The organism is Streptomyces sp. NPDC055239, assembly GCF_053606205.1.
Map to the genome: position 1 here is coordinate 171,129 of NZ_JBSGRD010000003.1, position 56,158 is coordinate 227,286.

Consider the following 56,158-nt stretch of genomic DNA (forward strand, 5'->3'; position numbering starts at 1 on the left):
GTATGTCTTCTCGCTCGCCGGGCCGATCTACGCGGGCACGAACGAGATCCAGCGCGACATCATCGCCGAGCGGCTGCTCGGACTGCCGAAGGGACGCCGCTGATGAGGTTCCTCCTCGACGACGAGCAGCGCGAGTTCGCGCGCTCGCTCGACGCGATGCTGACGGCGGCCGACACTCCGGCGGCCGCGAGGGCGTGGGCCGCCGGGGACCACGCGCCGGGGCGTGCCGTGTGGGGACGGCTCGCGGATGCGGGCGTTTTCGCCTTGGCCGTTCCCGAGGAGTACGAGGGGGTGGGCCTGCACCCTGTCGAAGTGGCCCTCGCCTTCGTCGAATTGGGTCGGCACGCGGTACCAGGCCCCCTGGTCGAGACGGTGGCGGCGGGGGCGCTGCTCGCCCGCCTCGCCGAGCTGGGCGAGGCGGCCCCGGCGAAGCGGTTCCTTCCCCCCTTGGCCTCCGGGGAGGCCGTCACGACGCTCGCTCTGCCCGAAGGGGGGCCGTTCGCACTGGACGCGGACGCGGCGACGCTGCGGCTGACCGCGACGGACGGTGAGCTGCGCCTGGCTTCCGGGCACGCGCGCGTGGAGCGGTCGTTGGACCCGGCGCGCCGCCTCGCCCGGCTCAGTCCCGGCGAACTTCTCGCCTCGGGCCCGTCGGTGACAGAGGCTTCCCGGTACGCGGCGAACTTGGCTTCACTCGCGACGGCCGCGCAGGCGTTGGGGGTCGGTCTCGCGCTCCTCGACAAGACCGTCGCGTACGTGAAACAGCGCACCCAGTTCGGCACACCGATCGGCGGCTTCCAGGCGGTCAAGCACCGCCTCGCGGACGTCCTGATAGGCCTCGAGTTCGCGAAGCCCCTCCTGTACGGGGCGGCGTCGACCCTGCGGACGGCAGACGTGGCGGCGGCGAAAGCAGCAACGAGCGAGGCGGCTTACGGCGCCGCGCGAGCGGCACTGCAACTCCACGGGGCGATCGGCTACACGGCGGAGTACGACCTGTCGCTTTGGCTGACGAAGGCGCGGGCGCTGCGCACCGCTTGGGGCAGCCCCGGGGAATGCCGGCGGCTGGTGCTGTCCGCGGGGCTCGGGGGCGGCTGATGAGTGGTTCGGGTGCGGGGCGTCGACATCGGCGTGGCCTGGGAGGCCGTTCCAGGCGCCGTCGGTTCGGGTGAGGTTCGTGCGGCGCGTCCCCGTGCGCGGGCCGGGTGATCCCGTGGTGGACATGGACAAGTCGCCTTCTCTCCCGTACCTCTCATTCCTCCGGCGCCTGAACTGGATCGTACGTGCGAGTGCGCTCGCCCTGTCATCGCTGCGATGATCAAACACATCGATGAGGAGAGCGAGAGGAGCAGTTCTTGCGCGTGATCGGGCTGATGTCGGGGACTTCGTACGACGCCATCGACGTCGCGGCGGCCGACCTGACGATCGACGGCGACCGTCTGCTGCTCTCTCCACTGGGTCTCATCACCCGCGGGTACGACGAGGCGCTGCGGACGGCGCTCGGTGCCGCGCTGCCGCCCGCCGCCACCACGCTGGCGGACATCTGCCGCCTCGACACCCGCATCGGCCAGGCCTTCGCCGCGGCGGCGGCCGAGGCCGACCGTGAACTGTGCGACGGGCGCGCCGAGTTGGTGGCATCGCACGGGCAGACGGTCTACCACTGGGTGGAGGACGGCCAAGTACACGGCACGCTGCAGATCGGGCAGCCCGCGTGGATCGCCGAAAGGACGGGGCTCCCGGTGGTCGCCGACTTCCGCCCCCGCGACATCGCGGCGGGCGGCCAGGGTGCTCCCCTGGTCAGCATCGTCGACCGGATGTGGCTGCGCGGCAGGCCCGGTGCCCCCGCCGCGCTGAACCTCGGCGGCATCGCCAACATCACCGCCCCTGACGGCACCGCCTTCGACACGGGCCCGGCCAACGCCCTCATCGACGCCGCCGTACGTGAACTGACGCGGGAGCGGCTCACGTACGACCTCGACGGCGAGATCGCCGCACGCGGCACGGTCGACGAGAAGCTGCTCGCCGTCCTGCTGGGCGAGCCGTACTACGCGCGGCCCGCCCCGAAGACGACCGGCAAGGAGCTCTTCCATCTGCCCTATCTGCGGGCGGCGCTCACCGGGTACGAGGCCCTCGCCCCGCAGGACGTCGTCGCCACGCTCACCCGGCTGACCGCCCGGACGGTCGCCGACGCCGTCAGGGCGGTCGGCGCCTCCGAGGTCATCGCCTCCGGCGGCGGCACACGCAATCCGACGCTGATGGCTTTCCTGCGGACCGAGTTGGGGGGCGGGATCCCGGTGCGCACCTCCGACGAGCTCGGCCTTCCGTCCGCCGCGAAGGAGGCGTACGCCTTCGCGGTGCTCGGGTTCCTGACGGCGCACGGGCTGCCGGGGACGGTGCCGCAGAGCACGGGGGCCCGGCATGCGAGCGTGCTGGGGTCGATCACTCCGGGGCGGGCCGGGGTGCGGGTGCCCGCGCCCGTGGGCGGCGGTCCTGTGCGGCTCGTGGTGGACGGGCACGGGAGGTGAACCCGCCTCTCCCTCGGGTGACTCGCCCCCTCTTCAGGCAACTCGCCTACCTGCCGGGCGAACAGAGCGGCCCGGCAGTGACCTCCGTACAGGCTCCGCCAGGCCCCCTCTCATGCCGCTTTCACCGAATGCTCATACCCTGGCGCCCATGACCCAGGTAACCCCTCCCGGCTGGTACCCCGACCCCGGCCAGACAACTGACGGCCCCCGTACCGAGCGCTGGTGGGACGGGAGCGTATGGACGGATCAGGTCCGCGCGGTGGGTTCCGCCGCCGGGTGGGGCGGTTCCGCTCCGGCGGCACCTCCGGCCTATCCGCCCACCGCCCCGACCGGCACCCCGACAGGCGCCCCGACCGGAGCTCCGGGCGCATACCCGGCCTACCCCTCCTATCCGGGACAGCCCACCGCCCCCAAGCGCGGCCTGCGCATAGGCATAGCCGTGGGTGTGGCCCTCGTGGTCCTGGCCGGGATAGGCGGCGGCGTCTACTTCCTGACCTCCGACGACGGCGGGGACGGCGACAACGCCGCCAAGGCCCCCTCGTCCTCCGCCCCGTCGAAACCCGGCGCGCCCCAGGACCCGCAGAACCCGCAGGACCCGGAGCAGTCCCAGCCTCCCGGCGGCGGCTCCGAGGCGCCGCCGTCGGAGGAGGGGTACGCCACCGACCTCCTCAGCGGCATCAGCCTCCCCGTGCCGGACGGCTGGACCGGCGCGAGCGGCCAGGAGGGCGGCGCCTCGGTGACCACGGACCCCTATCCGTGCCCCAGGGAGACCTCCAAGACCTGCACCCGCGGCGGCGCGTACTCCGGACCCGCCAAGGGCTTCAAGGTCGACGAAAAGGCGGCGGAGGCAGCGGCCAAGGCCGACATCTCCGTCAACGCCAAGGAGTCCTACGGCGGCAAGACCTACGGCAAGATCACCTCGCACGAGGAGCTGGAGTCCAAGGCGGTCACCGTCGCAGGGCAGAAGGGCTACCTCGTGCGCTGGAAGGCCGTCACCGAGAAGAGCGACGACGGGTACGTCCAGTCGCTCGCCTTCCCCTCCCCCACCGTGAAGTCCGAGCTCGTCATCGTCCGCTTCGGCATCGACGTCAACGACAAGTCCCCGAAGGTGTCCGTCATGGACGAGATCACCAAGGGGATCAAGGCCGCGTCGGGCGGCGGAGGCGGCAACGGCAAGGAAGTCTGACGGAGTACGTGAACGCCTGCCCGGGTCCATGAACGGCAGATCGGGTCCATGAACGTCTGAGCCGGGCGGGCCGGAACCACGAGGGTTCCGGCCCGCCCGGCCAAAGGCGGCCACGCCACCCCCGTCCCCACGGTGCGGCGCGGCGCAGGCAGATCGGGGCCCGTCATCCAGGGACCCCGGTCCACGATCAGGTGGGTCTGGTCAGACCCAGTGCGGGCAGCACGCACGCCTCCACGAAGGCGGAGAGGTACTCCTCGTCCGCGTGCTTGCCCTCGAGGACCGGGCGGGCCCGGACCACGCCCATGAGCTGAGCCGTGATGAACCGCGTCGCCGGATGGTCGGCGGCGATCTCACCCCGGGCCACCCCGCGCTCGACCAGGTCGTCGAGCGCCCGGGTCTCCGGCTCCACGAGCGCTTCGCGCAGCGCGCTGCGCAGATCCTCGTCCTGAAGGATCGCGTGGCTGAGCGCCTGCACCAGCAGGCTGTCCTGCGTCGACCACTCCCCCGCGGCCCGCGCCGCCTCGCGCAGGTCACCGGCGAGCGTGCCGGTGTCGATGCCCGCGAAACGTACGCAGCGGTTGGCGCGCAGCGCGGCGGCCACGAACTGGGGCTTCGTCTTCCACTGGCGGTAGAGCGTGGACTTGCTGCACCGGGTGGTCGCGGCCACGCCCTCCATGGTCACGGCGTCGTACCCGCACTCGCGGAGCTGACCGAGGACGGCGTCGTAGAACTCCTGCTCACGCTCGGGCGTGATCTTGGAGCGGCGCGACGAGCTCACGGGATCCGCGGAGTCCACTGCGCTTGCGTCTGCTGCCCGGTCCGGCGACGTCATGACTCTTCTCCTCGGTGCGGCGGCTTCGACCGACGCTATCGATACGCCAGTGTACCGGTACGCCTCCGTATCGGTACACTGGCGTATCGGTACACTGTCGTATCGATGAGCAGGGCGCTCCCCGACCGACCGGGGCGCTTCCTCTCTCACTACCCGCACCACCCCGTCATCACGTAAAGGGGCCGGGGGATGAAATCCCGAACCGAGCCTGCCGAAAGGGAACCGGACATAGCCGTCCGGGAGCCGGACACATCTGCCCGACCGCCCCTCGTCCGCGAGCTCCTCCTCGTCGTAGGACTCTTTCTCGTCTACAAATTCGGCAGGCTGCTGGCCAACGGCCACACCGGTGAGGCCTTCCGCAACGCACACCACGTGTGGGACGCCGAACGCACCCTGCGCCTGCCGGGCGAGGGCGCCGTCCAGGACGTGCTGCTCAGCAGCGACACCCTGGTGCACATCGCGAACACCTACTACGCGACCGTGCACTTCCCGGCCACCGCGCTGTTCCTGATCTGGCTCTACCTGCGCCGCCCCCGGCACTACCTGTGGAGCAGGCGGGTGCTCGCCGCGCTGACCGCGGCGGCCCTCGTGCTGCACCTGACCTTCCCGCTGGCGCCGCCGCGGATGCTGGAGGCGACCGGGCTCGTGGACACCGGGCAGGTGTACGGGCCGACCGTCTACGGCTCCGCCCCGCAGGCCGACTCGATGGCGAACCAGTTCGCCGCGATGCCGTCCCTGCACTTCGGGTGGGCGCTGATGCTCGCCGTCGGCCTCATCGCCGCGACCTCTTCGCGGTGGCGGTGGCTGTGGCTGCTGCATCCGCTGATCACCCTGCTCGTGGTCGTCGGGACCGCCAACCACTACTGGCTCGACGCCATCGCGGTGTCCGCGCTGCTCGGCATCGCGCTCGCCGTGATCAAGCTCCCCGACCCCGCGCGCTCGCTCGTCGTACGGCGCCGCGCACCCGCGCGTGAACTGGCCGCACCGGGGGTACGCCGGTGAACGCCACGCTTCTCGCCGTCGCGCTCTCGCTCGTGTCGGCCGCCGCGTACGCCTCCGCGGCCGTCGCCCAGGAGCGCCTCGCCGCCGGTATCCCGGGCGACGGCAACGGCTTCCTGCGGCTGCTCGGCAGCGGGGCCTGGTGGTCGTCCGTCGGGCTCAACGCGGCCGCGGCGCTGCTGCACGTGGCGGCCCTGAAATACGGTCCGCTCACCCTGGTCCAGCCGCTCGGCGCGCTCACCCTGGTCGCCGCCGTGCCGCTGGGCGCGCGGCTCGCGGGGCGGCGGGTCACGGCGCTGGAGTGGCGCGGCACCGGGCTCACGCTCATCGGCCTCAGCGCCCTGCTCCTCACCGCCACCGGGCCCGCACCCGACGACACGCTGACCCTGCCGGAGGCGCTGGCCGTCGCGGGCCTCACGGTGACCGTGATCGGCGTCCTCTCCCGTCCGGGTACGCGGCCGGGGCTGCGTCACGCGACGGCTTCCGGGTTCGCCTCGGGCGTCGCATCGGCGCTCACCCAGACCGTGACGGTCGCGGCGACGGACCGTTCGGGTCCGCTGCTCAGCCCGCAGGTGATCATCGTGGCGCTGCTCGTCGCCGCGTTCGCCGTGGGCGGCCTCTTCCTGTCCCAGACCGCGTACCGCGGGGGCCTCGGGGCGCCGCTTGCCGTCGTCACCCTGGCCAACCCGGTGGCCGCGGCCGTCATCGGTCTCGCGCTGCTCGGGGAGCGGCTGCAGGGAGGCGTGGCCGGTCTTTTCCTGGCGGCGGGGGGTGCGGCGGTGGCGGCGTACGGCGTGGTGGTCCTCACGCGGTCGCCGCGGGACGACAGGCACGCGGAGGGGCCGTCGGAGCTCTCCGCGGAGGACTTCCTCGCATCCGTCCCGAGCCAGGCGGAATCCAACCGCGCCACACATGCCGTAGCCCCGTAAGGGGCGCGGGCCTCTGACATGTGGAAGAAACGGGCCTCGGCACCCTGGATCCAGGGTGCCGAGGCCCGTTTTCGTGAGGGACAGCCTCACCCCAAGCCGCGGGAGTCCTGCTTCAGCGCCGTGTCGACCGTCAGGGCCGTCGCCACGACGAGGCTCAGAAGCGGCTCGGGCAGCTGGTAGTGGATCTGCAGGACGTAGTTGTCCGCGGTCGTGAACATCGTCTTGGCGAGGCCTTCCCAGGTCTTCGTGATCCGGGCGACCTCGTTGTCCGCGTGGTCGACGATCGAGAAGTTCCAGGCGCGCCAGTTCTCGGCCTTGATCGCACCGGCCTGCTGGCCGTTGACCATGATCGCGAAGTTGATCTTCCCGATCATGTTCTGCTGGACGATCTCGCCGATCGGCTGACCGTCGGCGCGCTCGACGATGACCCGCGACTTCATGAACTTGCGGGGGCGGGTCAGGTGGAGCACCGGCTGACCGTACGCGTCGCGGATCTCGAGCTTGTGCGTCATGAACTGGTCGACGCTGGAGACGAAGCGCGCGACCTTCTTGAGCGTGCTCTGACCGACCTGGACGACCGAGCCGAGTATGTTGCCCGACTGGTCCATGACGCTGTACTCGTTCGTCAGCTCGATGAGCTTGGCCTTCTGGTTCACCACGAGGACCGGCTCGGTGAAGAGCGTGCCGCCGCCCTGCGAGGAGGGCGCGACGCCCGCCTGCTGCTGGACCTGGCGCTGCACCTTGGCGGGGTCGGCCTGCGGGGCCGCCTGCTGGGGGTGACCGTAGGCCTGCTGCGGGGCCTGCTGCTGGCCGAACTGCCCCTGCGGCTGGGCATATTGGGCCTGCTGCGGCTGCGCGGGCTGGGCCTGCTGCGGAACCTGCTGGGCCTGCTGAGCGGCCTGTGCGGGCTGACCGCCGGCCTGCTGCTGGTCCTGGCTCGTGTGCTGGGTCCACTGGGCGCCGTCCCACCAGCGCAGCAGCCGGAGCGCGCCCTGGGGGTCCGGATACCAGCCTGCAGGAGTGTTCGAATGCGTTGTCACCCGGGCACACTACCCCGATGGGTCGGGCGGTTCGCCAGGGTCTGACGGGACCTGTGACGACGGACTCACCGGGGGCGGGTTTCAGCCATCACCGACTTCACCGAGTTCGTCCGCAAAACGCCGGGCGGGCCGAGCCCGCAAGCGAACCCGGAAGCGGACCCGGAAGCGATCGCAGGCGTACACCCCGGCTCGCGGGCGGGATTTGACGGTCCCCTGTTCCCGGCGGCAGGCTCGGGCGACTCACGGGGGAGGACACCACAATGGAATCAGCACGCGCCGCGAGAGACCGGCAGGTCGTGGCGGCTCGGGTCGCGGGGCCGTTCATCGAGTCGAACCGCCCGCGAACCGTCTTCGCACCCTGGTGGATGCCGCCGCTGACAGGCGTCGTCGCGGGCGTGCTCGCGTACGTCAGCGCCGACAACACCCTCGTCCGTACGCTGGTTCCGCTCGCCGCGGCCCTGCTCGGCTGGCTGCTCGGCGCCGCCCGGCCCCGCCTGCGGACGCGTACGGTCTGGCGGTTGAGCGGCGCGGGCCTCCAGCGGCTGAGCGGGGGCCGGGCCACGGCGACGTACCCCTTCTCGCGGGAGCAGCCCCTGCTGCTCAGCGCGATGGCCCTCGAAGTGCGCGCCCCCACCGACTACGGCTCGACGAAGGTCGGCAACCTCTGCGCGATGGGCCTGGAGGACATGGCCATCGCGATGTTCCCCTTCTGGGTCACCACCCGGCGGCTCGGCGCCCCGCTGCGGCTCTTCGACGGTCCTGGCGAGCCGGAGGGCAACGCGGCCGCCCGTGAGGCGGGTTTCTCGCGGCGCGAGGCGGCACTGCTCTCGGCAGCTGCCGAAGGGCCGCTGCCCGCCCAGGCCGTCGGTCCCGTCGAGCTCTCCCGTCCCGAACCGGAGGTCCGCTCAAGGAAGTTGGGGCGCCGGATCGGCTTCTGCGTCGTGGGGCTCGTCGGTCTCGGCGCGGCCATCGTGCCGTCGGACAACAGCATCGAGGGGCGCGTGGCCCTGATCGCCTCGCTCGCCACGGTGGTCCTGGTGTGGGCCGCCGGTTCCTTCTACCGCGTCCTTCGCACCCCGCCCGCGCACTGGACGGTGAGCCCGCAGGGCGTCACCGCCCGCGACCCGTGGTTCGGCACGACGGAGCTGCCCGCGTCCGCGATCGCCGGGATCGTGCCCACGGAGCTCACCCGCGAGATGGGCGATGGCAAGGTCAGCGTCTCGCTCATCCTGCAGTTCTACGGCCACGACCTGGCCCTGATCGGTACCTCGTACTCGGGCGACGTCCCGCCGGACGAATTGCTCGCCGTGCTCCGCTCGCGCGGCTACCGCGTGATCCAGGACCAGCGGCGCAACAACGCTTACGACGTGGACCCGAGCTTCCTGCCGCACCAGGTGCTGCCCGAGGCGCGGTTCACGCTCGACGTCGACCACGTGGGCTGGGAGGGCGAGCACGGCGCGCTGCGCATCCCGCGCACGGAGATCGGCGGCCTCGAACTGCACACCCGCTCCGGGCATCCGTGGCTGCGGCTGCGGGGCACAGAGGGCGAGGAACTGCTGCACGCGCCGCTCGGCGCGCTGCGGGTGTCGCGCAGTGAACTGCGGGACCGGGCAAGGGCGTTGGGCTATCCGGTGAGCGATCCGGAGCGCGACGCGTACGAGTCGGCGGCGTTCGCGGGCCTCTCGGCGCCCTCGGTCCAACCGCCTTCGTCCCATCCCGCGTACGCACCGACCGCTCCCCCGGCAACGGCAGCCACAGCCGCCGCTCCCGCCGCCGAAGTGACCGTGGGCATGCCCGGCGCCACCCGCAAGTGGTACTACATCGCCGGTGTGGTCGCCGGCGTCGTCGTCATGGGCGTGCTCGCGTTCAAGCTGCGCTATCTCTTCGACAGCGGCCTGAGCTGGGCGGCCTGGGGTGTTCCCGCGGGCGCGGCGGTGGGCGCGCTCGGTGCCTTCGTGTACGACCGGCGCCGCCCCGCGCTCGTCCTGGGCGGGCACGGTATCCGCATGGCGGCCGAGAGCGGCCGGGGGAAGACCGAGTGGCAGCACGCGCGGCCGTCGATCGGCGGTGTGGGCGTCGACGACCACGACAACAGCGTAGAGACGCTTCTCGTCTGGTCGCCGACGGGCCAGGTCATCCGCAAGGAGAGCCTGAACGTCCCCGACCCCGAGGAGCTGCGGCTCGCCTGCGAGCGGACCGGACTGCCTTGGGGACGGCCGGACCTCGGGGCGTGGGGGCCGCCGCCGGAGCTGTAGTCCGACGGCGGCCCTCCCTCACCAGGGACAGGTGTGTCAGGCGGAGACGATCGCGGGGTCGCTGACCCCGGCCTGGCCGTTCTCCACGTGCCCGGCGAAGCGCCGCAGGAAGGTCTTGTCCGCGTCGGACTTCACCGCCACGTCGTACCAGCGCTTGCTCGTCCGCAGGTCGACGGTGTGGTTGACGGTGCCGCCCGCCTTCACCTTGAACGTCTGGGCGCCGCCGCCGTAGGCGTTGGCGACGCTGAGGTTGACGTCGGCGCTGCCCGCGTTCTTCAGGGTGAGTACGAGGTTGCCGGTCGCCTTGTCGTGGCGGGCGGTGACCTCGGGTCCCGCGGTCTTGCCGGGCCCCTGGAAGACGCGCAGGAAGCCGTTCGGGCCGAACACCGACAGGTCGTAGGCGTCCTTCGAGTACTTCGTGTTCCAGGTGTCGGAGATCTTCTTGCCGGCCTCCGTGGTGTACGTCCAGGGGCCGTCCGTGCGGTTGTTCGAGCGGACGTGGAAGCAGGCACCGGCCGCTTCGCCGCCGCTGAACGTGAGCGTGAACTTGCCGTCGGCGGGCACTGCCGTGCCGTCCACCAGCGGGACGTAGGGCAGCGGGCGCGAGGGCCGCGAGCCCGACTCCTGCTTGGGCAGGGAAGCCTGCGCGGGCGCCTTGGGCACGTAGTCGGGGTGGCGCTTGTTGTCCGGGGGCTCGTAGGCGGCGGTGTCCGGCATCTCGTCGGGGTCCATGTCCTTGCCGCCGAAGTCGAAGGCGGAGGTCAGGTCACCGCAGATGGCGCGGCGCCACGGCGAGATGTTGGGCTCCCGGACGCCGAAGCGCTTCTCCATGAACCGGATGATCGACGTGTGGTCGAAGACCTCGGAGTTCACGAACCCGCCGGTGCTCCAGGGCGAGACGACGACCATCGGGACGCGCTGGCCCAGGCCGTAGTGTCCGGCGGCGTACTTGGCGTCGCCGGGGAAGTAGTCGAGCTTCGTGTCGACGGTGGACAGGCCCTGGTCGGCGGAGGACGGCACGTACGGCGGCACGACGTGGTCGAAGTAGCCGTCGTTCTCGTCGTACGTGATGAACAGCGCCGTCTTGCTCCACACCTCGGGGTTGGAGGTGAGCGCGTCAAGGACCTGCGCGATGTACCAGGCTCCGTAGTTCACCGGCCAGTTGGGGTGCTCGCAGAACGCCTCGGGCGCGGCGATGTAGGAGACCTGCGGGAGCTTGTCGGCCTTCACGTCGGCCTTCAGGAGGTCGAAGTAGCCGTCGCCCGCCTTCGCGTTGGTGCCGGTGCGCGCCTTGTCGTAGAGGGGGTCGCCGGGCTTGGCGTTGCGGTACTTGTTGAAGTAGAGCAGCGAGTTGTCGCCGTAGTTGCCGCGGTAGGCATCGTCTATCCAGCCCCAGTGCCCGGCCGCGTCAAGGCCGTCGCCGATGTCCTGGTAGACCTTCCAGGAGACCCCGGCCTGCTCGAGACGCTCGGCGTACGTCGTCCAGTCGTACCCCGCCTCCTGGTTGCCGAGGACCGGGCCGCCGCCCTTGCCGTCGTTGCCGACGTGGCCGGACAGCATGTAGTAGCGGTTGGGGTCCGTGGCACCCATGAACGAACAGTGGTAGTCGTCGCAGACGGTGAACGCGTCGGCGAGCGCGTAGTGGAACGGAATGTCGTCGCGCGTCAGGTACGCCATCGTCCGCTCGGACTTGGCGGGGATCCAGTTGTCGTACTTTCCGTTGCTGAAGGCGCTGTGGCCGCCGGCCCAGTCGTGGTCGAGGCCCGCGATGAACTGCATGCCGAGGTCCTCGGCGTCCGGATGGAAGGGGAGCACTTCCTTGCCGCCGCCGGACTGGTTCCAGACGGGTTTTCCGCTGGGCAGGGTCACCGGGCGCGGGTCGCCGAAGCCGCGTACGCCCTTCATCGTGCCGAAATAGTGGTCGAAGGACCGGTTCTCCTGCATCAGGACGACGACGTGCTCGACATCCTCGATGGAGCCGGAGCGGCGCTGGGCGGGCAGGGCGGCGGCGCGGGAGATGCTCTGCGAGAGCGACGCGAAGGCCGCGGTGCCGCCGGCGAGCTGCATGAACCGGCGCCGATTGAGTTCTGGCATGAGTGGATTCGACCTCGTCATGTGTGGTGTGGGGGACATGAGCGCGTGAAGTGTTTCAAGGGGAGCAAGGATCAGGGAAGGGGCTGTGACCTTGATGTGAAGAGAAGTCCAACCCTTGGCGGGCAGGACACAAGCCCCGACCTTATGAGGTCTTGCATCACGCATTGGGCATATTTGTTACGACATGCCCGCCTTGCCCCCACACCACTCGGCGGTGCGCTCGTCAGCTGGTCCTCGTCAGCTGGTGAGGACGACCAGTTGCCGGGTCGCGCGGGTCATCGCGACATAGCGGTCGACCGCTCCTTCGATCCCTTCGCCGAAGGCGTCGGGATCGATGAGGACGACCAGGTCGAACTCCAGTCCCTTCGCGAGCTCCGGAGCCAGCGACCGGACGCGGGACGTCGCCTGGAAATCCGGGTCGCCGATGACACACGCGGTCCCGTCGGCGTTGGCGGCGAGCCAGGCGTCGAGGACCTGGTCCAACTCCGCGACGGATCCATGGACTACGGGGATGCCGTTGCTGCGGATGGAGGTCGGCACGTTGGCGTCCGGGAGCGCGGCCCTGATGACCGGCTCGGCCTCCGCCATGACCTCTTCCGGTGTCCGGTAGTTGACACTCAGGGACTCCACCTTGACGCGGTCGAGCCCGATCCGTTCGAGGCGTTCCTGCCACGACTCCGTGAACCCGTGACGGGCCTGCGCGCGGTCACCGACGATGGTGAAGCTCCGGGAAGGGCAGCGAAGGAGCAGCATCTGCCACTCCGCGTCGGTCAGCTCCTGCGCCTCGTCCACGACGACGTGCGCGAACGGTCCTGCGAGCCGGTCCGGGTCGGCGGGCGGCAGTTCGGACTCGTCGACCAGGCTGACCTGGGCGTCCTGGCCGCGCAACATCGTCACCAGACCTTCACCGTCGTCACCGTCCGCCCCTGAAGCGGCCGCGGCGTCGATCAGGTTGTCGACGACCTGCGCCATCTGCTCGCGCTGGGCGGCGAGGATGGCTTCCTGGCGACGCCTCTGCCGGGCCGCCTCAGGGTCGCCGAGCCGCTGTCGCGCCGCGTCCAGGAGCGGCAGGTCGGACACCGTCCAGGCCTGGGGCGCGTCCTTGCGCCGGAGCCTCCGCACCTCGTCCGGAGTGAGCCAGGGGGCGCACATCCGCAGGTAGGCGGAGTTCGACCACAGGTCACCGACGAGGTCCGCCGCTTCGAGCAGCGGCCAGGCGCGGTGCAGGGTGGTGACAAGCTCCTCGTCGTGCCGCAGCGACCGCTCGAAGAGCTCGCCGGGAACATCGCCGTCGAGCTTCTCAAGAAGGATCGAGACGAGCTCCTCCCAGACCTGCTCGCGCGCCTCGTTGTGCGGAGTGCCGCGCCCCGCCGCGTCGAACGCCTCGGCCCAGTCGCCGGCGCTCAGCCAGACGTCGGACCAGTCGGTCGAGACCGTCATCCCCTTGGCGGGCGGCTCCTCGTAGAACCTGACCGCCTTCTCGATCGCCTTCACCATGTCCGCGGACGACTTCAGGCGGGCCACCTCCGGGTCGGCCTCGACCACCGCGTCCGCTCCCTCGGTCACGAGGTCCTGTAGGACACAGGTCTGCACACCCTCCTCGCCGAGGCTGGGCAGGACATCGGCGACGTACGACAGGTAGGGCCGGTGCGGGCCGACGAACAGCACGCCGCCCCGGCTGTGCCCGAGGCGGGGGTCGGAGTAGAGGAGGTAGGCGGAACGGTGCAGGGCGACCACGGTCTTGCCCGTGCCGGGGCCGCCGTCGACGACGAGGGCACCGCGGGACCCCGCACGGATGATGGCGTCCTGGTCGGCCTGGATGGTGGAGAGCACGTCGCGCATCTGGGACGAGCGGTTGCTGCCCAGGCTGGCGATGAAGGCGGACTGGTCGTCGAGCGCCGCATGCCCCTCGAGACCGTCGGCGGTGAACACCTCGTCCCAGTAGTCGCTGATCCGGCCGCGGGTCCAGCGGTATCTGCGGCGGCTCGCCAGGCCCATCGGGTCGGCGTGGGTCGCGGCGAAGAAGGGCTCGGCGGCGGGGGCGCGCCAGTCGAGCAGCAGCCGCCGCCCCTCGCTGTCGGTGAGGCCGAGGCGTCCGATGTACACGGGCTCGGGATCGTCCGCGCCGACGATGTGTCCGAGGCACAGGTCGAGCCCGAAGCGGCTCAGGGCGCGCAGGCGACCGGTGAGACGGTGGATCTCCAGATCCCGGTCCATGGCCTCCCTGCCCATGCCGCCGGGTGCCTTGCGCTGGGCGTCGAGGCGGTCGGACACCTCGGCGATCGTCTGCTCCAGGCTCAGTTCGATGGCCGCGAAGTGCTGCTCGTCGTGGGCGATCAGCGTCGGGTCGGCCTTGGGGGCGAGGTGGGCGGGAAGGTCGAACGCGGACAGCAGCGCAGGCACTTAGTGGATCTCCCGTTTCGGCAGGTGGTGGCTTCGGCCTGCGATTGTGCGGCACCACGGGGGCCTTGCCGCAAGCCCCCCGGTGCGCTATAAGTTAAGAGTGGCAAGGAGTGGGAACACCTCCTTGCCTTTCTTTTTCTCTCTCATTCCCTCGCGCCCCTCCTCTCCACTCCCCTCCCCCTCTCTGCTGCTGCGCTCTAGGTGCCGTGGGCAACCATGCGCGAGGATGTGGCGGGTCGGCGCTTCCAGCGAACGAGGAGAGTCACGAGTCATGACCGCAACGATCCATGGCACCTGCGCCCCCGGCTTCGAGGGCGTACGCGAGGAGTTCGAGCGGAACTTCACCGAGCGCGGCGACCTCGGGGCGTCCGTCGCGGCCACGGTCGACGGGGAGTTCGTCGTCGACCTGTGGGGCGGTGACGCGGACAAGACGGGCACGCGCGCGTGGGAGCGCGATTCGCTGGTGAACGTCTACTCCACGACCAAGGGCATGACCGCGCTGTGCGCACACCTCCTCGCCGACCGGGGCGAACTCGACCTGGACGCGCCGGTCGCCCGCTACTGGCCGGAGTTCGCCCAGGCGGGCAAGGCGGACATCCCCGTGCGCTGGCTGCTGAGCCACCGTTCCGGGGTGATCGCACCGCACGAACCCATGACGTCCCAGGACCTCTACGACTGGGAGAAGGTGTGCGGGGCGCTGGCCGCGACGCCGCCGTGGTGGAAGCCGGGTTCGGCGCAGGGATACCACGCGCTGACCTTCGGCTACCTGGTCGGTGAGGTCGTCCGGCGGATCACAGGCGTCTCGCTCGGTACGTTCCTGCGCAGCGAGGTCACGGAGCCACTGGGGGCCGATGTCCACGTAGGCACCCCTGAGAGCGAGCACGGCCGGTGCGCGGACATGGCGAAGCCGCTCACTCCGGACGGCCCGCGCAGCGCGCTCGGCTCCGCGCCTCCGCCCGCGCCGCCGGTGAAGTCGATCGACGACCACCCGATGGCCGCCGTCACGCTGGCCCTGCAGTACCTGCCCGTCGGCAACGTGAACACCGCGGCCTATCGGTCCGCCGAGATCCCCGCGGCCAATGGGCACGCGTCAGCGCGGGGTCTGGCGAGTGTACGCGGCGCTGGGAGGCGGGCAGTTGGTGAGCGCATCGGCGCTCGAGCGGCTCAGGACCCGCCAGGGGCAGCCCGACGAGCCGGACCTGGTGCTCGCGGCGGGGACGCCGTGGGGTGAGAAGTGGGAATGGGGGCTCGGCTACATGCTGAACCCGTACGGGCAGGCCGGACCCAATCCGCGGGCCTTCGGGCACGGGGGCGCGGGCGGGTCCTACGCGTTCGCCGATCCGGAGAACCGGGTCTCCTTCGCGTACGTGATGAATCAGATGGGCGGCGGGACGTCGGGGGAGGATCTGCGGAGCGTGCATCTGGTGGGGGCGCTGTATCGAGCCCTGAAGTAGAGGTTCCGGGGAACGTAACCTGCCCCCATGGAGCAGCCCATCCCCCGCCACCGCCCGTCAGGGCAGTACGCCGCCGCCGACCCGCGCAGAGCGGCCATCATCGACGCCGCTCTCGTGCTCTTCGCCAAGGCGGGCTACCTGAACTCGTCCCTGGCGAAGATCGCCGCGGAAGCGGGCACCTCCGCCACCGTCATCACCCACCACTTCGGGTCGAAGCAGCGTCTCCTGATGGCGGTCCTCGAAGCCCGCGAGGACCGTACGGTCCGTACGTTCGGACGGCTCGACCCCGGCTCCGGCTCCGGCTCCGATTCGGGTTCGGGTTCGGGTTCGGGTTCCGGCGACGACGTGCGCGCGCTGTTCCGGGAGGTGCTCGCCCTTGCCGCGTACAACCTCACCCAGCCGGGGCTCATCGAGCTCTACACCAGGCTGTCGGCGGAGGCCGGTGATCCCGCGCACCCGGCGCACGCCTACTTCGCCGAACGGTACGAGCGCGTCGCGGGCTTCCTCGCCTCCGCGCTGCAACGGTCGGTCGAAACGGGTCAGTTGAGGACCGGCATCGATCCCGAGAACATCGCCCGCGAGATCCTCGCCGTCTCCGACGGACTCCAGGTCCAGTGGGCCGTCGCCGAAGGGCGCCTGGACTTCGTCGGGTTGTACCGCGCCCACCTGGACCGGCTCACCCGGGCCCTCACCGTGGACGGGAGGGGCCTGGGTGAGCCGACCGAGGAGGAGCAGCTCCTCTAGGCCGTCACACCGTCACGCCATCATCCGAACTGACCGACCTTGTAGTCGCCCGCGGGCTGCTGGTTGATGACGTTGAGGCGGTTGAAGGCGTTGATGACGGCGATCTGGGTCACCAGGGCCGCGAGCTGGTCCTCGTCGTAGTGCTTGGCGGCGTTCGCCCACACCTCGTCGCTGACACCGCCCGCCGCGTCCGCGATGCGCGTGCCCTCCTCCACCAGTTCAAGGGCGGCGCGCTCGGCCTCGGTGAACACCGTGGCCTCGCGCCAGGCGACAACGAGGTTGAGGCGCACCGAGGTCTCCCCGGCGTGCGCTGCGTCCTTGGTGTGCATGTCGATGCATCCGGCACAGCCGTTGATCTGACTGGCGCGGAGCATCACCAGTTCGCGTGTCGCGGCCGGCAGCGTCGACTCCGTGAGCGCCTTGCCCGCGGCGATGATGTGCTTCATGGCCTTGGCCGCGACCGGCTTCGACATGAGGTTCAACCGAGCTTCCATGGAGCGCTCCTGTGTCGTCGGTACTGGTTACACACCTAAGACGAGTCAGCCCCACCGACTGCGACACAGCCGAAGGTGATGTACGTCACTTCATACGTCACCTCGTACGTCACCTGCCTGCCGCTAGCCCGCCGCCCCCGTCAGCCGGATGTCGCGCGACGACGAGCCGACGTACACCGCGCGCCGCCCCTCGGGGCGCACCCAGCGGCCCCGGTCCGTGTCCCAGTACGAAAGACGCCGCTCGGCTACCCGCACCGTGACCCGGCGCGACTCCCCCGCGCGCAGTTCGACACGGTCGAAGGCGGCCAGCGTCTTCACGGCCATCTCGACACCGGCACCGCGCGGCGCGCCCACGTACACCTGCGGGACCTCCGCGCCCGTGCGCCGCCCCCGGTTGGTCACCGTGAACGACACCTCGTAGCCCGCACCCGCCCGGCGCACGGACAGGTTGCGGTAGCCGAACTCCGTGTAGGACAGGCCGTGTCCGAAGGGGAAGAGCGGCTCGATGCCCGCCTTGTCGAAGCCGCGGTAGCCGGTGAAGATGCCCTCGCTGTACGTGACCACTCCGTCGACGCCGTAGTAGCGCTCGGGGTGGGCCGGGTCCAGGGTGGGGTGGTCCGTGTCCTTCTTCGGCCAGGTCACCGTGGCCTTGCCGCCCGGGTTCGCGCGGCCCGTGAGGAGGTCGGCGGTGGACCAGCCGCCCTCCTGGCCGACGTAACCGGTGTGCAGGATCGTGCCGACCTCGCTGCGCCACGGCATCGTCGCCGGGCAGCCGGTGGTGAGGACGACGACCGTGCGCGGGTTGGCCTCGGCGACCGCCGCGATCAGCTCGTCCTGGTGGGCGGGGAGCGTGAGCGTGGTGAAGTCGCCGCCACCGCCCACCGAGCCGCCCGAGCCGTTGAAGGCGAAGACGACCGGGGTGTGGACGCGCCGGGCCAGCTTCGCCGCGGCGGCGACGGACGCGGTGCGCTGCTGCGGGGTCACCCACGCGAACCTCACCTGGACCGGGCCGCGTTCGGCGATGGTCGTGGCCCATCCTGTGGCCTTGACGACGATCCGGTAGGACCTGCCGCCGGTGAGCTCGACGGGTTCGGCCTGTCCGTTGTCGAGGCCGTCGGTGGTCGGGACGATCGAGGACCACTTGCGGGCGAAGCTGTCGCGGGCGCCCGCCGCGGTCGTCAGCTCCTTGCCGTCGAGGCTGAGCGAGACCGCAGCGCCCCAGCCCTGGATCTTGAGCGCGTACTCACCGCTGGTGGGCGGCACGAAGGTGCCGGTCCACTCGGCCGTCGTACCGACGGGGAGCGCCTTGTCGCCGACGAAGTCGACCTTCTTGTCCGTTCCCTTGTCCTTGCCGCCACTCTTGCGCGTCAGGCCCTTGGGGAACGCGGACGCGGGCACCGCCGTGCCCGTGAGGTCCACGCCGACCTCGTACGCGATCTTCCGCTTGGTGCTGCGGCGCAGTGCGTCGAGCGGGCTGATCAGGCGCTCCTCGAAGCCGTACGCGCGCTCGCCCGAGACCGATGTGGCGACCTGGCCGGCGGTCGGGCCGATGAGCGCGAGGTCGCGCAGCGCGGCGTGCGAGAGGGGCAGACCGCCGTCGTTGGCGAGCAACACCGCGCCCTGCGCGGCGACTTCGCGGGCGACGCGGGCACCGGCCCTGACGTCGATCTTCTTGCGGGCGGGGACACGGCTGCCGTCGAGCATGCCGAAGGCGTCGTACCGGCCCAGGATGCGGGAGACCGCGGTGTCGAGGGCGGCCTCGGGGACGGAGCCGTCCTTGACGGCCTTCTTCAGGGGCTCCCCGTAGAACGAGCCGTCCCACATCTGCATGTCCTGGCCCGCTTCGAGCGCGGCCGTGGAGTGGGTGGCGCCCCAGTCGGAGGTGACGAAGCCCTGGAAGCCGAGTTCGCCCCGGAGGATGTCGGTGAGGGTGGTGCTCTGCTCGGAGTTCCACTCGCCGTTGAGGTGGTTGTACGCCGACATAACCGAGGCCACTCCGGCGCGGACGACGGCCTCGAAGGCGGGCAGGTACAGCTCGTGCAGGGTGCGGTCGTCGACGACGAAGTCGTAGGAGTTCTCCGGCTTCTCGCGGTCGAACTCGTGCAGGCGCTGGTTGTTGGCGAGGAAGTGCTTGGCCTGGGCGAGCATGCCCTGTGCCTGGACACCCTCGACCTGGGCGGCGCCGATCAGGCCGTTGAGGTAGGGATCCTCGCCGGACTGGTCCTTGTTGCGGCTGAAGAAGGGCGTGCGGGAGAGCTCGATCTGCGGGGCGAGCAGTACGTCCATGTCCAGGGTGCGGCCCTCGCGGCCCATGACCTCGCCGTACTCGCGGGCGAGTTCGAGGTTGAAGGAAGCGCCGAGCGTCGCGACCGGCGGGAGGCCGGTCGCGGACTTGGTGACGTTCACGCCCGCGGGGCCGTCGGTCAGGCGCAGCTCCGGTATGCCGAGGCGCTCGATGCCCGGCAGGTATCCCGCCTGTCCCAGTCTGCGCGGGTCGGTGGCGCCGTGGACCAGGCTGATCTTCTCGTCGAGGGTGAGGCGGGCGACGAGCCCCCGGACGCGGCGCGTGGCGGCGGCCGCGCCCGGGGAGGCGGTGCCGCTGCCTGTGCCTGTGCCTTTGGCGGCGGCCTCGGCGGCTGAGGCGGGGGTGGCGGCGGCGATCGGGCCGGCGGCGGCCACGAAGGCGAAGGCGGCTGCGGTGCCGCCCAGTTGCTTCATGAGTTCACGACGTGTGGTGGCAGGCATGGCGAAATGGCCTCCGAACGCGGCTCTGGGCGTGCCGAACTGGGTCGGCGACGCCAAGAGCTGAATGCGTCATCCGCGCCAGTGCGGTTTACGGGGCCTGAGTCTTGATTGGTTGAACACTTAAGGTCAAGGCTCGCGTCAGCAAAACTTTGTGGGGTGTTCAGTTTTTCCGGTGCCGGCTGATGCCGACCGACGCCGACTGATACGCCCTCTCCCACTCCGGTCATTGCGACCTCGTGAACGCCGCGTCGCGCGGGGAATAGAAGGGCGATCATGGCCGTCGTCCAAGGTGACACCCACGAGGTGACAGCCACGTCGAGGTGACAGCCACGTCGATTCATGGTTCACGGTTCGAAGCGAGGGAGCACATGTCCAAGGCGTACGTATTCACCCGGTTCGGCGGCCCCGAAGTGGAAGCCTTCGTCGACCAGGACCCGCCGGAGCCAGGACCGGGCCAGCTCCTGGTCGCGGTGCGGGCGGCGGGGGTCAACCCGGTCGACTGGAAGCTGCGGGCGGGCAAGCGGAGGCCGGGGGCGCCGCCAGCCGCGTTCCCCGAGGTCCTCGGCAGCGAGGTGGCAGGGGTGGTCGAGGCGGTCGGCGCGGGCGTCGAGGGCTTCGCGGTCGGCGACGCGGTGTTCGGCAACCCGGACACCGGCGGCTTCGCCGAGCACACCCTCCTGCCCGCCTCTCTCACCGCGCACAAGCCCGAGGGCCTGACCTTCACGGAGGCCGCCGCGCTGCCGGTCGCGGTGGCGACGGCGTACGACGGTGTGCATCAGTTGGGTCTGCCCGCCGGGGCGACGCTCCTGATCACCGGGGTCGGCGGTGGTGTGGGTGTGGCCGCGGCGCGGTTGGCGCGGCATCTCGGGGTTCGTGTCGTGGGCACGGCGAGCGCGGGCAAGAAGGACTTCGTCGAGTCCCTGGGGGCGGTGCATGTGCCGCCGGGGCCCGATCTGGCGGAGCGGGTGCGGGCGGCTGCGCCGGGCGGTCACGTCGACGCGGTCTTCGACCTGGTGGGCGGCGAGGATCTCGTGGCGGTGGCGTCTCTCCTGCCACTTCCCGGCCGCGAGGGGAAGCTGATCACGGCCGCGGCCAAGGAGACCGTTGCCGAGCTCGGTGGGGTGGCGGTCGCGCGGGCGCGGACCAGTGAGGTTCTGGACGCGGTGGCGCTGCTTGCCGTCGACGGGGTGCTGCGTCCTGAGGTGACGGCGACGTATCCGCTGGAGCGGGCCGATGAGGCGCTCCGTGCGGTGGAGGCCGGGCATGTGCGGGGCAAGGTTGTCATCGAGGTGGGGGCGGCGTGAAGTCGGCCGGGCTTGAGGCCCAGAGCAGTGCGGAGCCCGGGGAGGTCCTGCCCGGGGACCGGCCCGGGGAAGACCTGCCCGGGGAGGACCGGCAGGAAGACCGGCATCCCTTGGACAATCCCGCCTACGCCGCGTTGAACGGGCCCCATGCCCGGTTCGCCGAGCGGCGGGGGCGCGTGGTGCGGTACCAGTCGGACGTGTCGCCGTGGCTCGGCCTGCCCGATGCCCCGGAGTCGGGCGACTGGGCGGATCTCGCCGCACTCGCGGGGCCCGGCGTCGAGGTGCCGCTGCCGGGTGTGCGGGTGGCTCTGCCGGCGGGGTGGGAGGTGACGTTCGACATGGAGGGCGTGCAGTTGGTGGATGACGGGGTTGCGGCGGCGCCCGATCCGGAGGCTGTGCGGCTCGGGGCGGATGACGTGCCGGAGATGCTTGATCTGGTCGCGCGCACGCAGCCCGGTCCGTTCCTGCCGCGCACGGTCGAGCTCGGCACGTACCTCGGCATACGTCGCGGGGGCGCGCTCGTCGCGATGGCCGGGGAGCGGTTGCATCCACCGGGGTGGACGGAGATCAGCGCGGTCTGCACTGATCCGGCCCACCGGGGAGAGGGGCTTGCGACGCGGCTGATCCTGGCGGTGGCGGACGGGATCCGCGTCCGCGGGGAGACGCCGTTCCTGCATACGTCGGCGCGGAACACCGATGCGATCCGGTTGTACGAGTCGCTGGGGTTCCGGCTGCGGCGCAGGACTCGGTTCCTGTCGGCTCGGGTGCCGGTGGGGTGAGGGTCTGGTGGGGTGCGGGTCTGGCGGGGTGCGGTCCTGCGGTACGGGTTCGTCTGTGGGTGCGGGGCCGCGCCGGTATGTCCGTCCTCGCCATCCGCCGGTGGGCGTCTTTTCGCTTCGGCTGGGGAGTGCTGAGTACCGTGCTCCGGGCGGAAATACCGGCACGTCCCCTCGCGAGCGCGGCCGGCTGCGGGTGCACGATGGCGTGGCTGCCCTTGGCTGGGGTCCCGCGGACATGGGCGGCGGCTGTGGATGACCGGCAGTGGCTTCCGCAGCGAATGCGAGGTGGCGTAAGCGGGTGAAGAGAGCTCCCTCGTGGGAGGGACGAACGTGGGTCGGCCCGCCCAACCCGGCACGGGTCCGGCACGGCCCCGGGCGATGAGGCTGGTAGATCCGATCGCCGTGAGACGTCCGGTGGCCTGCTGTCCGAGATGCGCATTGCAAGCTGCGATGCGAGCTTGAAGGCACTACTTCATCGGGAAGCGGGGTGCCATGACGCTGTTCCTGCTCATGGGCGCCAAGCAGCGGGGGCAGCTGCCCCGCGAGGGCCACGAGGCAAAGCCGCCGGGCTGGATGCGGGCCATCGACTTCGCCACGCCCGGCAAGTGCGTGATCAGCGGGCCGGTGGCCTGAGGGTGCCGAAGCTCAGAGACCGACTCCGGCTCCCCTTCCTGGGCGAGTCCCTGGGCAAGCCGAAGCCGTCCGACGTCAGCTCCGGCTTCGTCACCGGCCTGTTCTCCATCCCCGAGGGCATGGCGTACGCGGCCATCGCCGGGTTCAACCCGGTGGCCGGCCTGTACGCGGGCGTCGTCCCGGCGATCGTGGGCTCGCTGACCTCCCGCACGGTCCTGATGGTCACCACGCTCACCAGCGCCATCGCCCTGACCTCGCAGAGCGTGCTGTCCGACGCCGGGCTCGACCCGAAGAACGCGGGCAACATCGCCACCCTGACGATCATGGCGGGCATCGTCATGCTGCTCATGGCGGTGCTCCGTCTCGGCGCGGTGATGTCGTTCGTGTCGAACGCGGTGATGACCGGCTTCTCCACCGGCATCGCCCTGCAGATCATCACCGGCGTCCTCAAAGACGCCACCAGCTACAAGCCCCAGGGCCACAACCGCCTCTACCAGCTGGGTGACTGGCTCGTCCACATCGGAGACTGGCAACTCGCCGCCACGCTCGTCGCGCTGGCCACGATCGCGGTGTGGGCGCTGGCGCGTCTCGTCCGGCGCCTGGAGGCGGTCGCCCTACTGATCGCCATGGTCGTGGCCAGCGTCGCGGTAGCGGTCCTCGGCACGGACGTGGAGCTGGTCCGCGACATCGCCCACATCCCCGCCGCGCTGCCCGGCTTCTCCGCCCCCGACCTGTCGGCGGTGCCGCATCTCCTGGGCGGCGCGGTCGCCGTGGCCCTGGTGGGCCTGGCCCAGGCGGCGGGCATCGGCCCCTCGGTACCGAACCCCGACGGCTCCCGCTCCTCCGTCAACGGCGACTTCGCCGCCCAGGGCCTGGCGAACGTGGCGGGCGGCCTGTTCCAGTCGCTGCCCTCGGGCGGCTCCCTGTCCCGCACCGGAGTCGCCGTCTCGGCCGGCGCCCGCACCCGCTGGGCCGGCGTCTTCTCCGGCGTCATGCTCGCCGTCATCGTTCTGGTCTGCGGCTCGCTCGCCGAACGCATCCCGATGCCGGTGATCGGCGGCCTGATCCTGGTCGTGGGCGGGGAACTGATCTGGGGCAAGCGCCACGACATCCTGCTGGTCCTGCGCACCTCCTGGATGTCGGCGGGCGCGATGATCCTGACCTTCCTCGCCACCACCCAGCTTCCGCTGCAGCAGGCCATCATCCTCGGCGCGGTCCTCTCCCTGCTCCTGTACTGCGCTCAGGCCGCCCGTCGCGCCCGCCTCGTCGCCCTCACCCGCGACCCCGAACGCGGCGACTGGCACACCGGTGAGCCGCCCGAGAGCCTGACTTCCGGTCAGGTCACCGTCCTCTACTACGACGGCGTCAGCTTCTTCGCCGAGATGAACCGCATCGAGGCGATGCTCCCGCGCTCCGACGACGCCCGCGGCGCGGTCCTGATCCTCGTCATGCGCGGCGTCCCCGACGTGCCGTCCTCGTCCGTGGTCAAGGTGCTGCGCCGGTACGTGCGCGACATCGAAGTCCAGGGCGGCCGTCTGATCCTCGCGGGGGCCGAACCCGGACTCGTCCACCTCCTGAAAGCGACCGGCCTGGACCGCGACCTCGGCCCCGGCGGTGTCGTCCCCGCCGAGGGCGCCCTCCTCGCCCCGCTCGAACAGGCCGTCACCGAAGCCGAGTCGTGGATCGCCCGGCGGACCGCGTGAGGCGCCGACATGCGGTCCTGTCCGCCCGATGTTGAGATGGAGCATCCTGATTCATCCCGTTTCATCGTGTTGAGCGGAGTGAAAGATGACCGCCCTCCCCTTCGAGGACACCACCGACTTCGAGAACGCCGACCGTGGTTTCGTCGACGCCCTGGTCCCGGCCGTCGTAAAAGGGGAGGACGGCCGCGTCGTCTACGACAACGACGCCTACGACTTCCTCAAGGCAGACTGCCCCGACACGGCCAACCCGAGCCTGTGGCGCCAGGCCCAACTCTGCTCCCGCCAGGGCCTGTACGAGGTGTGCGAGGGCGTCTACCAGATCCGCGGCCTGGACCTGTCGAACATGACGCTCGTCGAGGGCGAGCGCGGCGTCGTCGTCATCGACCCCCTGCTCTGCGTCGAGACCGCCACCGCGGGCCTGGCCCTGTACCGGCAGCACCGCGGCGAGCGCCCCGTCACCGGCCTCATCTACACGCACTCCCACGGCGACCACTTCGGCGGCTCGCGAGGCGTGCTGCCCCGCGGCACCGAGGACGGCGTGCCGATCCTGGCCCCGGAAGGCTTCCTGGAGCACGCGGTCAGCGAGAACGTCTACGCGGGCAACGCCATGACCCGCCGCGCGATCCTCATGTACGGCGACCGACTGCCCAAGGCGGCCGACGGCCAGATCAGCGCCGGACTGGGCATGACCACCTCGAACGGGACCATCAGCCTCATCCCGCCGACCCTCGACATCACCCACACCGGCCAGGAGGAGACGGTCGACGGCGTCCGCATCGTCTTCCAGCTCACCCCCGGTACCGAGGCCCCGGCCGAGATGAACTTCCTCTTCCCGGACAAGCGCGCCCTGTGCCTGGCCGAGAACGCCACGCACAACCTGCACAACATCCTGACCCTGCGCGGCGCCGTGGTCCGCGACTCCCGCATCTGGGCCCGCTATCTGGACGAGGCCATCGAGTACTTCGGCGACCGCTACGACGTCGCGTTCGCCTCCCACCACTGGCCCACCTGGGGCCGCGAGAACGTCGTCACGTTCCTCTCGACCCAGCGCGACCTCTACGCCTACCTCCACGACCAGACACTGCGCCTCCTCAACGACGGCCTGACCGGCCCGGAGATCGCCGAACAGCTGCAACTGCCCCCGGCCCTGGAGAACTCCTGGCACGCCCGCGGCTACTACGGCTCGGTCTCCCACAACGTCAAGGCGATCTACCAGCGCTACTTGGGCTGGTTCGACGGCAACGTGGCCCACCTGTGGGAACACCCACCCGTAGAACTGGCCAAGCGCTACGTCGACGCGCTGGGCGGCCCCGACCAAGCCCTGACCAAGGCCCGCGCGTACGTGGACCAAGGCGACCTGCGCTTCGCCGCCACGCTCCTCAACCACATCGTCTTCGCCCACCCCGACACCACCGACGCGAAGCAGACCCTGGCCGGCGTCTACGACCGCCTCGGCCAAGGCGCGGAGAACGGCACCTGGCGCAACTTCTACCTGACCTCCGCGATGGAACTGCGCCACGGCGTCAACGCGATCACCATCGACACCACCAACCCCGAGATGGCGATGGCACTGACCACCGACATGCTCCTGGACTCGATCGCCATCCGCATCGACGGCCCCCGCGCCTGGGACGACGACCTCACCATCGACCTCGTCCTCACCGACGAGCAACGCCGTCAGCGCCTCACTCTCCACAACGGCGCCCTCACCCACCGCACGGTGACCATCCCCAAGACCGAGGCGGGTCTCACCCTCACCCTCACCAAGCCCCAACTCCTCGGCCTGCTCGCCGGAAAGGACCTGGACGGCGTCACCACGGACGGCGACTCCGCCCTCCTGACCCGCCTCTTCTCCTACGTGACCAAGCCCGACACGGCCTTCCCCATCGTCACCCCCTGACGCAGTCAGAGCGTCTAGTACGCGGACTGATCCGAGCGGCTCGGCCAGGTCAGCCGTACATCGCCACGCGGTAGAGAGCCGCAAGCGCGTCGTCGATGGGATGGGGCTGCGGCTTGCCGGAGGAGTCGAACCCGTTCCACCTCTGCAGGTTCACCGCGACCGCCATCTGCCGCTTGCCGTCGGCACGGATCATGGCCAGCGCTCCACCGCCCCAGACCGTGCCGCCATGACCCCAGAAGGTGCCCTGTCCGGGACTCTCCATCGGGTACAGGCCGAGGCCGTAGTCGATCACCTTTCCCTCTTGGGAGACGACCGGGACGGTGCGTTGCATCTGCGCCAGCGACGACGGGCTGACGATCTCCCCGGCCAGCAGCATGCGGTAGAAGCGGTTGAGGTCCGCGACGGTCGATATCAGCGAGGCCGACGGTCCCGCGTACGACATGTCGAAGACGCTGTAGTCGCGCGGCGGGTCGATCATGCCGAACCATGCCTCGTAGAGCTGCGAGTGCGGCCCGTCGACGTACGGTCCGGCGGGGAATTCGGTGTCCCGGAGCCCGGCGTGCTCGATGACGTTCCGGGTGATGCACAGCTCGGCCGTTGTGCCGCTCACCTCTTCAAGGAGCTGGGCCAGGAGCAGGTAGTTGGTGTTGGAGTACAGGCCCGGGGCGCTGCCCGGGGGACCGAAGGCGGGTGCGGTGACGCCCATCTCGATCAGTTCGGTGGGGTCGAACCGCGTGAACCGGTGGTCGTCCATGCTCTGGGGGCCGGTGCCCGCGAGGTCGGGGTACGCCTTGAAGGAGGGGTAGGCGTACGGGAGGTACTCGGCGAGGCCGCTGGTGTGGTTGATCAGCATCCGGATCGTGATCGCGTCACCGCGTTCGCCGGGAACCAGCTTCGGCAGGTACCGGCCGACCGGTGAGTCGAGACCGATCTGACCGGTCTCGACCTGTTGCAGGACCGCTGCGGCGGTGAAGGTCTTGGTGATGCTGCCGACGCGGTGCCGCATGTCGGCGGTGACGGGGCGGCCGGTGGCGACGTCGGCCTCCCCGACGGCGCCGCGCCAGACCTGGTCGCCGTCTCGCACCTCGGCGAACAAGCCCGGTATCCCGGCGTGGTGGACGTTTTCGATGGCGGCGTTCAGCGCCGCGGAATCCAGTGAGCTCTGCACGTCATGCGTCCTTTCGTGTTCCCCGGGGTGGGCTCCGCATCGGTCGCCTGACCCGGACAACAGGGCACGAGTGGCATGCCGGCCCGCCCGGCATACTCATGTCCTCATTATGCACGCGGTGCGTGCAACACCAAGTGCATGAGTTAGACTGAGTCCGACGAGAGGGGCGAAATGGCAGGTCGAAGGCGTTGGTCGACCGAGGAAATCCTGGATGCGGCAGTGGAGTTGCTGCGCACGAGCGACACAGAGTCGTTCAGCGTGCGCAAGCTCGCCGCCACCCTGGGGACCGATTCCTCCAGCCTCTACCGGCACTTCCGCAGCAAGACAGAACTGCTGCGCGCGGTCGCCGACCGGATCCTCCTGGCTTCCATGGACGGCTACCGCGCCGAGGGTGACTGGAAGCAGCGCATCACCGCCCTGGCCCTTCGCGTGAGGGAGGCGTTCGGCAGGCAGCCCCAGCTCGCCGCGGTCTGGGGGCGGTACGCGTCAGGCGGCGCCGGTTCCCGGCTGGTCGTGGAAGAGGTGCTACAGGCCCTGCGCGCGTCAGGACTGCCCGACGAGGAGATCCCGGCGCGCTACCACCGCCTCGCGGTCCTCATCGCCGCGCTGACCGCCTCCGAGGCCGGAGTCAGCACCATCACTTCGGAAGAGTACGAACAGGGCATGGAGCTCTTCCGCGTCACGGTACTGGGCGCCGACCCCGAACACTTCCCCGCCCTGGCCCACTTCGCCCGCGACGTCCGCCCCCTGGGGGTGGATCGCCGCGACGCGTTCGAAGAGATCCTCGCCGCCCACCTCGCCCAGATCGAGACCGCGATCCCCCCGAGCTAGCCGACCGGCTCGGGAGTGCGGCTCCTCGACCGCTTACCGCGGCGCCACCCCTCTGCCGGTTGCCGTGCGAGCCAGAACGGGGGAGCTTCCCCCCGGGTCAAAGAAGGCAGAACTCGTTGCCCTCCGGGTCAGCCATCTCCACATGATCCGGCTTACCCCGCACCTCATGCTCGCGCAGCACCCTCGCCCCCGCAGCGGTCAGCCTCTCCACCGCCGCGACGACCCGTGGCCACCGGACCTCCCAGGGAGTCTCGCGGCCACCACCCACCTGCACATCCAGGTGGAGCCGGTTCTTGGCCACCTTCGACTCCGGGACTTTCAGGAAGGAGAGGCTGGGGCCCGAACCGTCCGGGTCCGACAGATAAGCGCCGTCGTCCCACTCCTCCTGCGGAACCTCATGGTGCGCGAACCACGCCTTCCAGCTGGCGAAGCCGGCCGGTGGTGGCTTCTCCGCGTAACCCAGGGCAAGCGACCAGAACTTGGCCAGCTCGCCCGGCCTCGCGCAGTCGATGGTCACAGTCCACTTGGTCGACATGGATGCTCTCCCTCTCCCCCACAGGACACGATGAACCGAGCGTGCCATGAGGGACTGACAACGGGGCTGCGATGATCAACGGATGAGTCCCGTCATCTCCATCGGATCCGCCGCCGTCCGTCCCTGCACACTCGTCGTGTGCCGGGGCTGCTGCTGCGGCGACGCGCGCAAGCACCCCGGCATCGACCACGACTGGCAGCTGGCGCGGATGCGGGCCGCCGCCGCGGAGTCCGCAGGGCGGTTCGCGGTGCGGACGAGTGAGTGCCTCGGGCCCTGCGGGCAGGCGAACATCATCGTCGTACAGCCCTCACGGGAAGGCCGCAGGCGAGGTGGCCGAGCCGTCTGGGTCGGCTTCGCCATGGACGACGAGTCCATCGACGAGATAATCGCGTGGGCCGAGGCGGGCGGCCCTGGGCTCGCGGCGCCGTCGGCAGCGCTCACGCTCCAGGTGGTCGATCCGCGGAAGGTCTGAGCCTCAGGCCGCCGTCTTCGAGCCCTCGAGGACCTTGTCGAGGAAGCCGTGCAGGTTCGCCACGGTGCGTGCGTTCTGCTCCTCCAGCGTGAGGCTCTCCTCGAAGCGGCGGGCCAGCGCCGAGGTCTTCTTGCCTCGTACGTAGAGGGAGCAGGCGAGGTCCGCGCAGATGTAGATGCCGACCGAGTTGCCCTGGCGGCCCGCCGGGCCCGCGAGGGGCGCCACGAGCAGCGTGATGCCCGAGCCGGACTGCGGGGTCACGCAGACCGAGCAGATGCTGGACTTGAGCAGGCTCTTGCGCGCGCCGGTCGATGCGCGCAGCGCGATGCCCACGTACTCGCCGTCCCGCTCCGTCACGATGTAGCCGCGGTCCGGGGCCTTGGGGTCGCGCCAGCCGAGGAAGTCCAGGTCCGACCAGGGGGTCTCCGGGAAGCCCGCAGGGAGAGTGAGCCTGCGGGCTTCGCCCTTGGAGCAGTTGACGAAGGCCGCGCGAATCTCTTTCTCGCCGATAGGTTCCATGATCCGGAATTTACCAACACGAGCGCCAAGTCGTCCTCCCCTTTTCCGCCGGGAGAGCGGTAAGCAGCACCCCCCCCCCGCCGCAGCAGACAGACACCCACCAGCGGATGGCGAGGACGGACATACCGGCGCGGCCCCGCCCCCAAGACGAACCCGCACCGCACCCTCAGCTCAGATACCCCAACCCCGGATGCACCCCCCGATACCCCTCCACCAGCCGCCGAGCCACCGCCACGGAATCCACCAGCGGATGCAGCGCGAACGCCTTCACCGCAGTGGCCCGAGAGCCGCTCTCCGCCGCGGAGAGCACCTCCCGCTCCACCGCCTTCACCGCGCACACGAGCCCCGTCGCATGCCCGGGAAGCGGATCGACGGCCATGGGATGCGCGCCGTTGGCATCGACGGAGCACGGCACCTCGATCACCGCGTCCGCGTCGAGGGCCGAAAGGGTCGTGCGGTTGCGGACGTTGAGGATCAGCGTCGTCCGCTCGTCCCGGGCGATCGCCCGCATCAGGGCGAGGGCGACCTGCTCGTACCCACCGGACTCGAGGTCCTCGGCGGCACGCTCCCCGACACCCGCGGCCTCCCGGTTCTCGGCCATGTAGGTGGCCTCGCGCTCCGCACGCGTCGCGTCCCAAGCTTTCAGCGCCGAGGCCGCAGCTGACGGTGACGGCGCCTCCCCCCGCCCCAACTCCTCGTAGAACCGGGCCTGTTGGTCGCGCAAGAACGCCCCCCGCGTCTGCTCGGCCTCCTGATAGGCGCGGACCGCCTCGCGGTTGAAGTAGTAGTAGTGCAAGTACTCGTTCGGGACGGCCCCCAGCGACTGGAGCCACTCCGCGCCGAACAGCCGCCCCTCCTCGAACGAGCCAAGGAGCTCCCTGTCGCCGAGCAGCCGCGGCAACTCGTCGCGGCCCGCGATCCGCAGGCCCCGCAGCCAGCCAAGGTGGTTGAGTCCCACGTAGTCGATGAACGCCTCGTCGGGGTTGCCGCCGAGCATGCGTGCCACGCGGCGTCCCAGGCCCACCGGCGAGTCGCAGATGCCGATGACGCGGTCGCCGATGTGCCGGGACATCGCCTCGGTGACCAGGCCCGCGGGGTTGGTGAAGTTGATGACCCAGGCGTCCGGGGCGTGCTGGCGCACCCGGCGCGCGATGTCGACGGCGACGGGCACGGTCCGCAGGCCGTACGCGATACCGCCCGCGCCGACGGTCTCCTGCCCCAGGACCCCCTCCGCGAGGGCGACCCGCTCGTCGGCCGCACGCCCCTCAAGACCCCCCACTCGGATCGCAGAGAAGACGAAGTCCGCGCCCCGCAATGCCTCGTCGAGGTCGGTCGTCGCCGTGACGGCGGGCGCGTCCGGCACCCCGGCCGCCTGGTCGGCAAGCACACGGGCGATCGCGCCGAGCCGGCCCGCGTCCAGGTCGTGCAGCACGACCTCCGTGACCCGGCCCTCGGCATGGTCACCGAGCAGCGCTCCGTACACGAGCGGAACGCGGAATCCGCCGCCACCGAGAATGACCAGCTTCACGTCTCAACCACCTTCTGTCGGAACAGTCATCGGAACACCCGGCGTCCGGCTCACGCACACCTGTCGTCCGGCTCACGCACATCTGTCGACCTGTCAGAACTCGCCCATCGACAGAGGTCACGTTACGTACGATTGCCCGGCAGCGATCGACCCCCCACGGAGGTAGCGCACAGATGACACCCCTGACCCCCCTCAAGACGTCCGCGAAGGCATCCGCAGCCCTGCTCGGCGCCCTCGCGCTGACGCTGGCGACCGGCGGCGGCGCCCAGGCCGACACCGCCCCCAGATCCCCGGGCGGCTGGCAGGAGTCCGGCGTCTCGGTCGTCGACTCCCTCACCGGCAGCCAGGGTCTGGCCAGCCGTGCCGACGGCAGCCTCCTCTACCGGGGTCTCGCCTCGGTCCCGCTCGACCTGCGGATCAAGGGCTGGACCCACATCGGCGACCCGGACATAGCCGACGGCCACACCGTCGACGCCTATCAGGGCGGCGACGACGCGAAGTCGAAGATGTTCGCCGTGACGACACCCGACGACAAGCGCTACCTCTACGAGCACAAGCTCGACGCGGGCGAGAAGCTCAACAACTCCTTCGCGGCCGTCTCCCCCGACAACCAGTGGCTGGTGTCGGGCGAATGGGGCGACCAGAACCGCCTCCAGGTCTTCCCCGCCCCGCTCCTCAACTCCTCGACCCCGCCCACCGGCGGCGCGCTCCCCCAGGCCGGTCAGATCTCGCTGGACAAGCCGGTGCGTGACATCCAGGGCTGCGACTTCGTCTCCGCGACCCGCCTGGTGTGCGCGTCCAACGACGCGTCGAAGCAGCTGTGGCCCGAGGACCGCCCCGTGCTCCAAGTCGACCTGGAGCACGCGCTCGACGGGAAGCAGGTCACGGGCAAGGTCACCAGCCTGTTCGCGGCCCCGCAACGGAGCATCTGCTCCGGCACGTTCGAGACGGAGGGCGTCGACTACGACTCGGCGCGGCGCACCTTGCGCGTGGAGGTCGTACCGCCGGTGCCTTGCCTGGTGACGACGTCGGTCTACTCGTACCGGCCGACGACGGGCTGACCCGGTCCCGGACCACGCTCAGGCCTCTCCGGGCCGGGCGGCGATCTCCCGCAGCAGGGTCATCACCGCTCGGGCCCGGGCTGTCTGGGCCACGCCTCCCATGGAGACGATCTTGACTTCCAGTGGGGGGCCGCCGTCCCGCAGCCGCAGTTCCGCGACCTCGCCGCCGCCGTACGTCTGACTGGTCGACGGCCGCTGGTTGAGCACGGAGTACCCGAGTCCTCGCGCCACGAGCGAACGCACGGTCTCGTAGCTGCGGGTGCGGTAGCGGACGTCGGGTGCGGTGCCGGTGGCGGCCACCAGGGCGTGGAAGTAGTCGCGGCTGTGCGGGAGGTCGAGGAGGACGAGGGGGTCGGCGGACAGCTCGGCAAGCTCCACGCTGTCCTGCCCGGCCAGGGGGTGGTCGGCCGCGACGATGACGTAGGCCGGAGCGCGGGCGATCGTCTCGCTGTGCAGTTCCGGCTCGGACGACAGACCGAGGCCGTACGTGAGGGCGAAGTCGATGCGTCCCGCTGCCAGGGCCTGGACGAGCTGGTCCGTCTCCGCCTCCACCACGTCGATCTCTATGCCGGGATGGCGACGGGTGAACGCGGTGAACAGAGGCGGCAGATAGTACGGGGCCAGCGTCACGAAGCAGCCGACGGCAACAGGACCGGAGAGGGTCTCTCCGTCGCCCCGGGCCTCTTGCTCGACCTCGCGGGCACGCGCCAGCAGGTCCCGCGCCTGCTGCTGGAGCCGCTCCCCTGCGGGTGTCAGGGTCAGGCCCCGGCCGCGCCGCCGGATGAAGAGCTGGACCTGTAGGTCCTGCTCCAGGTTGTGGACGGCGGCGGACACGGCCGACTGGGCGATGTGCAGCTCGGCCGACGCCTCTGTCATGGAGCCGCGCTCGGCGGCCACGAGGAAGTAGCGCAGCTGAACGAGCGTGAAACCCAGCGGTGATGTCATGCGAGACCCTTGCGCCCGGTGGACTGTGTCCGCACCGACCCTATGCGGCGGCGACGCCTACACCCGCTCGGCGGGCGTGTCGGAGATGTCCTCGGGGCGCAGCAGCGTGGTGCCGACGGTCTCCTTCAGGGTCAGGGCGGCGACCAGGCCGCCCACCGCGAACAGCATCAGGTACGGGCCCGGCACCAGCGTGCTGCCCGTCGCGGAGATGAGGACGGTCATCAGGTAGGGCACGGTCCCGGCGAACAGCGCCGCGGTGATGTTGTACGCGACGGAGAGACCGCTCTGCCGTGTGCGGGTGGGGAAGATCTCCGCCGACCACACCGCGTAGGTGCCGAGGATCGCCGCCAGGATCACACCGAGCAGCAGGCCGGCGATCCAGGTGCCCACGAGCCCGGTCCGCATCAGGAGGAAGGCCGGGGTGGACAGGACGAACAGGGCCGCCGTCGCCGCGATGAACACCGGCTTGCGTCCCACCCGGTCGGAGAGCGCGCCGAAGAGCGGCACGAGCGCGAGACCCATCAGCGAGATGGCGGTGGACAGCAGGGCCGCGTTGCCGTCCGAGTGGCCCAGGTGGTCGGTCTCGTAGGTGACGAGGTAGGTCAGCACGGCGTAGAAGGGCACGTGCATGGCCGCCATCAGGCCCGCCGCCTGGAGCAGTTCCCTCTTGTGGGAGCGGAGCAGTTCCCGGGCGGGGCTGGTCGGAACGGTGCCGCTCGCTTCGAGGGCCCGGTACTCCGGGGTGTCCTCGATCTTGCTGCGGATGATGAAGCCGATGACGCCGAGGGGCGCGGCGATCAGGAAGGGGACGCGCCAGCCCCAGGAGGTGAGTTGGCTCTCGTCGAGCGTGGAGGACAGGAGGAGGAAGACGAACGAACCGGCGAGGAAGCCGAGCAGGGAGCCGACCTCCAGCCAGCTCACGCCGAATCCGCGTCGGCGCCGTGGCGCGCTCTCGGCGAGGAAGCTGGCCGCGCTGCCGAACTCGCCGCCCGCGGCGAAGCCTTGGATCAGGCGAAGCACCACCAGGAGTATCGGAGCCGCGATGCCTATCGAGTCGTAGCCGGGAAGCAGACCTATGGTCAGGGTCGCGCCCGACATCATGAAGATGACCAGTGACAGGGTGCGCTTGCGGCCGATCCGGTCGCCGAGCGGTCCGAAGACCAGGGCGCCGATGGGCCGGATGCCGAACGAGACGGCGAACACGCCGAACACGGCGAGCAGTCCGGTCGTCTTGTCGTCGGCGGGGAAGAACACGGTCGCGACGGTGCCGGCGAGATAGGCGTAGGCAGCCCAGTCGAACCAGTGCACGAACACGCCCACGGCTCCCGCGGCGACGCTCCTGCGCAGTGCGACCACGTCGGTGGCCGGCTCGGCCTCGGTGGTCGTGGCACTGCATTCACGCGTGGGCATACGCGCCTCCTTGGGGAAAAGGGGTTCCGAAGCTGGAGCTGTGCGGGTGCCGCCGACTTCGTGTCGTCAGGGTCGGGGAGGTGGGGCCGTGCTCCGGTCCACGCCCGTCCAGGCCAGCGCGACCGCGCCGTCGAGCAGGGCCCGCTCGGCGCTCCCGCCCACGCAGTGGGCGGCGAACTCGTGCTGGTGGTTGGTGGCGGGCAGGGAGCCGATGCCGATGTACGGGTGGATCGCCGGTACGACCTGCGAGACGTTGCCCATGTCGGTGGAGGCGCGGTTCATGCGCGCCGCCTGGCCGGGTGGCGCGAACTCACGTCCCAGGGCGAGGGCGTTGGCCCGGTAGTGCCCGAGGGCGGTCTCGTCCGTGCGGAACTCCGCATAGGGCTTGCTCTCCGGTTCGATCACCAGGTCGCAGCCGGTGGCGAGGGCGCCCGCCTCGAAGGCCCGCATGACGCGCGGTTCGAGCTCGGCCAGTTCGGCGAGCGTTTCGGCACGGACGTACCAGCGTCCGCTCGACCGTTCGGGGATGGCGTTCGGGGCGTCCCCGGCGTGTGTCACCACGCCGTGCACGCGCGCCGACGAGGGCAGTTGCTGACGCAGCAGGCCGATGGCGACCTGGGCCACGGTGAAGGCGTCGGCCGCGTTGATCCCGGTCTCCGGGTAGGCGGCGGCGTGCGCGGACTTACCCGTGTAGGAGACCTTGGAGTGGCTGACCGCGAACGGGCGGGCCTCGGCGACGTCGACCGGCGCCGGGTGCACCATCATCGCGAGATCCACGTCGGTGAAGGCGCCCCGGTCGAGCATCTCGATCTTGCCGCCTCCGCCCTCCTCGGCCGGGGTGCCGTAGACCTCCACGGTGAGTCCGGCTTCGTCGGCGACGGCGGCGAGGCCGAGGGCAGCGCCGACCGAGCTCGCCGCGATGAGGTTGTGGCCGCACGCGTGTCCCAGGCCGGGCAGCGCGTCGTACTCGGCGCACAGCGCGATCCGCACGGGCCCGCTGCCGAACCGGGCGTGGAACGCGGTGTCCAGGCCGAGGTAGGACGAGGTGACGTCGAATCCGGCGCGGTCGAGCAGCTCAGGTACGGCTGCGGCGGCCCGGTGTTCCTGCCAGGCGGTCTCCGGGTCGGCGTGCAGCCGCTCGGAGAGGCCGATCAGTTCCTCGGCGTGCCGGTCGACCGCGTGCCGTGCCGCCTCCTTCATCGTCGTCGTCCCCATCACAGGTCTCCCGGGACGCCGTACGAGGGAGAGGTGGCGGGGTCGAGTCCGCGCCGCACGTAGTTGTCCCGTTGCGGCAGCCAGATGTCGAGCAGGTCGCCGAGCCGGTCCAGGGGGTCATCGGCCCAGTCCACCCGCAGGTCGGTGACCCGCCAGCCGACGTCCGCGACGACCGCCATCCCGGCGGAGTACACCGGCCCCTCCTCGCCGCCTGCCGCGACGGCGGCCTTCATCGCGGTGAGCAGCCGCTCCTCCAACTCCCCTGTGGCGGCGGCGTACGCGTCGAGGAGCACGCCGGGGATGTGCGTGCCGGAGAGCATGTTGCCCGCCGCGACCGCGCCGTCCGCGGTGGCCGACGCGAAGGTGCCCAGGGTGTGCGGACCGCTGAAGGCGACCCCCGGCCCTGACCGGCCGAGCACGGTCAACTGCCGGTAGTCGATGGTCTCTTGGTTAGCCGCGGTGCCGGTGACGTCGGCCAGCGCGCGTTCGGCGTCGCCGTGAACCGTGAGGCCCTCCAGCAAACTGGTGCCGAGCATGGGGTCGGTGATGTTCTGCGACGTCGCCGCGCCGACGCCGGGCCGCAGATGGACGACCCGGGCGGCGACGGCCGGACTCGACGAGCTGGCCGCGATGCCGAACCGCTCGCCGTCCCGGACCACCAGAGAGAACGTCATGCCCGCTCCCCCTCGCTGAGTACGGCGGTCTCGGGAAGCACGGCGGTCTCGGGAAGCACGGCGGTCTCGGGAAATACGGCGGTCTCGGGAAGTACGGCGATCGCGTCGATCTCGCACAGCCACTCCGGCCGGGCGAGCGCGGACACCACAATGCCGGTGGAGATCGGGTGGACGCCCTTGGTCCAGCGGCCCACCGTGCGGTACACCGCCTCGCGGTAGCGCGGGTCGACCAGATAGATGGTCAGTTTGACCAGGTGTTCCATCCGGCCGCCCGCCTCTTCGAGCAGCATCTTGATGTTCGCCATGGCCTGTTCGGCCTGCGCCTCGACGTCGCCGATGCCCACGGACTCGCTGGTGTCGAGGTCCTGGCCGATCTGACCCCGGACGTACACCGTGTTGCCCGCGACGACGGCCTGGCAGAGGTCATTGTCGAGGTTCTGTTCGGGGTAGGTGACGCGGGTGTTGAACGGACGGATCCGGGTGTGCCCGCCCGCGACGATCGGGGCCTTGGCCTGAGGGCCCTGGTGCGTGGAGGTCATCGTCTGCTCCTCAGGTGGTGGGGGCGGCCGACGCGATGCCGGGCCGGTCGGTGGTGCCCTGCGCGAGGTAGCCCCGCCGGGTCGCGATGTGGTCGGCGACGTACCGGGCGTCGTGCCAGACACCCCAGATGAAGCTGGATCCGCGGCGGGACAGCCAGGGCAGGCCGAGGAAGTAGACGCCGGGCTCGGAGGAGATTCCGCGTCGCTGCGCGGGGCGGCCCTTCTCGTCGAAGGCGTCGACGTCGAGCCAGCCGTAGTCGGTGGCGAAGCCCGTCGCCCAGACGATCGAGGTGACACCGGCCCCGGCCAGGTCGAGCTCCTGCCGGGGGTCGGTCACGCACTGCGGATCCGGCCCGAGGACATGGGCCTGCGGCTCCTCGGGGAGGCCGAGACCGTTGCGCTCGACGTACTCGTCGGCCGCCCGGAGCAGCCCGAGGTACTTCTCGTCGCCGAGCGCGATGTTCGTGGCGAGGTCGGGCGCGAAGCTCAGTACGCCGTCGTCGCAGGACGCGGTCATCCCGAGCAGCTCGATGCCGTCTGCGGCAAGGGCACGGAAGTCCACGGTGTGGCCGCCGCGCGCGCCGCTGACCGCGATGGTCACGTGCTCGGCACCCTGGGGAGGCGTCTCCGCGTCCCAGAGCCCGAGCACACCGAGCCACCAGCAGAAGTCACGCCCGCGGTACTCGCGCGGAGGACGGTCGTGCGGACCGACGGAGAGGAAGACCCGGCGCCCTGACCGGCGCAGCTCGTCGGCTATCTGCACCCCCGAGGAACCGGCCCCGACCACCAGGACAGATCCTTCGGGCAGCTGCTCCGGGTTGCGGTAGGCGCTGGAGTGGATCTGCACGGGGACGGCGCCGTCCGGGACGATGGGCGGGAACACCGGCCGCTGGAACGCCCCGGTCGCCACCACGACGAAGCGTGCGTCGATCGAGCCCTGCGACGTCTCCACCCGGAAACCGGGCCGACCGGTGTGCCGGTGCACGTCGGTCACCTCGACGCCGCAGCGGACCGGGGCACCGATCTTCTCGGCGTACGCGGCGAAGTACTCCGCGACCTGGTCCTTCGAAGCGAAACCGTCGGGGTCGACGTCGGTGAACTCGAGGCCGGGGAAACGGTCGTGCCACGCGGGCCCGTTCGCGACCAGGGAGTCCCACCGCTCCGAGCGCCACCGCTCGGCTATGCGGTGCCGCTCGAGGACGATGTGCGGCACGCCTTGAGCCCCCAGGTGCTCACTGGCCGCCACGCCCGCCTGACCGGCCCCGACGACGACTACTTCGGTCTCTTCCCTCGGCACTTCATCCTCCACTCAGACGGCAGTTCATCTCGGTGTCGCGTTGACTGTGCTGCCGTGCGAGCCATCCTTGAACGCAGCATGAATTCTGTCCAACAGATGTTTCCGTTGTAGGCGATCTGATTTTCCGATGTGCCGAGACGAGGTGGTGTGCGTGAACAGGGGCATTCCTGGGAACGGGACAGGATCATGACAGAGACCACCACGACCGCCGCCCGCCCTGCTCAACGGGTCCGCCAGCTCCTCGCCGCCTCGGTCGGCAACGCCGTCGAGTGGTACGACTGGTACGCGTACACGTTCCTCGCGACGTACATCGCCGACCAGGTCTTCCCCAAGAGCGCGGACAACTCCCTCGTACCGCTGCTCTCCACGTTCGCCGTCTTCGCCGTCGGCTTCTTCATGCGTCCGGTCGGCGGACTGCTCATGGGCACGGTCGCCGACCGGCGCGGGCGGCGTGCCGCGCTCACGGTCACCATCCTGCTGATGGGCGGCAGCAGCCTGCTGGTCGGTCTGACGCCGACGTACGCGTCCGTGGGGGTGCTCGCGCCGGTCGTGCTCGTCCTGGCGCGGCTGCTCCAGGGGCTCTCCGTGGGCGGCGAGTTCGCGGCGTCGACGACTTTCCTCGTCGAGTCCGCGGGGCCAGGACGGCGCGGCCTCTTCTCCAGCTTCCAGTACGTGTCGACGAGCGCGGGACAGCTCGCCGCGTCCGGCGTCGCGGCCCTGCTCGTCGGCACGCTCTCCGACGGGCAGATGGACGGCTGGGGCTGGCGGCTGCCCTTCTTCATCGGCGCGGCGCTCAGCCTGGTCGGCTTCTGGATCAGGCAGGGCGCGTACGAGACCCATCAGGCACCCCAGGACCCGTCCGAACGCCCCGGTCTCTTCGACGCCCTGCGCAAGTATCCGCGCCAGTCCCTGCTGATCTGCGGCATCACGGCCGGCGGCACGATCGCGTACTACACGTGGACGTCGTACCTTCCGACGTACGCCGAGCTCAACACCGACATCAGCAAGAGCCAGGCCCTGCTGTCCGGCACCCTCTCGCTCGCGTTCTTCGCGCTGCTCCAGCCGGTCGGCGGCCTGCTCTCCGACCGCTTCGGCCGCAGGCCGCTCCTGCTCTTCTTCGGAATCGGCTTCGCCGTCCTGAGCGTGCCCCTGCTGCGGTCCCTGAACGGCTCGTTCGGCTCGCTCCTGATGGTGCAGTGCGCGGGCATGGTGCTGCTCACCGGCTTCACGTCGATCTCGGCGGCGGTGAACGCGGAGGTGTTCCCCGCCCGCGTACGGGCCGCGGGCATCGGCTTCCCGTACTCCCTCACCGTCGCGCTGTTCGGCGGCACGGCCCCGTACATGGGCACCCTGTTCAAGGAGATCGGCAACCCGGGCCTCTTCCCTTGGTACGTGGCCGTGCTCTGCCTCGCGTCTTCAGCGGTGTATCTCAGGCTCCCGGAAACCGCCCACAAGGAACTGGAGCGCTGAACCGCTAACTCCCCTTCGGCACCTCGGCGATCGAGCGGCCCGCCCACTCCGGGGCCGTTTCGGCGAGGGTCGTCAGGTGTTCGCGGATCGTGTCCGGGAAGGGGGCCGAGCGGCCCGCGTTCTGGTCGACGTGGATGGCGAGGAGTTCGGTGGTCGCCACGGGGGTGGCTTCCGGCGCGATCTCCGCGCCGGGCTCCTCGACCACGTACAGCTCGTGGGTGAAGCGGGCCTTCTTGGCGTCCGCGCCCAGGATGCGGGTGCGGACGGCGAGGTGGGAGCCCTCCGCGACGTCGTCGAGGTAGCGGATGTGCGCCTCGACCGTGTAGAGCGAGCAGCCGGTGGACTCGCGGTATCCCGCGTGCAGGCCGGTCTCGATCATCATGGCGTCGGTGGCGTAGCCGAAGACGAGGACGTAGAACGCCTCGCTCATGTGGCCGTTGTAGTCGATCCACTCGGGACGCACGGTCCGGTGCAGGAGCGGCAGGGGGCCGGTGGACAGGGGTCCGGCAGGCAGGGGCCCGGCAGGCGTGGACTCGCTCACTTGGTTTCCTCCTGCGTGCGCTGCTGCGGCAGGCGACCCGTCGCCCGCAGTACGTCGATGACTCCCTGGTCGCGCTCGGCCACCAGGTCGGCGATGGTCCGTCCGTCGGCCGCGTCGTCGCATCCGGCGACCACGGCGTCGTACAGCTCCTTGTCGAGCTCGGGTGCTTCGAGGCGCGTCCACGGCGACTTCAGGGACGGGCCGAAGTGGTCGAGCATGTGGGCCATGCCGCCCTCGCCGCCCGCGAGCGCGAAGGTGAGCATGGGGCCCATGAACGCCCAGCGCAGGCCGGGGCCTTCGGTGATCGAGTCGTCGATCTCCTTCACCGTGGCCTCGCCGTTGGCGACCATGTGCAGGGCCTCGCGCCAGAGGGCTTCCTGGAGGCGGTTGGCTATGAAGCCGGGCACCTCGCTCGCCATGGTGATCACGGACTTGCCCGCGACCTCGTAGAAGCGCGATGCCCAAGTGACCGCGTGCGGGGCCGTCTTGTCGCCGCCGACGACCTCGACGAGCGGGATCAGGTAGGGCGGGTTGAAGGGGTGTCCGACGACGAGGCGGCCGGGGTCGGTGGCCTCGGTCTGCATGTCGGTCATCGGGTAGCCGGAGGTGGAGGAGGCGATGACGACTCCGGCGGGCGCGGCGGCGTCCAGCTGGGCAAGCAGGTCGCGCTTGAGCTCCAGCTTCTCGGGCGCGCTCTCCTGCACGAACTGGGCGTCAGCGACTGCCTCTTGGAGCGTGGGCATGACGGTGAGGCGGTCCGGCGACGCGCCTTCGGCGAGGCCGAGCTGCGTCAGTGCGGGCCAGGCCGCTTCGACGAGGCGGCGGAGCTTCTGCTCGGCGTCGGGGGCCGGGTCCCAGGCGGTGACGTCGTAGCCGCGGGCGAGGTAGTGGGCCACCCAGCCGCCGCCGATCACTCCGGCGCCGACGCAGGCGATACGGCGTACGTCCTCGGGGGCGCAGGGGGCGGGGGGTGTGGTGATGTCGTTCATGGAGGGGGTCCTACTCGTCGTGGGGGTGCGGCGGGGTCGTGCCCCGAAGGGGCGCGGGGAACTGCGCGACCAGCCACAGCCGGCCCGCAGCCGGATATCCGCGCAATCCAGCGAAGCGCTACCGCTTGAGGCCAAGCTTCTGGCGGGCCTCGTCCGGCGTGGCGACGCGCGAGCCGAGGTTCTCGGTGATCTGCACGGCGCGCTCGACCAGTTGGGCGTTGGAGACCTTGTTGCCCTTGCCGAGGTAGAGGTTGTCCTCGAGGCCGACGCGGACCTGACCGCCGAGCAGGATGGACTGCGCGACCCACGGCATCTGCATGCGGCCGAGCGCGAAGCTGGCCCACTGGGCGCCTTCGGGGAGCATGTTGACCATGGACTGCAGGACACCCGGGTCGGCGGGGGCGCCCCACGGGATGCCCATGCAGAGCTGGAAGACGGTGGGGTTGTCGAGCAGCCCTTCAGCGAGCAGCTGCTTGGCGAACCAGAGCTGACCGGTGTCGAAGATCTCCAACTCGGGCCGTACGCCGAGCTCCTGGATGCGCCTGGCGCCCTGACGGAGCATGTCGGGCGTGGAGATGTAGAGGTTGTCGCCGAAGTTGAGGGAGCCGCAGTCCAGGGTGCAGATGTCGGGGAGCAGGTCCTCGACGTGCGGAAGGCGGTCCATGCCGCCGACGAGGTCGGTGCCGGGCAGCTCGCCGAGTTCCTTCAGCGGCTCGACCGGGTCGATGACGAGGTCGCCGCCCATGCCCGCGGTGAGGTTGATGACGACGTCGGTGCCGGTCTCCTTGATCCGCTCGACGACCTCGCGGTACAGGCGGGGGTCGCGCGAGGGGTCGCCGGTCTCGGGGTCGCGCACGTGGATGTGCACGACGGCGGCGCCTGCCTCGGCGGCCTCCACGGCGGAGGTGGCTATCTGCTCGGGGGTGACGGGGACGTGGGGACTCTTGCGCACGGTGTCGCCCGCGCCGGTGAGGGCTGCGGTGATGATGACGTCTTGGTTCACGGGCATGGTGAACTCTCCCTCGGGGGTGGGGTGTTGGGGCTGTAGGGGCTCTTCTGGAAGTGTCTATGCGTCGCCGCGCGGGGCGGCGAGTGTCGCGTCGACGTACACGAGCAGCGCCTCGTGCATGTCGTCGGGGGTGGTGCCGTCCGTGCCGGGGGTGGAGGCGAGCACCTGGGTGGCGAGGCCGTCGATCAGCGCGGTGAGCCGGAGCGCGGCGGACTGCGGATCGACGAGGCGGAACACGCCCTGGTCGACACCGCGCCGGACGACGTCGGCGACGGTCGCGCGCCACTGCCGGTAGTAGTCGGCGTGCAGCCGTCCGACGGCGGTGGAGCGGGCGGCCTCCGCCCACAGGTCGAGCCAGACGCTCCACTGCCAGCGCTGCTGCGGGGTGCGGGGGATCTGGAGCTCGATCAGCTGGCGCAGCTCGTCGGCCGCGTCGGCCGCGTCGGCGATACGGGCCGCGCGGCGGGCGGTGTCCTCGTCCATGCACCAGCGGACGGCGGCCTCCAGGAGGTCGTCGCGGCCGGGGAAGTGGTAGTGGATGGCGGCGGTGCTTGTGGCACAGGCTTCTGCGATGTCCGCGACGCGTACGGCGTGGAAGCCGCGCTCGGCCACGAGCCGCACGGTCTCGCGGACGATCTGCAGCGGGCGGCCGCCTTCCACCGGGGCGGCGGGGGTGCGTTCCCGGCGGGCCGGGGACGTCACGTTCTGGGCCTTGCCCTGGATCTGGGCCTGAGCGCCCAGGAGCCAGCCCGCGTCCACGCCGCCGGTGTCCGCGATGCGGGCCAGCTCCGCCGCGGTGAAGCGGCGGGTGCCGCCCAGGGAGCGGGAGAGCTTGGAGGGGTCCATCACGATGCGGCGCGCGAATTCACGCTGGGTGGCACCGGCGTCGGCGATGACTTTACGGACTCGGTCCGCGACCTCGGGGTCTTGCTGCATGGGCGGTCACGCTACCCGCGCATTGCGCTGATCGCAATCTCCGGGGCGACCTTTCTCCAGCTAGACCAGGCCATTGCGATCCTGACTGACGTATCAGTTACCGCAACAGCGTGCCCTGCCATCAGAACTGGCGCCTCTTTCACCGCCACCCGGCATCGGGGCGTTGTGCCCACCCGTTCCGCCATGCGGAACGCCTGCCCACAACGGGGACGGCGGAACGGGTGGGCGGGAGGGAGAGAGCCGTCCGGAGCCGAGCGGCTAGGTCCTGTCCTGGACCCCCTTCACGAACTCGTCCAGGTACGGGTCAGCGATCTTCACCGGTCCCAGCTGGTGGTGCTCCGCCGGGTCGACGGAGATCGCACGCGCCTGTCCCACCAGGGACTCCATCGCCGCACGCTCCCGCGTCGCCTCCGCATCGTCCCCCTCATGAGCGGCGGACAGCGCCGCGAGCCCGTGCCGCAGCGCGGACCCCCACAGCTCCGTGGCGTCAAGCCACTGCTTCGCGTCATGGAGGAACTGCTTGTCCGGCACCCCGGCACGCAGCACCGCCGGTACCTTCTCGATGTCCCGGGCAGTGGGCCGCAGCGCCCTCACCGCTCCCGAGGGATCACTCTCGTACCCCTTCCAGAAGGCGTCCAGCTTCGGCCCGAGCACGGGCGACTGCGGCTGCCAGTTCGACTCGCCGAAGGTCGGCGCCGCGTGGTTGAGGTCCACGAACGTCTGCACCGCGTCGGCGACCCGCTGATCGCCCCCGGCGAGATACAGCGCCGCCTGCCGTCCCGACCTGGCCCGCTCGTAGCCGCGGTCGTTCCACGAGAAGTCGTTCATGGTGAAGACGGCGAGCTTGCTGGCCCCTTCCTGGTTCATGGGGTTGGACACGATCCCGCTCAGGTGCCCCGACAGGCCGGGCTCACGCTTGTCGTAGGGCGCGAGCAGCAGCCGCCCCGCCGTACGCGCGAAGTCGTTGACGGGGTAGTTGTCCCAGACGAACACCTTCCGCCCGAAGAGCTCGGCGGCCTTCTCCGCCTGGGAGTTGGTGATCTCCGGCGGCACCACGTCCGTGCCGGTCCACATCACTTCCACGGCGCCGTCGAGCTCGTCCCGCATCGTCTTCTTGTACGCGGTGTCGGTGAGGTCCCCGTACTCCGTGGGCACCATCTGCAGCGGGTTGGCGCCCTCGTGCTTCGCGATGAAGTCCTTCTGGATCGCGTTGAGGAGCCCCACCTGCGCCTTCGCCGCCGGGCCGCGGCCGGGCTCGCCGAACTTCGCCTTGTCGCCGTCACAGTTCCACTTGGTGTAGCTGATGTCGTCCAGCGGCACCGAGAAGGACCGCACCCCCAGGTCGTACATCGCCTGGAGCTTCGCCGTCAGCGCCTTGACGTCCGCCGGGTCCGAGTAACAGATGGAGCCGCCGGGCGAGACGGCGAACGTGAAGCGCACGTGGTTGGCGCTCGCGCGGTCGATCAGCTTGCCGAGCTCGGCAAGCTTCTCCGCCGGGTAGGGGTCGCGCCACTTCTCGCGGTGGTAGGGATCGTCCTTGGGCGCGTAGACGTACGTGTTGGCCTTGGTGTCGCCCAGGAAGTCCAGCTGGTCGAGGCGTTCGGCCTCGGTCCAGGGCGGGCCGTAGAACCCCTCGATGCTGCCGCGCAGCGGCATGGACGGGAAGTCGGAGACCGCCGCGCCCGCTATGCGCCCGTGCGAGATGAGCTGCCCGAGGGTCTGCGCCGCGTAGAACTGCCCGGTCGCGTCCTTGCCGCCGAGCGCGACGGTGCGGTGCTTCGCCCGCAGCGCGTACCCCTCCGCCTGCTCGGGCACCTCCGTACCGCCGAGTGCCTTCGCGATGTCGGGCCGGGTCGCCGGGCCGAGCAGGACGGTCAGCGGGGCACGGCCCGACGCCTTCGCGCGTACGTCGATGTCGCGCACCCCGTGGGCGCGCAGCGTCTCGGTGACACGACGCCGGGCCGCCTCGTCCGTGTCGCCCCCGACGACGAGTTCGGCGCGCCGGGCGAGCGGTACGTCGCCGCCCGCGCGGGCCATGTGCTGCGGGGTCGGCGATACGACGGGAAGCCGGCGGGCCGCGGTGTCCTTCCGCGCCGACGGAGGCGCGGCGGCGGCCGAAGGTGCCAGGGGGATCGCGAGGACGGCCAGTGCGAGGAGCGCCGTCCCGGGCCTGAGAGCGCGTGTGGTGCGGGGCATGGTGCCTCCGAACTTCGGGATGGGGGTGCGGGGATCCGGGGGGGGCGGGTCAGTCCCGTGTGTGCGCGCCGTACAGGTCGAGGTCGCCGTCGAGTTCCAGGGCGATGACCGTGCAGAGCGGATCGAGCTGGTCGTCGGTGAGATGGACGTACTCCCAGCCGGGTACGTCACCGAGGCCGCCGACCCGTTCGTGGCGGACGACGGTGTCCGTGCCGAGCACGCGGGCGGACGTCACCGCGTTGCGCACGCCCCGCAGCACCACGTACTCGTTGGGCCGGTCGAAGAGGAACAGATACAGGGTGCGGCGGTCGGCGGCGAGCGTCGACGGGCCGTAGAAGTGGCCGTGCGGAAGGCCGCGTCCCGTGCCGTGGACCGCGTCGGCGTGCCGGGACGTCCACTCCCCCAGTGCTTCGAGGCGCTCGATCTGTTCGGGGAGCAGCGTGCCGTCCTCCTTGGGGCCGACGTCGAGGAGCAGATTGCCGCCGCCTCCGATGGCCTCGACGAAGATGCGGACGAGTCGGCGCGGTGATTTGTGGTGGGTGTCCTGCGGCTGGTAGCCCCAGGAGTCGTTGACGGTGAGGCACAACTCCCATGGCTGGGAAGGTGGTTCGATCGGTACGCCTTGCTCGGGGGTGGCGTAGTCGCCGTGCCCGGTGAGGCGGCCGTTGACGACGGTGTGCGGGGAGAGCGCCCGGATCTCCTCGGCGAGTTCCGCCATCCGCCACTGCTCCGCACTGCGCTCCCACTCCCCGTCGAACCACAGCAGGTCCGGTGCGAAGCGCTCGATGAGTTCCCGCACCTGTACGCGGTGGAAGGCGAGGAAGTCCGCCCACCTCTCCTCTGATTCCTCGCCGACGGCGGGCATCGAGTAGCGGTTGCCGCGCTCGGCGGGGTCCTGCCCTTCCGGGCGCACGGTGGCGTAGTCAGGGTGCGACCAGTCCAGGTGCGAGTAGTAGAGGCCGATTTTGATGCCCCGGGCGCGCAGGGCAGCGACGTACGGGGCGATGAGGTCGCGGCCGGCGGGGGTGCGCTTGACGACGGACAGATCGTTCGCCGCCGTGTCCCAGAGGGCGACCCCGTCGTGGTGCTTGGCGGTGAGGACGGCGTAGCGCGCACCCGCGCGGACGAAGAGATCGGCCCAGGCCTCGGGGTCGTACGCGGACGCGGTGAAGCCGTCGAGCTGCGCCATATAGCGGTCGTAGGGCACCCGGCCGTCGAAGAAGGACCAGGACTCGGCGACTCCGTCGACGCTGTAGATGCCCCAGTGGAGAAAGATCCCGAGCTTGGCGTCCGTGAACCACGGCTGAATCACAGGCAGTTCTCCTCCACGTGCGTGTCCACGTACGTGCGACCGGTTGACATCGTTGTCCGGACAGAAGCGCTTGATCGCGAGCAGGCTAGGTCGAGAAAGATGCCATGTACAAGGGGGCGGGGGGTGCTCGTGTGAACTGGTCCTGTCGCGACCATTGACCGGTCGAGAGACCAAGTGATTTATTCACTTCATGAGTTACGGCAGTCAACCCTCCCTGTCCGAACGCCTGGCGGACGACATAGTGGAGATCATCCGCACCGAGCGCCTCACCTCGGGCGACGCGCTGGCCTCGTCCCGCGAGCTGGCCCGCCGCTTCGAGGTCACCACGCCGACCGTGCGCGAGGCGCTGCGCAGGCTGGAGGCGACCGGGGTCGTGGAGTTCCGGCACGGTTCAGGGACGTACGTGGGACCTGGCGTGGACCGCAGGCTCCTCGCCAACCCGCATCAGCCGCGCAGCGATCGCGCGTCGGTCCTCGAACTGGTCGGGGCCCGCCTCGTCCTGGAACCGGCGATCGCGGCGGCCGCCGCGCGCTCCCAGGCCAAGGACGGGGTCGAGCAGTTGGCTTCCGCGGCGGGCAACGCCCTGCTCCCGCCCGAGGAGTCCCTGCGGCAGTCCGTGCACTTCCACGTGGCGCTCGCGGCGGCCAGCGGCAACACGCTGCTCCGGGAAGCGGTCGAAGCCCTGCTGTACGTGAGGGCACGCGAGCAGGTGGAGATCCGGCACCGCTACAACGACCGCGAGCGCGACCACGCCGAGCACGTGGAGATCTACGAGGCGGTACGGTCCGGCGACGCGACGGCGGCGGAGCGCCTCACCCGCGAACATCTGACGGCGATCCGCGACGCCGTCCTTGCGGCGGACTTCCCCGGGGAGGGCTCCCGATGAACGACACTCCCAGCCAACTCACCCACCGCCTGGGTGAGATGACCACCATCGAAGCCGCCGAAGCGGTCGGCGCAAGACCCCTCGTCATCATCCCCGCGGGCGCCTTCGAGCAGCACGGGCCCGGGATGCCGCTCGCCACCGACACCATCCGGGCCGATCATGTCGCCGACCTGGTCGCCGCGCAGTTGGCCGGACGCGCCGTGGTCGGGCCCACGCTCGGCATCGGCGTCTCGCCGCACCACCTGGCCTTCGCGGGCACGGTGAGCCTCTCGACGGGGACCCTTGCCGCGCTCGTCCGTGACTACGTCGACAGCCTGCACCGGCACGGCTGGCGGGACGTGCTCGTGATCACCGGGCACGGCGGCAACAACGCCACGCTCACCACCGTCGCCCAGGACCTGCTCGTCACCCATCCCGACCTGCGGTTCGCCTGGACGCCGCTGACCTCACTGGCCCCGGACGCCGTCGCGGCCATGCGGCCCAGCGAGGTCCATGGGCACAGCGGGGAGGCGGAGACCGCTCAAATGCTGCACTTGGCACCGGAGTTGGTCCACCGCGACCGCCTCGCCCCGGGGTCCGTCACCCAGGACGACCTCGATCCGCTCTCCCGAGTCGCACGCCGCGGCGGCCACCCCTCCCTGACTCTGCCGTACGACCGGCTCAGCCCCAACGGCGTACTCGGCGATCCGCGCCGCGCCACGCCCGAGGACGGCCGCGCGATCGTCGACGCCGCCGTCCACCGCATCGTCACCTTCGCCAAGGAGTGGCTGGACGTCACCGGCTGACGTTCCGTCACCGACCTCTCCCCCATCGATCCCCCGAGCCGACAGCGCCCCGCGCCGTCGGCGGAAGGAGCCTGCCTTGAAACGCGCACTGCCCCGCACGGCCGCCTCTGTCATCGCCGGTCTCACCCTGTTCGCGGGGGTGGGCCTGTCCGCACCCTCGTACGCCCACGGCGGCGCCCCAGATGTCTCCGGTTGCCGCCAGGCCTCCCCGCAGCCTCCCGGCACCACCGCCCCGTACACCCTGACCAGCGGGGGCCTGACCCGGACCTACCAGCTCCATCTGCCCAAGGAGTACACCGGCGACCGCGACTGGCCCGTCGTCCTCGCCTTCCACGGCCGTGGCAACACCGGCAGCGGCACGGAGGAGTTCAGCAAGCTGTCGTCGCTGCCCGCGATCGTCGCGTACCCGGAAGGCGTCGTCGGCACCGGTGACGGCCAGCGGCAGGCGTGGCAGGGCGCTCCGTACGCCGCGCCCGGCGTGGACGACGTGGCGTTCACCGGAGATCTGCTCGACTCCCTCCAGGCCGACCTCTGCGTGGACGACCGGCGCGTGTACGCCACCGGGAAGTCCAACGGCGCCGGGTTCACCGCGCTCCTCGCCTGCCGGATGTCCGACCGCATCGCCGCGATCGCCCCCGTCGCCGGCGCCTTCTATCCCGGTACCGGCGAGAACTGCCGCCCCTCGCGCCCGGTGCCGGTCATCGATTTCCACGGCACGGGGGACGCAACGATCCCGTACGGCGGAGATCCCGACCGGGGCCTGCCCGCGCTCAAGGACTGGCTCACCACCTGGGCCGACCGGAACGGCTGCCGCACCCGTAACCCGGACCGGGTGACCGCCCCCGACATCACCGAGTCCCGCTGGACCGGCTGCGCGAGCGGCGCCGAAGTCCGTCATGTGGCCGTCACGGACGGCGGTCACACCTGGCCCGGCGCCGACAGCTACAGCGGCGGCGGCTACACGACGCAGAGCATCGAGGCCCACGAGGTCCTGTGGAGCTTCCTGCGCCGCCACCACCTGCGCTGAGCCGCAGCGCCCGTCCCCTCTCCCCTCCCCCTCCCCCTTCCCCCTCGCCACCCATCCCCGCGGAGCCGCCATGTCCTCCCCGCCCCCTGCCCTGCCCGACGCACCACCCCCACCACCCTCCACCGATCCGCCGCTGCCCCGCATCGTCCGCGCGATGGCCGTCGTCGAGCGCGCAGGCAACGCGCTGCCGCACCCCTTCTGGCTGTTCTGGATCCTCTCCGGCGCCCTCGCCGTGATCAGCGCGGTCCTCGCCGGGTTCGACGTCTCCGTCATCGCGCCCGGCGACGGCAAGCACGTCGCCGTACAGAGCCTGCTCAGCGGTGACGGGCTCGCGATGGCGGTATCGACGATGATCGAGAACTTCGCCGCGTTCCCGCCGATGGCGACCATCGTCGTGGTCATCATGGGCGTCGCGGTCGCCGAACGCAGCGGATTCCTGGCCGCGTTGATGAAGGTCGGCGTCTCCCGCGTGCCCGCGTCCTGGGTGGTCTTCGCCGTCGCCTTCGCGGGCACGGTGGCCCATGTCGCGTCGGCCGCCGCCTACGTCATCCTCGTACCGCTCGGCGGGCTCGCCTTCCGTGCCGTGGGCCGCTCCCCCGTCCTCGGCATCGTCGTCGCCTACACCTCCATCGCGTCGGGCTACGACGCGAGCCCGGTGCCGACGCCCAACGACGCCATCTTCGCCGGGATCACCACGGCGGCCGCGAAGATCGCGGGCGGCGACGACGCGTACGTCTCGCCGCTCAGCAACTGGTTCTTCAACATCGCCTCCTCGCTCCTGCTCGCCGCCGTCATCACCCTGGTGACCCGCTTCGTCCTGAGCAAGCGCCCCGACCTCGACGCGGACCCGGATGCCGACCTCGACGACATCGGCGCGCTCAGCCTCAGCGACCGCGAGCGCTCCGCCCTGCGCCGGGCGGGCGTCACCTTCCTGGTGGCCGTAGCGGCCCTCACCGCCGCCGTCGTACCGGCCGCCTCTCCCCTGCGCGGCGACGGCGGAAGCATCGTCGAGTCACCGCTCCTTGACGGCATCGCGGCGATCGTCGCCTTCCTCTTCGCGCTCGTCGGCATCGTCTACGGGGCCCGCTCCGGATCGATCGGCAAGCCCGGTGACGTACCGAAGCTGATGGTCGAAGGCGTCAAGCAGATGGCTCCGGTGCTCGTCCTGTTCTTCGCGATCGCCCAGTTCCTCGCCTACTTCGACTGGACGCACATCGGCGACGTCCTGGCCGTCAAGGCTGCCGAGGCGCTCGAACACAGCCAGCTGCCGATCGTGTTCGTCTTCCTGCTCGTCCTGCTGCTCCTGACCGTCGTGAACGTCATGGTCACCAGCGGGTCCGCGATGTGGGCCCTGGCCGCGCCCGTCCTCGTACCGATGCTGATGCTCGTGGACGTCCCCGCCGAGACCACGCAGGCGCTCTTCCGCATCGCCGACTCCGGTTCGACGGCCATCACGCCCATGAGCCCGTACTTCGTGATGGCGCTCGGCTTCCTGCAGCGGTACCGCAAGTCGGCGGGGCTCGGCACCCTCGCCTCGTACACGCTGCCGCTCGCCGTCGCGATGACCGTGGCCTGGACGCTGCTCTTCCTCGCCTGGTGGGCGCTCGGCATCCCGCTCGGTCCCGGCGCACCTGTGCGGTGACGTCACGCGATGGTGTGACGCTGGCGCGATGATCGCATCGGTCTCTTCCGCGCGGGTAGTGCTCGGCTGCCCGTAAAGCCACCGCGCGAGGAGAACCCCGTATGCCGCAGCCCTTCGAACTGCCCAGTTTCTACATGGCGCATCCCGCGCGTCTCAACCCCCATGTGGAAGCGGCGCGGGAGCACTCCAGGGAGTGGGCGCGCGGCATGGGAATGCTGGAGGGTTCGGGCGTCTGGGAGCAGCGTGACCTGGACGCCCACGACTACGCGCTGCTGTGCGCGTACACCCATCCCGGCTGTGACGCGCCCGCGTTGTCGCTGATCACCGACTGGTACGTGTGGGTGTTCTTCTTCGACGACCACTTCCTCGAACTGTTCAAGCGGACCCAGGACCGCGAGGGCGGCAAGGCCTATCTCGACCGGCTGCCCGCCTTCATGCCGATGGACCTGTCGGCGCCCGTGCCGGAGCCGACGAATCCGGTCGAGGCGGGTCTCGCCGACCTGTGGGCGCGGACGGTGCCGTACATGTCGCGGGACTGGCGGGCCCGGTTCGCCGAAAGCACGGAGAACCTGCTCAACGAATCCCTGTGGGAGCTCTCGAACATCAACGAGGGCCGGGTCGCCAACCCCGTCGAGTACATCGAGATGCGCCGCAAGGTGGGCGGCGCGCCCTGGTCGGCGGGGCTCGTCGAGTACGCGACGGGTGCGGAGGTCCCCGCTGCCGTCGCCGGTTCCAGGCCGCTGCGTGTCCTCAAGGAGTCGTTCTCCGACGCCGTCCATCTGCGCAACGACCTCTTCTCGTACCAGCGGGAGATCGAGGAGGAGGGCGAACTCTCCAACGGCGTCCTGGTCCTGGAGAAGTTCCTCCGCTGCTCCACGCAGGAGGCCGCGGACGCCGTGAACGACCTCCTGACCTCGCGGATGCAGCAGTTCGAGAACACGGCGCTGACCGAACTGGCCCCGCTCTTCGCCGCGGCCGGGCTGCCGCCGAAGGAGTGCGCGGACGTGCTCGCGTACGCCGAGGGCCTCCAGGACTGGCAGTCCGGCGGGCACGAGTGGCACATGGTGTCCAGCCGTTACATGAACAAGGGCGGCGCCGCCCCTTCGCCGCTCGCCGGACCGACCGGACCCGGCACGTCGGCCGCCGGGATCAAGGCGCTGATCGCCGCCACGGGCGCACAGCGGCTGCGCGGCTACACGCACACCCCCTTCCAACGGGTGGGTCCTTCCCTGCTCCCGGACTTCAATCTTCCGTTCGAGACGCGGCTCTCTCCCCACCTGGCTGCGTCCCGCACCCATACCGTGGAGTGGGCGGGCCGGATGGGCATGCTCGAACCCCAGGCCGGAGTGCCGGGTTCGGACATCTGGAACGCGCGCAAGCTGTACGGCTACGACTTCCCGCTCTGCGCCGCGGGCATCCAGCCCGACGCGGACCTCGAAGCCCTCGACCTGAGTTCGGACTGGCTGACCTGGGGGACGTACGGGGACGACTATTTCCCCGTCGTCTTCGGCAGGCCCCGCGACCTCGTGGGCGCGAAGCTCTGCAAGGACCGGCTCTCGCTCTTCATGCCGCTCGACCTCGCCGACATGCCGGTGCCGACGAGCGCGTTGGAGCGGGGCCTCGCCGATCTGTGGGAGCGCACGGCGGGACCGATGGACCAGGAGGCGCGTCGCACGCTGCGCACCGCCATCGAGGTCATGACGGCCGCCTGGCTCTGGGAGCTGGACAACCAGGCGCAGAACCGTATCCCCGACCCCGTCGACTACATCGAGATGCGCCGCCTCACCTTCGGCACCCCGCTGACGATGAGCCTGTGCCGCATGGGCACCGGCCCGCAGGTCCGGCAGGTCCCGCAGGAGATCTACCGCACGGGTCCCGTCCAGAGCCTGGAGAATGCGGCCGGCGACTACGCGGCCCTGATGAACGACGTCTTCTCGTACCAGAAGGAGATCGAGTACGAGGGCGAGGTCCACAACGGGATCCTCGTCGTCCAGAACTTCTTCGGCTGCGACTATCCGACGGCGCTCGGCATCATCGACGACCTGATGAAGTCACGGCTGAGCCAGTTCCAGCACGTCGTGGCACACGAACTCCCGGTCCTGTACGACGATTTCGCGCTCCCGCAGGAGACTCGGGACGCCCTCGACGGCTATGTGCGCGACCTGGAGAACTGGATGGCGGGCATCTACACCTGGCACCGCGACTGCCGCCGCTACCGCGAGGAGTACCTGTCGCACGGTCCGCTGTCGGCCCCGTCGGGCTTCGGCATGGCGGCCGTACGTCCGGGCTGGCTCAGGGAGTTCGGCGTCGCCGCCGGTCTCGGGCGGGGTTGAGGGGGGCCGCCCGAAACCGACCGGCTATCCGGCGTCCTGAGGCTCCGGCAGGATCTGGCGGAGCCTCGGGTCGGGATGCCGGTCGCGACGCCATTCGCGCGGGTAGCCGACCGAGACCTCCTGGAAGCGGACTCCGTCGTGCCAGGTGGTGCGGGGGATGTGCAGATGGCCGTAGACGACGGCCGCCGCGTCGTACTTCACGTGCCAGTCGGCGGTCAGCTCCGTGCCGCACCACAGGGCGAACTCCGGGTAGTGCAGGATCCGGGTGGGGTCGCGCACCAGCGGCCAGTGGTTGATCAGGACCGTGGGGATGCCGGGCGTCCGCCGGGCGAGCATCTCCTCGGTCGCCGCGACGCGGGCACGGCACCAGTCGTCGCGGCCGAGGTAGGGATCGGGGTGCAGGAGTATCTCGTCGGTGCAGACGACACCCGCCTCGTGGGCCGCCTCGAGGGCGTCCCGCTTGGCGTACGTGCCCGCGGGGCGGAACGTGTAATCGTAGAGCAGGAACAGCGGGGCCACGGTGACCGGGCCGCCCTCGCCGCGCCACACCGGGTAGGGGTCCTCGGGGGTCGAGGCGCCCAAGGAGCGGCACAGGTCGACGAGATGGCGGTAGCGGGCCTCGCCGCGCAGCTGGTTGGGATCGTCGCGGGGCGTCCACAGTTCGTGGTTGCCCGGCGTCCACACCACCTTGGCGAAGCGTTCGGTCAGGGTGCGCATCGCCCATTCGATGTCGGCCATGCGCTCGGCGGTGTCCCCCGCGACGATCAGCCAGTCCTCGTCGGTCTCCGGACGCAGGGACTCGAGGAACGTGCGGTTGTCGTCGTACGCGACGTGCAGATCACTGATGGCGTACAACTTCGGTGTCTTCTCGCGTGCTTGTGTCACTCCGTGAGGCTATCCGGAGCACTTCCGCCGCGTGGCGTGATCAGCTTCCTTCGGTCTGCGGGGACGGGGTACGGGCCCCGGCGAGGACCTGGTCGACGAGGCGCGCCGCGTAGTCGCCGCCGAAGGGTTCGCCGGTGATCAGCAGGCGGTAGTAGATCGCGCCCGCCAACTCGTCGAAGAGCAGGTCGGGTCGGGCATCGGCGTGCAGGTCACCGCGGGCTCGCGCGCTCTCCAGGAGTGCGAGCGGACTCGCGTTGCGGCGGGCGAAGACCGCACGTACGGCCTCCCCGACGTCCGCGTGACGGGCGGCCGCCGCGACGAGCTCCGCGACAAGGCCGGCCGAGGGGCCTTCCGTCGACGTGCCGACACGGCGCATGCGGTCCAGGCCTCCGACGACGGCTTCGAGGTACGTCACCAGGTCGCGCCGGATGTCTCCGGTGTCCGCCACCGGGACGTCGTCCTGGATCTTGGCGACGACGGCGACGATGAGGTGGTCCTTGGTGGGCCAGCGGCGGTAGAGCGTGGTCTTGGCGACTTTGGCCCGCTGGGCGACCTCGTCGATCGAATAGCGCTCGTAGCCGCGCTCCATGAGCATGTCGTACGCCGCCGCGAGGATGCGGGCATCGGTGCCTTCGCTCCGGGGGCGGCCGCGTCGGGCAGGGGTGGTCATGCGCACATTCAACCAGCCCTCCCCCTTTACGCTACACAAGTAGCGTAATTATGATGCTCCGCACGTCATCCACCTCGGGGGGCCCGTTGACCACCATCGCTCTCGCATACAACCCGGCCATGCTGCTGATCCGTTTTCTCTTCGAACTCTTCGCCCTCGGCTGCTTCGGCCTCTGGGCATGGCGCAGGACGCCCTCGCCCTGGCGCTGGCTCACGGTCGTCGCGTTACCCGTCCTCGTCGGCTGGGCCTGGGGCACCTTCGCCGTGTCCGGTGACGAGTCACGCTCCGGCGAGACCGACCACGAGACACCCGGGCCCCTGCGACTGCTCCTCGAACTCACGGTGTTCTTCGGAGCGGTCGCGGCCCTCTACCAGCTGGAGATCCGCAGGACCGCCCGCTGGTTCCTCATCACCCTCGTCGTCTACCACGTCCTCGCCTACGACCGGGTCTGGTGGCTCCTGACGAAGTGAGGGAGCGGGAGCGAAGGCGAGGAGGGGGTGTCCGTCAGTGGTGTCCGTCCCCGCCGCTCTGCTGGATCTCCAGGTACTCCTCGGGAGTCGCCTTGGGCACCTGCGCCGAAGGACCGTACATGGCACGGCCGAGGCGCGCCCGCAGCTTTTCGCCGCGGGTGACCTTGCGCGCCACGCCGTGCGCGTCGACCACCGGGCCGATCTCGTACGGCTTGGGCTGCTCGTGCGCGGTCAGCCTGTACAACTCGCCCTGCGAGAGGGGTACGTGGACCTCCACGTACTCACCGTGCGGCAGCCTCTTGATCGTGCCGCTCTCCCGGCCGTGCAGCACCTTCTCGCGGTCGCGGCGCTGCAGCCCCAAGCACCATCGGTGCGTGACGAAGAAGGCGAGCACAGGGGCGACGAAGAAGGCGATCCGCACGAACCAGGTGATCGCGTTGATGGAGAGCTGGAAGCGCGTGGCCCACAGGTCGTTGCCGCCGCCGATCATCAGCACGCCGAACACCGTCAGCCACGCCACGCCGAGCCCGGTGCGCACGGGGGCGTTGCGCGGCCGGTCCGCGATGTGGTGCTCGCGTTTGTCGCCGGTGATCCAGGCGTCGATGAACGGGTAGACCCCGATCGCCGCCAAGAACAGCGGGAAGAGTGTGAACGGGATGAAGACGCCGAGTTGGAGCGTGTGCCCCCAGGCGTTGATCTCCCAGCTGGGCATCACCCGGATGAGCCCCTCGGAGAAGCCCAGATACCAGTCGGGTTGAGCGCCGGTGGAGACCAGATCGGGCCGGAAGGGGCCCATC

50 protein-coding genes (2 of these 50 only partly in view) are annotated in these 56,158 nt (G+C 70.5%); 25 read left to right on the forward strand and 25 right to left on the reverse strand.

Annotation, left to right across the window (positions count from 1 at the left end):
- The 4 genes from ACWFRJ_RS11730 to ACWFRJ_RS11745 all read left to right on the forward strand — a co-directional run.
- A protein-coding gene (locus ACWFRJ_RS11730) for an acyl-CoA dehydrogenase family protein (protein ID WP_453527616.1) crosses the window boundary here: on the forward strand, positions 1-103 show its end. Its footprint begins 1,052 nt before the window's first position; only the last 103 of its 1,155 coding nucleotides appear in the window; its start codon lies off the left edge, out of view; the stop codon is at positions 101-103.
- Positions 103-1,095, forward strand: a complete 993-nt coding sequence (locus ACWFRJ_RS11735; protein ID WP_453527619.1) for an acyl-CoA dehydrogenase family protein — start codon at positions 103-105, stop codon at positions 1,093-1,095. Before ACWFRJ_RS11730 ends, ACWFRJ_RS11735 begins: the two co-directional genes overlap by 1 nt.
- Before the next feature lie 257 nt (positions 1,096-1,352).
- Positions 1,353-2,522: an anhydro-N-acetylmuramic acid kinase gene (locus ACWFRJ_RS11740; RefSeq protein WP_453527622.1), complete on the forward strand. Its 1,170-nt coding sequence runs from the start codon at positions 1,353-1,355 to the stop codon at positions 2,520-2,522.
- A gap of 148 nt (positions 2,523-2,670) precedes the next feature.
- Positions 2,671-3,708 carry a DUF2510 domain-containing protein gene (locus ACWFRJ_RS11745; protein WP_453527625.1) on the forward strand — a complete coding sequence of 346 codons (1,038 nt, stop codon included), beginning with the start codon at positions 2,671-2,673 and terminating at the stop codon, positions 3,706-3,708.
- A 187-nt stretch (positions 3,709-3,895) separates the two neighbouring features.
- Here ACWFRJ_RS11745 and ACWFRJ_RS11750 read toward each other — a convergent pair whose 3' ends face one another.
- On the reverse strand, positions 3,896-4,540 hold the full coding sequence (locus tag ACWFRJ_RS11750; RefSeq protein ID WP_453527628.1) for a TetR/AcrR family transcriptional regulator C-terminal ligand-binding domain-containing protein: 645 nt from the start codon (positions 4,538-4,540) through the stop codon (positions 3,896-3,898).
- 189 nt (positions 4,541-4,729) lie between these two features.
- Here ACWFRJ_RS11750 and ACWFRJ_RS11755 point away from each other — a divergent pair, with 189 nt between their 5' ends.
- Together ACWFRJ_RS11755 and ACWFRJ_RS11760 are read left to right on the forward strand one after the other, a co-directional pair.
- Positions 4,730-5,542 (forward strand): phosphatase PAP2 family protein, encoded by an 813-nt coding sequence (locus ACWFRJ_RS11755; RefSeq protein ID WP_453527631.1) that lies wholly within the window; start codon positions 4,730-4,732, stop codon positions 5,540-5,542.
- A complete protein-coding gene (locus tag ACWFRJ_RS11760; protein ID WP_453527634.1) occupies positions 5,539-6,468 on the forward strand; it encodes a DMT family transporter in 930 nt (309 codons plus the stop codon). The genes ACWFRJ_RS11755 and ACWFRJ_RS11760 overlap by 4 nt, the downstream gene beginning before the upstream one ends.
- Positions 6,469-6,554: 86 nt before the next feature.
- Here ACWFRJ_RS11760 and ACWFRJ_RS11765 read toward each other — a convergent pair whose 3' ends face one another.
- Positions 6,555-7,508: a phospholipid scramblase-related protein gene (locus tag ACWFRJ_RS11765; protein WP_453527637.1), complete on the reverse strand. Its 954-nt coding sequence runs from the start codon at positions 7,506-7,508 to the stop codon at positions 6,555-6,557.
- Between the two features lie 260 nt (positions 7,509-7,768).
- Here ACWFRJ_RS11765 and ACWFRJ_RS11770 point away from each other — a divergent pair, with 260 nt between their 5' ends.
- The gene (locus ACWFRJ_RS11770; protein WP_453527640.1) at positions 7,769-9,763 is read left to right on the forward strand and encodes a hypothetical protein; all 1,995 of its coding nucleotides are present in this window, start codon (positions 7,769-7,771) and stop codon (positions 9,761-9,763) included.
- 36 nt (positions 9,764-9,799) lie between these two features.
- On the opposite strand, the gene ACWFRJ_RS11775 is transcribed toward ACWFRJ_RS11770, so the two are convergent.
- Positions 9,800-11,857 (reverse strand): phosphocholine-specific phospholipase C, encoded by a 2,058-nt coding sequence (locus ACWFRJ_RS11775; protein ID WP_453527643.1) that lies wholly within the window; start codon positions 11,855-11,857, stop codon positions 9,800-9,802.
- A 237-nt stretch (positions 11,858-12,094) separates the two neighbouring features.
- Positions 12,095-14,260, reverse strand: a complete 2,166-nt coding sequence (gene helR, locus ACWFRJ_RS11780; protein WP_453527646.1) for an RNA polymerase recycling motor ATPase HelR — start codon at positions 14,258-14,260, stop codon at positions 12,095-12,097.
- 271 nt (positions 14,261-14,531) lie between these two features.
- Here helR and ACWFRJ_RS11785 point away from each other — a divergent pair, with 271 nt between their 5' ends.
- Genes ACWFRJ_RS11785 through ACWFRJ_RS11795 form a run of 3 tightly spaced genes read left to right on the forward strand, consistent with a single transcriptional unit; the run spans position 14,532 to position 16,458 of the window.
- A complete protein-coding gene (locus ACWFRJ_RS11785) occupies positions 14,532-15,491 on the forward strand; it encodes a serine hydrolase domain-containing protein (protein WP_453527649.1) in 960 nt (319 codons plus the stop codon).
- A complete protein-coding gene (locus ACWFRJ_RS11790; RefSeq protein WP_453527652.1) occupies positions 15,400-15,714 on the forward strand; it encodes a serine hydrolase domain-containing protein in 315 nt (104 codons plus the stop codon). The genes ACWFRJ_RS11785 and ACWFRJ_RS11790 overlap by 92 nt, the downstream gene beginning before the upstream one ends.
- A gap of 27 nt (positions 15,715-15,741) precedes the next feature.
- Positions 15,742-16,458, forward strand: coding sequence for a TetR/AcrR family transcriptional regulator (locus tag ACWFRJ_RS11795; protein WP_453527654.1), 717 nt, complete (start codon positions 15,742-15,744; stop codon positions 16,456-16,458).
- 20 nt (positions 16,459-16,478) lie between these two features.
- Here ACWFRJ_RS11795 and ACWFRJ_RS11800 read toward each other — a convergent pair whose 3' ends face one another.
- Together ACWFRJ_RS11800 and ACWFRJ_RS11805 are read right to left on the reverse strand one after the other, a co-directional pair.
- Complete coding sequence (locus tag ACWFRJ_RS11800) at positions 16,479-16,952, reverse strand: carboxymuconolactone decarboxylase family protein (protein ID WP_453527656.1); 474 nt, start codon at positions 16,950-16,952, stop codon at positions 16,479-16,481.
- A 123-nt stretch (positions 16,953-17,075) separates the two neighbouring features.
- The gene (locus tag ACWFRJ_RS11805) at positions 17,076-19,697 is read right to left on the reverse strand and encodes a glycoside hydrolase family 3 protein (RefSeq protein ID WP_453527659.1); all 2,622 of its coding nucleotides are present in this window, start codon (positions 19,695-19,697) and stop codon (positions 17,076-17,078) included.
- Between the two features lie 368 nt (positions 19,698-20,065).
- Here ACWFRJ_RS11805 and ACWFRJ_RS11810 point away from each other — a divergent pair, with 368 nt between their 5' ends.
- The 5 genes from ACWFRJ_RS11810 to ACWFRJ_RS11830 all read left to right on the forward strand — a co-directional run bounded on the left by ACWFRJ_RS11810 (position 20,066) and on the right by ACWFRJ_RS11830 (position 26,016).
- Positions 20,066-21,001, forward strand: a complete 936-nt coding sequence (locus ACWFRJ_RS11810; protein WP_453527662.1) for an NADP-dependent oxidoreductase — start codon at positions 20,066-20,068, stop codon at positions 20,999-21,001.
- 74 nt (positions 21,002-21,075) lie between these two features.
- Positions 21,076-21,780 carry a GNAT family N-acetyltransferase gene (locus ACWFRJ_RS11815; protein ID WP_453529586.1) on the forward strand — a complete coding sequence of 235 codons (705 nt, stop codon included), beginning with the start codon at positions 21,076-21,078 and terminating at the stop codon, positions 21,778-21,780.
- Positions 21,781-22,272: 492 nt separating this feature from the next.
- Positions 22,273-22,413: a hypothetical protein gene (locus ACWFRJ_RS11820; RefSeq protein WP_453527665.1), complete on the forward strand. Its 141-nt coding sequence runs from the start codon at positions 22,273-22,275 to the stop codon at positions 22,411-22,413.
- Between the two features lie 2 nt (positions 22,414-22,415).
- A complete protein-coding gene (locus tag ACWFRJ_RS11825) occupies positions 22,416-24,116 on the forward strand; it encodes a SulP family inorganic anion transporter (protein WP_453527668.1) in 1,701 nt (566 codons plus the stop codon).
- 85 nt (positions 24,117-24,201) lie between these two features.
- On the forward strand, positions 24,202-26,016 hold the full coding sequence (locus ACWFRJ_RS11830; protein ID WP_453527671.1) for an alkyl/aryl-sulfatase: 1,815 nt from the start codon (positions 24,202-24,204) through the stop codon (positions 26,014-26,016).
- Positions 26,017-26,065: 49 nt separating this feature from the next.
- Here ACWFRJ_RS11830 and ACWFRJ_RS11835 read toward each other — a convergent pair whose 3' ends face one another.
- Positions 26,066-27,184: a serine hydrolase domain-containing protein gene (locus tag ACWFRJ_RS11835; protein ID WP_453527674.1), complete on the reverse strand. Its 1,119-nt coding sequence runs from the start codon at positions 27,182-27,184 to the stop codon at positions 26,066-26,068.
- Between the two features lie 171 nt (positions 27,185-27,355).
- Between ACWFRJ_RS11835 and ACWFRJ_RS11840 the strand changes: the two genes are divergently transcribed.
- Positions 27,356-28,015 carry a TetR/AcrR family transcriptional regulator gene (locus ACWFRJ_RS11840; RefSeq protein ID WP_453527677.1) on the forward strand — a complete coding sequence of 220 codons (660 nt, stop codon included), beginning with the start codon at positions 27,356-27,358 and terminating at the stop codon, positions 28,013-28,015.
- 97 nt (positions 28,016-28,112) lie between these two features.
- Here ACWFRJ_RS11840 and ACWFRJ_RS11845 read toward each other — a convergent pair whose 3' ends face one another.
- The gene (locus ACWFRJ_RS11845; RefSeq protein WP_453527680.1) at positions 28,113-28,550 is read right to left on the reverse strand and encodes a VOC family protein; all 438 of its coding nucleotides are present in this window, start codon (positions 28,548-28,550) and stop codon (positions 28,113-28,115) included.
- Positions 28,551-28,632: 82 nt separating this feature from the next.
- On the opposite strand from ACWFRJ_RS11845, the gene ACWFRJ_RS11850 reads away from it, so the two are divergent.
- Complete coding sequence (locus ACWFRJ_RS11850; RefSeq protein WP_453527683.1) at positions 28,633-29,022, forward strand: (2Fe-2S) ferredoxin domain-containing protein; 390 nt, start codon at positions 28,633-28,635, stop codon at positions 29,020-29,022.
- Positions 29,023-29,025: 3 nt separating this feature from the next.
- Here the strand turns inward: ACWFRJ_RS11850 and ACWFRJ_RS11855 are convergent, their stop codons facing one another.
- Positions 29,026-29,541 carry an FBP domain-containing protein gene (locus ACWFRJ_RS11855; protein ID WP_453527686.1) on the reverse strand — a complete coding sequence of 172 codons (516 nt, stop codon included), beginning with the start codon at positions 29,539-29,541 and terminating at the stop codon, positions 29,026-29,028.
- Between the two features lie 166 nt (positions 29,542-29,707).
- On the reverse strand, positions 29,708-31,069 hold the full coding sequence (locus ACWFRJ_RS11860) for a 6-phospho-beta-glucosidase (RefSeq protein WP_453527689.1): 1,362 nt from the start codon (positions 31,067-31,069) through the stop codon (positions 29,708-29,710).
- 173 nt (positions 31,070-31,242) lie between these two features.
- Here ACWFRJ_RS11860 and ACWFRJ_RS11865 point away from each other — a divergent pair, with 173 nt between their 5' ends.
- Positions 31,243-32,130 carry a hypothetical protein gene (locus tag ACWFRJ_RS11865; RefSeq protein ID WP_453527692.1) on the forward strand — a complete coding sequence of 296 codons (888 nt, stop codon included), beginning with the start codon at positions 31,243-31,245 and terminating at the stop codon, positions 32,128-32,130.
- A gap of 18 nt (positions 32,131-32,148) precedes the next feature.
- Here the strand turns inward: ACWFRJ_RS11865 and ACWFRJ_RS11870 are convergent, their stop codons facing one another.
- The 6 genes from ACWFRJ_RS11870 to ACWFRJ_RS11895 form a co-directional block, all read right to left on the reverse strand.
- Positions 32,149-33,075, reverse strand: coding sequence for a LysR substrate-binding domain-containing protein (locus ACWFRJ_RS11870; RefSeq protein ID WP_453527695.1), 927 nt, complete (start codon positions 33,073-33,075; stop codon positions 32,149-32,151).
- Positions 33,076-33,132: 57 nt separating this feature from the next.
- Entirely contained in the window at positions 33,133-34,485 is a 1,353-nt protein-coding gene (locus ACWFRJ_RS11875) for an MFS transporter (protein WP_453527697.1), read from the reverse strand.
- Between the two features lie 66 nt (positions 34,486-34,551).
- Entirely contained in the window at positions 34,552-35,700 is a 1,149-nt protein-coding gene (locus tag ACWFRJ_RS11880) for a M20 family metallopeptidase (RefSeq protein ID WP_453527700.1), read from the reverse strand.
- On the reverse strand, positions 35,700-36,374 hold the full coding sequence (locus tag ACWFRJ_RS11885) for a DUF1028 domain-containing protein (protein ID WP_453527702.1): 675 nt from the start codon (positions 36,372-36,374) through the stop codon (positions 35,700-35,702). Before ACWFRJ_RS11885 ends, ACWFRJ_RS11880 begins: the two co-directional genes overlap by 1 nt.
- On the reverse strand, positions 36,371-36,913 hold the full coding sequence (locus tag ACWFRJ_RS11890; RefSeq protein WP_453527704.1) for a RidA family protein: 543 nt from the start codon (positions 36,911-36,913) through the stop codon (positions 36,371-36,373). The genes ACWFRJ_RS11885 and ACWFRJ_RS11890 overlap by 4 nt, the downstream gene beginning before the upstream one ends.
- A gap of 10 nt (positions 36,914-36,923) precedes the next feature.
- Positions 36,924-38,210 (reverse strand): flavin-containing monooxygenase, encoded by a 1,287-nt coding sequence (locus ACWFRJ_RS11895; protein ID WP_453527707.1) that lies wholly within the window; start codon positions 38,208-38,210, stop codon positions 36,924-36,926.
- A 186-nt stretch (positions 38,211-38,396) separates the two neighbouring features.
- Between ACWFRJ_RS11895 and ACWFRJ_RS11900 the strand changes: the two genes are divergently transcribed.
- Positions 38,397-39,680: an MFS transporter gene (locus ACWFRJ_RS11900; RefSeq protein WP_453527710.1), complete on the forward strand. Its 1,284-nt coding sequence runs from the start codon at positions 38,397-38,399 to the stop codon at positions 39,678-39,680.
- A 4-nt stretch (positions 39,681-39,684) separates the two neighbouring features.
- Here ACWFRJ_RS11900 and ACWFRJ_RS11905 read toward each other — a convergent pair whose 3' ends face one another.
- From ACWFRJ_RS11905 to ACWFRJ_RS11930, 6 genes are all read right to left on the reverse strand, one after another.
- The gene (locus ACWFRJ_RS11905) at positions 39,685-40,221 is read right to left on the reverse strand and encodes a thioesterase family protein (RefSeq protein ID WP_453527713.1); all 537 of its coding nucleotides are present in this window, start codon (positions 40,219-40,221) and stop codon (positions 39,685-39,687) included.
- Complete coding sequence (locus ACWFRJ_RS11910; protein ID WP_453527716.1) at positions 40,218-41,210, reverse strand: 3-hydroxyacyl-CoA dehydrogenase NAD-binding domain-containing protein; 993 nt, start codon at positions 41,208-41,210, stop codon at positions 40,218-40,220. Before ACWFRJ_RS11910 ends, ACWFRJ_RS11905 begins: the two co-directional genes overlap by 4 nt.
- 118 nt (positions 41,211-41,328) lie before the next feature.
- Positions 41,329-42,219, reverse strand: coding sequence for a 3-keto-5-aminohexanoate cleavage protein (locus ACWFRJ_RS11915; protein WP_453527719.1), 891 nt, complete (start codon positions 42,217-42,219; stop codon positions 41,329-41,331).
- 57 nt (positions 42,220-42,276) lie between these two features.
- Entirely contained in the window at positions 42,277-43,155 is an 879-nt protein-coding gene (locus ACWFRJ_RS11920) for a TetR family transcriptional regulator C-terminal domain-containing protein (RefSeq protein ID WP_453527722.1), read from the reverse strand.
- Between the two features lie 258 nt (positions 43,156-43,413).
- Complete coding sequence (locus ACWFRJ_RS11925) at positions 43,414-45,351, reverse strand: beta-N-acetylhexosaminidase family protein (RefSeq protein ID WP_453527725.1); 1,938 nt, start codon at positions 45,349-45,351, stop codon at positions 43,414-43,416.
- 49 nt (positions 45,352-45,400) lie between these two features.
- Positions 45,401-46,660, reverse strand: a complete 1,260-nt coding sequence (locus tag ACWFRJ_RS11930) for an alpha-L-fucosidase (protein WP_453529589.1) — start codon at positions 46,658-46,660, stop codon at positions 45,401-45,403.
- Between the two features lie 193 nt (positions 46,661-46,853).
- Here ACWFRJ_RS11930 and ACWFRJ_RS11935 point away from each other — a divergent pair, with 193 nt between their 5' ends.
- From ACWFRJ_RS11935 to ACWFRJ_RS11955, 5 genes are all read left to right on the forward strand, one after another.
- Positions 46,854-47,549, forward strand: coding sequence for a FadR/GntR family transcriptional regulator (locus ACWFRJ_RS11935; RefSeq protein ID WP_453527728.1), 696 nt, complete (start codon positions 46,854-46,856; stop codon positions 47,547-47,549).
- Positions 47,546-48,334 (forward strand): creatininase family protein, encoded by a 789-nt coding sequence (locus ACWFRJ_RS11940; protein ID WP_453527731.1) that lies wholly within the window; start codon positions 47,546-47,548, stop codon positions 48,332-48,334. The genes ACWFRJ_RS11935 and ACWFRJ_RS11940 overlap by 4 nt, the downstream gene beginning before the upstream one ends.
- Before the next feature lie 76 nt (positions 48,335-48,410).
- Positions 48,411-49,361, forward strand: coding sequence for an alpha/beta hydrolase family esterase (locus ACWFRJ_RS11945; RefSeq protein ID WP_453527734.1), 951 nt, complete (start codon positions 48,411-48,413; stop codon positions 49,359-49,361).
- A gap of 70 nt (positions 49,362-49,431) precedes the next feature.
- On the forward strand, positions 49,432-51,003 hold the full coding sequence (locus ACWFRJ_RS11950) for an AbgT family transporter (protein ID WP_453527737.1): 1,572 nt from the start codon (positions 49,432-49,434) through the stop codon (positions 51,001-51,003).
- Positions 51,004-51,104: 101 nt separating this feature from the next.
- Positions 51,105-53,336, forward strand: coding sequence for a terpene synthase family protein (locus ACWFRJ_RS11955; protein WP_453527740.1), 2,232 nt, complete (start codon positions 51,105-51,107; stop codon positions 53,334-53,336).
- Between the two features lie 24 nt (positions 53,337-53,360).
- Here the strand turns inward: ACWFRJ_RS11955 and ACWFRJ_RS11960 are convergent, their stop codons facing one another.
- Both ACWFRJ_RS11960 and ACWFRJ_RS11965 read right to left on the reverse strand, forming a co-directional pair.
- Entirely contained in the window at positions 53,361-54,221 is an 861-nt protein-coding gene (locus tag ACWFRJ_RS11960) for a metallophosphoesterase family protein (RefSeq protein ID WP_453527743.1), read from the reverse strand.
- 40 nt (positions 54,222-54,261) lie between these two features.
- Positions 54,262-54,891, reverse strand: a complete 630-nt coding sequence (locus ACWFRJ_RS11965) for a TetR/AcrR family transcriptional regulator (RefSeq protein WP_453527746.1) — start codon at positions 54,889-54,891, stop codon at positions 54,262-54,264.
- An 86-nt stretch (positions 54,892-54,977) separates the two neighbouring features.
- Here ACWFRJ_RS11965 and ACWFRJ_RS11970 point away from each other — a divergent pair, with 86 nt between their 5' ends.
- Entirely contained in the window at positions 54,978-55,361 is a 384-nt protein-coding gene (locus ACWFRJ_RS11970; RefSeq protein WP_453527749.1) for a YrdB family protein, read from the forward strand.
- 34 nt (positions 55,362-55,395) lie between these two features.
- Here the strand turns inward: ACWFRJ_RS11970 and qcrB are convergent, their stop codons facing one another.
- A protein-coding gene (qcrB, locus tag ACWFRJ_RS11975) for a cytochrome bc1 complex cytochrome b subunit (RefSeq protein WP_453527752.1) crosses the window boundary here: on the reverse strand, positions 55,396-56,158 show its 3' end. Its footprint extends 887 nt past the window's final position; 763 of the gene's 1,650 nt are visible here — the last part of the coding sequence; its start codon lies beyond the right edge, outside the window — the gene reads right to left on this strand; its stop codon occupies positions 55,396-55,398.

Bases quoted from the DNA above. Each gene is read 5' to 3' on its own strand.
- ACWFRJ_RS11735 (WP_453527619.1), top strand. From the start codon at position 103: ATGAGGTTCCTCCTCGACGACGAGCAGCGCGAGTTCGCGCGCTCGCTC.
- ACWFRJ_RS11745 (WP_453527625.1), top strand. From the start codon at position 2,671: ATGACCCAGGTAACCCCTCCCGGCTGGTACCCCGACCCCGGCCAGACA.
- ACWFRJ_RS11750 (WP_453527628.1), bottom strand. From the start codon at position 4,540: ATGACGTCGCCGGACCGGGCAGCAGACGCAAGCGCAGTGGACTCCGCG.
- ACWFRJ_RS11755 (WP_453527631.1), top strand. From the start codon at position 4,730: ATGAAATCCCGAACCGAGCCTGCCGAAAGGGAACCGGACATAGCCGTC.
- ACWFRJ_RS11770 (WP_453527640.1), top strand. From the start codon at position 7,769: ATGGAATCAGCACGCGCCGCGAGAGACCGGCAGGTCGTGGCGGCTCGG.
- ACWFRJ_RS11775 (WP_453527643.1), bottom strand. From the start codon at position 11,857: ATGCCAGAACTCAATCGGCGCCGGTTCATGCAGCTCGCCGGCGGCACC.
- ACWFRJ_RS11785 (WP_453527649.1), top strand. From the start codon at position 14,532: ATGACCGCAACGATCCATGGCACCTGCGCCCCCGGCTTCGAGGGCGTA.
- ACWFRJ_RS11795 (WP_453527654.1), top strand. From the start codon at position 15,742: ATGGAGCAGCCCATCCCCCGCCACCGCCCGTCAGGGCAGTACGCCGCC.
- ACWFRJ_RS11800 (WP_453527656.1), bottom strand. From the start codon at position 16,952: ATGGAAGCTCGGTTGAACCTCATGTCGAAGCCGGTCGCGGCCAAGGCC.
- ACWFRJ_RS11805 (WP_453527659.1), bottom strand. From the start codon at position 19,697: ATGCCTGCCACCACACGTCGTGAACTCATGAAGCAACTGGGCGGCACC.
- ACWFRJ_RS11810 (WP_453527662.1), top strand. From the start codon at position 20,066: ATGTCCAAGGCGTACGTATTCACCCGGTTCGGCGGCCCCGAAGTGGAA.
- ACWFRJ_RS11820 (WP_453527665.1), top strand. From the start codon at position 22,273: ATGACGCTGTTCCTGCTCATGGGCGCCAAGCAGCGGGGGCAGCTGCCC.
- ACWFRJ_RS11830 (WP_453527671.1), top strand. From the start codon at position 24,202: ATGACCGCCCTCCCCTTCGAGGACACCACCGACTTCGAGAACGCCGAC.
- ACWFRJ_RS11840 (WP_453527677.1), top strand. From the start codon at position 27,356: ATGGCAGGTCGAAGGCGTTGGTCGACCGAGGAAATCCTGGATGCGGCA.
- ACWFRJ_RS11845 (WP_453527680.1), bottom strand. From the start codon at position 28,550: ATGTCGACCAAGTGGACTGTGACCATCGACTGCGCGAGGCCGGGCGAG.
- ACWFRJ_RS11850 (WP_453527683.1), top strand. From the start codon at position 28,633: ATGAGTCCCGTCATCTCCATCGGATCCGCCGCCGTCCGTCCCTGCACA.
- ACWFRJ_RS11855 (WP_453527686.1), bottom strand. From the start codon at position 29,541: ATGGAACCTATCGGCGAGAAAGAGATTCGCGCGGCCTTCGTCAACTGC.
- ACWFRJ_RS11865 (WP_453527692.1), top strand. From the start codon at position 31,243: ATGACACCCCTGACCCCCCTCAAGACGTCCGCGAAGGCATCCGCAGCC.
- ACWFRJ_RS11870 (WP_453527695.1), bottom strand. From the start codon at position 33,075: ATGACATCACCGCTGGGTTTCACGCTCGTTCAGCTGCGCTACTTCCTC.
- ACWFRJ_RS11875 (WP_453527697.1), bottom strand. From the start codon at position 34,485: ATGCCCACGCGTGAATGCAGTGCCACGACCACCGAGGCCGAGCCGGCC.
- ACWFRJ_RS11880 (WP_453527700.1), bottom strand. From the start codon at position 35,700: ATGGGGACGACGACGATGAAGGAGGCGGCACGGCACGCGGTCGACCGG.
- ACWFRJ_RS11885 (WP_453527702.1), bottom strand. From the start codon at position 36,374: ATGACGTTCTCTCTGGTGGTCCGGGACGGCGAGCGGTTCGGCATCGCG.
- ACWFRJ_RS11890 (WP_453527704.1), bottom strand. From the start codon at position 36,913: ATGACCTCCACGCACCAGGGCCCTCAGGCCAAGGCCCCGATCGTCGCG.
- ACWFRJ_RS11900 (WP_453527710.1), top strand. From the start codon at position 38,397: ATGACAGAGACCACCACGACCGCCGCCCGCCCTGCTCAACGGGTCCGC.
- ACWFRJ_RS11910 (WP_453527716.1), bottom strand. From the start codon at position 41,210: ATGAACGACATCACCACACCCCCCGCCCCCTGCGCCCCCGAGGACGTA.
- ACWFRJ_RS11915 (WP_453527719.1), bottom strand. From the start codon at position 42,219: ATGCCCGTGAACCAAGACGTCATCATCACCGCAGCCCTCACCGGCGCG.
- ACWFRJ_RS11920 (WP_453527722.1), bottom strand. From the start codon at position 43,155: ATGCAGCAAGACCCCGAGGTCGCGGACCGAGTCCGTAAAGTCATCGCC.
- ACWFRJ_RS11925 (WP_453527725.1), bottom strand. From the start codon at position 45,351: ATGCCCCGCACCACACGCGCTCTCAGGCCCGGGACGGCGCTCCTCGCA.
- ACWFRJ_RS11935 (WP_453527728.1), top strand. From the start codon at position 46,854: ATGAGTTACGGCAGTCAACCCTCCCTGTCCGAACGCCTGGCGGACGAC.
- ACWFRJ_RS11940 (WP_453527731.1), top strand. From the start codon at position 47,546: ATGAACGACACTCCCAGCCAACTCACCCACCGCCTGGGTGAGATGACC.
- ACWFRJ_RS11950 (WP_453527737.1), top strand. From the start codon at position 49,432: ATGTCCTCCCCGCCCCCTGCCCTGCCCGACGCACCACCCCCACCACCC.
- ACWFRJ_RS11955 (WP_453527740.1), top strand. From the start codon at position 51,105: ATGCCGCAGCCCTTCGAACTGCCCAGTTTCTACATGGCGCATCCCGCG.
- ACWFRJ_RS11965 (WP_453527746.1), bottom strand. From the start codon at position 54,891: ATGACCACCCCTGCCCGACGCGGCCGCCCCCGGAGCGAAGGCACCGAT.